We start from the raw sequence: 56,673 nt of genomic DNA on the forward strand, positions 1-56,673 counted from the left end.
AATGTCTCGACGACGGACAGTTTAACGTTGTGAACAGTCAAAACAATGAACGTATCTTTTTTACCGATAAGGTTGTGCTTGTTGAAGGGCTATCAGACCTTATTTTTTTCGAAAGGGTCCTCGATATCGTTGCCGCAAAGGCGGGTGTCTTGCGCGACTCCTCTCTTGAGGTGGTGAGCGTCGGCGGAAAGGGACTTTTCCCTGCATACAAGCAACTTCTGGGCGCATGCCATGTTGAAAGTGCAATTATTGCGGACCTCGATTACGTCGAGCAACTCGCAACAGGCGATGTCAAGGCGCTATTTGTCCTTAATGAGCAGGAAATCAAAGATGACGTGATCAACAATGTAAAAAGCATGGATGGGAATGCTCTGGTTGCTCGCATCGACGAAGCGATGAGTTCTGGGTCGTGGGACGACGCGCAAGATGTTTGGGAATACATCAAGTCGAGGAGACGGCGGCTCCCGGCCGAGCTATCGAAAGAGGATGAGCAAAAATTGGAAGCTTTTCTTGTTGGACAGAGCGCGGCGCAAACCTTTGTTCTCCGCAAAGGGGCGCTCGAAGCTTATCTGCCTGACGGACTAAAGGACAAAGACCTGAACAAACTAATTGCGTTCGTCCAGTCTGACGATTTTTGGGATCGGCTTCCAGGAGACGGGCGGCAGGAGATCGAGCAGATAGCCAAGAATCTGCTCTGCATTGATGCGTAGGTTCCGTTAATGGAGGCGCTGGAGGCAAAGTAATAGTCAGGGCTTCGTCCAACGCCGCGCACTCGACTCGAGTAAACAATCATGTTTCCAACAAGGAGCCGACGCTTACGAGCCCCTCTCTCGAACGGCCGCTTTCGGGTAAGCACTAACTCGCGTCGAAGGACTGGGATGGGCGCCAGTTGCTCGCATCGGAGACACCACAGGCGGCGCCCTTGCCGGCTCTGCGCGCCCATGTGATCATACCGCTCATGAAACCAGCTAAGGATGTCGCTGCCGCGATCATTATACACAAGGGTCGCGTGCTCGTCACACGCCGGGCGCCTGGACAAGAAATGGCGGGCCTTTGGGAGTTCCCAGGCGGTAAGATGGAGCCCGGCGAAACCCCGCAGGCCTGTATCATACGAGAACTCTCAGAGGAGTTGGCCATTGCATGCGAGGCCGGTGATGTGCTCACATCCAATCTGCACACCTACCCTGGCGGAGCGATCAACCTCATAGCTGTTCGCGTGCGCATGATCACGCAAACTTGTCAGCTCAGTGTGCATGATGAGGCGCGCTGGGTGGACGGTAGCGAGCTATTGAGCTTAGACCTTGCTCCAGCAGACATCCCTGTCGCCGAGGCCGTGCGTGCCCTGCTGGCAACTAACACGATAAACGCGGAGTGAGCATGCGGTACTGGTGGGTCAATCAGAACCAAACTTACAAGCACGAAGTGCAGGGCGGCTTCCTATGGTCGCCCAAGCGCCGCAAGGATGGTGGGCGCAACCACTTTTACGATACCATGGAGCAGGTGCGCGCGGGGGACTTGGTGCTGTCGTTTTGCGACACCTTGATCAAGGCTGTGGGCGTTGCGCAAGGTCCTGCGGAGTCCGCAAGTAAGCCCGAGTTTGGCACTATAGGCGACCAGTGGGGTGATGAAGGCTGGCTGGTGCCCGTGGAGTTCGAGGTCGTCGAAAACCCGATCCGCCCGAAAGACTACATTGGTGAGTTGGCGCCGCATTTGGCGGCCAAATATGCTCCGTTGCAGCCCAACGGCAATGGGAACCAGGGGGTGTACCTGGCCGAAGTCTCGGAGGCCTTTGCCCAAATCGTTATGGACAAGATGGGGCTGTCGGTCTCACAAGTCGCTGCTACTGACCCCGTCGACGACGCGAACGAGATTGCTGACGAACAGGAACAGAGGGCTCTTCAAGGTCGCACCGACATCACGGCGACCCAGAAACAGCAGTTGGTTCTGGCTCGGCGCGGGCAAGGCCGGTTCAAGGCCAATGTGCGCCTCAACGAAAAGCGATGCCGCCTAACCGGTGTGAGCGATCCACATTTCCTAATCGCCAGCCACATAAAGCCCTGGCGCCACTGCAGCGATCAGGAAAAGCTGGATGGCTGCAATGGTTTGCTGCTGTCGCCACATGTGGACCGGCTATTTGATCGCGGCCTGATCAGTTTTGAAGATAATGGGACGGTACTGAAGTCATCCCACTTGCCAGCTGAGGTCTGGTCCTCCTGGGGGCTTGATGACGCCAAAAATGTTGGCCCATTTAAGGCAGCTCAAAGTGCTTACCTCGCGATCCACCGAAGCGCATACTTCAAGACCGAAAATTCGAGCTGAATAGCCTCGGCTTTGCCGGAGGCTCATGATGTTGATCGGGATGGCAAGCAGACCGTCCACTTGTAGGGATTGAAAAATTTGCGGCTCAGCCGGCGCAATGGGCGCGGTGTAGCCAGTCATCGCGCCTGTTCAGCCGTAGATGCGCGCGTAGGTGTCGCGGGCGAATTCGATGATCGCAGCGTTCTGTTCGCTTAGATCTGCCTGAATATCTTCCGGCTCGATGATCAGCAGCTTGTCGAGCAAGCTGCTCACTTCCGGGTGTTTCCAGTTTAACGATGGTGAAACGATAAGCGAGGTAAAGGCCTCAATTCGGCCGGAATGCCAGACGAGCTTGGTCACGGCATTGAAGCACTTCGCATAATCGTAAAACTTGAAAACCTGACCCTTTGCGCAGAGCGAGCGCAGCTTGACCACTGATGGCTGGGTCGCCACAAGCGCCTCGCGCAACCGCTCTCCGTCCGGCTCGCCCCTTTTTTGGATATAGTGAAGCGCACCGGCCGTCTTCTGGTCCGCGGCACCGCGCGTCTCGTAGGTGTTTGCGTGGCTGTCGATGCCAATTTTAGCCAGTTTCAGGAGTTCGATTGGCCGCTGAATGGCAACGATGTGTTCGTGCGTCGCATCGATGAGCTCGTCCAGAAACTCAGCCTGGCGTTTCGCCCGGTCCTGGCGCTGCCAGTTCCTGAGAGCACGAAAGGCGATGAAAGCGGTCACTACAGGAGCCGCCGTTCTCACGATTTCGAGGAAGTGCGCGATCATATCCATGAACTGCTTGGTCGCTTCCTGCACTTAATCGTTTCCCTTAAACTCACCCTATTGTGGTGAAGATATTACGGAAGCGCCTGGCATGATCGCAAGGGTCCCGACTTGTCGCTGCACAGTGCGGATTTCGAACGCGTTTTGCTTACAAGAGCTGCCGCTAAATCTGTCTCATGAGACAACGGCTTTGTCTCGGACCACGCCATAACTTGAATGACCGATTTTTGGGTAGCAAGATCGTCATTGAACGAGCGACAAGGGCGCATTTCAGCCGGGAGCCAGACATTCCGAAATCGCCAGCCTTGCGGAGCTTCAAATCCATTTGCTCAGCTGACCTTTAAGGTTGGCGTTTGCCGTGTCGCCCGCGCCATGAGGCATGTTTGGCTTCAAGTATCTCGCGTTCCCGGCTCGCGGGATTGACAGCCTCCACTTTCTCGAGCGTTCCCATGTTCTGCCATTCTTCTGCCCCGATACTCGCCGGTCGCGTAAGGCGGGGCGATAATTGCCGCAAGCTTCCGATTTCTGGAGGCTTGCGAGGAACTGGACGCCCGCCACTTCGATGGAGCCATTGTCTCGGGGCGGTCCTCAGGACAGCTACGGCTAGCTCTTCGTCGCTCTTGTGCCGGACACTGCTCAGATCGATCTCCAGTACGGAAATGTCCGCAGACTGATAAATGGCCAGCTTGCGAGGGCTGCAGGCGTGCGTGACCTTGATCTCGATGGAGAGTTCAGCGCCGCGATAGCGGCATAGGAGATCGGGGCGGACATCACCGAAGCGCTGCTCCAATATGATTTCGTCCAGAGGTTGAAATTCAGGGTCAATCGCGCCCCATTTCTCGCGGCTCGCCAGATGCAGTCCGCCGGCCGCATCGATAATCTGCTTGCCGAAGAGATGCGCCTGGCTTTCCCTGCCGCCACAATCCTCACCTGATACATGGGCGAATGACCAGGCGTTGGTCTCGCCTTGTCGTGCGATGAGAGGCCCCTTGCAACTGACACACGTGCAGCGGCAAGTGAGACCGCGATCGACCTGTTCGATCCGAACCAGAGCGCCACAGATATTGTGAGCGACGACCATCATTGGGTCGTCGCATTCTCCGCCAATCTCGAATCCCAGAGAGTTGAGCATGGTATCTTGTAGCCTGCGCTGAGCTATTTGCAGAACCGTTGTTTGGGATGGCCCGCACACCTTACGCGCTAAATATCCGTCGACCGGGAAACGGAAGCCGTTTTTCGACCTCGTCGTCAAGATACAGAGGCTTGCAACACGATGCTGGCTTGCTGGACAAGGGTGCCGCTTGCGCGCTTAACCTGCGCCCGGAAGCTCTCTCAGCGTTCATCCAGACCCCGTGCGCCGCGCTTGCCCCCACGCCTCGCCTGCTCGCTTTTGGGGTTCGAATGACGCAGTCGGGCCGCGAGTGATGCAGGCTTGAGGTCCCCCATCTTCGCCACCTCCGGCCGTTGCGGCGACCCTTGGAGCTATAACGCACAATTCTGCACGTAATCTCCTCCAGCGTGACGGATCGAAACGGCACGACCTTTGCTCTTGGCCCCCTGGAACACCCCGGGCGGCGCAGCCGCCCTCGCGCGCCAGTTCCGCTGGCGCTCCGCTCATGGCGGGAAAGGCCCTTCGGGCTGGGGGCAACAACAAATTTGAAGCCTGAGGGCGCTTCAGCGCTCTCAGTCCTTATCCTTTATGTTCTGGGGGAGGGGGTACAATGCCAGTCTGGCACTCGCACTAAGCCCGAAAGGAGCGGCGAGCATTTCAGCGTGTTGGCGCATTGCCTCTGTGTCGTCCCCATACATGTGCGCGAGTCGATCCTGTGCAGTGCCGGCGGCGAGTGATTGGCGCCGGGCATGGTCACGTCCCAGGGAAGTGGCGAGGGCGCCTGTCAGGCCCGACACGAGTCGCGCGGCTTTGGTCGCAATTCGTGATGGCACTGGTCCTGAGCCTTTGAGGATCCGGCAGGTTTCTCTCAGCTTGTCGCCCAGCTTCTGACGCAATGTTCTCACGATCTCGATCGGGAGCTTGGTGATGTCGATGAAGTAGGCGTTGCTCGTCTGTTTTCTTTGCGGACCTTCGCCTGGAGCATTCCCGGTTTTTACGGTGCGGCGGACCCAGTCGATGATTCGCTGGTTGCGGAGAGCTTCCAGTTGTCGAACCACCGTTCGCCTGGAGAGCTTCGATCGACTCGCGATCGTGTCGAGGCAAGGATCGCAGCGGCCGGTCTTGCCATCCATGAAGCGGAGCAGCGCGCGAAGCACGATCACTGCGTTCGCGGAAATGGGGAGCGGCTTGCCGGGCTTGCGGACGTGATCGGAATAGTCCCAGACCGTGTCCTTGAATGCGTCGAAGAACTTCAACGCATTCTCGTTCCGGTCGGTCGGTTCCCAGTAGATGGTTGAAACCTGCGCACGCGGGTCCTCGACGTCATAGCTCCGCCGCCATGTGGGGCTTGTGGAAGGCTGATTTTCAGTTGGCTTTTCGCTCGTAACCCATTGATTTTTCAATGTGGGATTTCCCCGTGTTCGGGGGAAAAATTCAATTAAATCAGGTCAGTAGAGGGGTATCATAATCCGCGTGTCGGGGGGTCGAGTCCCTCCTCCGCTACCATCCATTCACAAGACAGCACTGTCATTATGGGCTAGGCCTCGTACGCGGCTCTTGCGCGCTATTGGGTCCTTCGGCGTCACACGTTTCGCGGGTGGCGGGTCAGTGCATCTGGTTGAGTTGGATTTGCGGGACGGGATCGGCGCACAAGGCTTGTCCGATGGCCTGATTGCTTTCCGGACACTTGCGCCAGCGCACAGCCGTTTCGATGTCCAGCGATGAACGATGGCTGCGATGGCTGCGAAAAAGCCCCTTGAAGCTTCTCAAAATCCTCATGCTGTTTCCCTTTTCGATATGGCAGGCCTGTCGACCGCATGGTTAATACGGCATTATCCATAGCATATCAAAGGTCATATATCGTTGTTTCGTCCCGCTATCGGACGGCGTTCCCGATGAAGAAGTAAATATTGTTGCGCAAATCCATGGAGTTCCTCGGCACCGGCTTGGCAGAGCCCTAATTCGATGGACGTAAACAAGGACGACAGAACTGACCAGGAAAGGGACAGTTGGGTACTGTCACGAGTAAATGGGGGGTTGCAGTGCCGGGATGTCGTAATTTTACAATTTGGCATCGGATTTCTTGAAGTACATGACCTGTGCGACCCGAAGGGCTAGCCAGAAATGGTTTAACCCTGTCAGACTGATGGCAGCCGATTTCGATTGGCTGCCATTTTTTCTACGCCTTGAACTGGCTGAGCGCGTTCGCTGATATCCGCTGGATATATGTCGACCGGCACGGGGCCGTCTGTCGTGTTTTGCAGGGCCGTGAACATCGTGCGCGCAAGCAATCGGTCGGCCGATCGTTGTTCACTCGCAGATCGCCAAAGCATTTGCTGCGTGCACTTTGCGTGCTGTTGGTCCCAATTGTTCGTGAAGCACCTGCCGGCCTGAAGAAAAGCGATTGAAGATAGATGCTTAATTGAAAGCAAATTGTCCGGGATGGCCCCTGGTTGTCAGACTTCGGTTATCCGGCGCTGCGAAAAAAGTCCCACGATATCAGTCCCGAATCGTTAGGCGAGCCGCGACTTCAGGCGATGACTCTCCGTTTCCGTCATGATAAATTAACCATGGTGTGAACGCGGGTTCCTTTAGTGCCGTCTGGCTCGACTCGTCGCACATTGCGGTCGAATTACCTGCACAACCGGCGGTCTTGCCATACACGTTCATCTGCCAGAAAGGACGACCTGAACACGCACGAATACCGTTCATGTGCTGCATTCCCGCGGCACACCTTACTAAACCGGGGTGAACAGATTTCCGACAGCCGGAGATGCAATCACGGGGCCCGGCATGATTGAATGCCGCGAACAGGCAGGGCCGGCTGATGCCAATTGAAGGAGTAACGTAATGAGTGTCGTTTCAAAAAGTCCGAAGGCCTTGTTGATGCTGGCCATGCTGAGCCTGCCGGCAACCGGCAGCTTTGCGCAGTCGCAGGATCCCTCGCAGGGTGATGTCCTGACGACCACCTATGACACCGGTGCCGCAGACGCTTCGCAGATGACTGCAGGTCCCGAGGTCGAAGGCTTTATCTCGGCGCGCAGCGGCGACAAGATGCAGGTGACCTCTGCCGATGGCACCAAGACGGTCATCGTCATCAATGACGCCACCGTGATCAAGGCCACCGGCGGTTTCCTGGGCCTGAACAAGGACAAGCTGGCAGCGACCTCGCTCGTCAACGGTCTGCCGGTCAGCGTCGCAACCTTGCAGTCGGGCTCCGGACTCGTGGCCAGCAAGATCGACCTGAAGAGCAAGGACCTCAAGACCGCGGCGATGATCCACAACGGCACCGATCAGCGCTTTGCCGAGCAGACCGCCGCTACCGACGCTCTGCGCAGCCGCATGGGCGATATCGACAAGTACAACATCAAGGGCACGACCAACGTGAACTTCGATACCGGCAAGTGGGCGCTTTCGCCGGAGGCCAAGGACGCACTGTGCGCCACGGCCGCCCAGGCCGAGGGCATGGACAATGCGCTGCTGCTGGTCGTCGGTTACACGGACTCGACCGGTAACGAAGATTACAACCAGGTTCTCAGCGAAAAGCGCGCCGGCCGCGTCGTGAACTACCTGCAGCAGGCTTGCCACTGGAAGCCCTATCGCATGCTCACGCCCACCGGCATGTCGGAAGCCGACCCGCTGGCGACCAACGATACCGTAGAGGGTAAGGCCCAGAACCGCCGCGTTGAGGTGAACATTCTGGTCAGCAAGGGTCTCGACGGCCTTTAAGGTACGCGGGGCGGACATGGACCGCCCCGATATCTGCGAGTGGGGAAGCACTGCTTCCCCCTCATGGGCATCCCTGCGTAAGCGGGGATGTCCTTTTTTTGTGCCTCAGGCACGCTGGCGAACATCGCCCCGGATCAGGTCCGGGACGATGGTGCAGGCGCGATGTTCAATGGAGCCGGTCCCGGTGGATCCGGCGTCGGCATGTCAGCCGAGCGCCTGTTCCTTTTCGGCGTAGAGGCGTTCCAGTTCGGCGCGGCTCTTCTTTTCGGCTGCGGTCTTCAACTGGCCACAGGCGGCATCGATGTCCCGGCCGCGTGGAGTGCGTACGGGCGCGGAAATGCCTGCCTCGAAGACGATGTTCGAGAACGAGCGGATCCGTTCGGGCGTCGAGCACTCATAGGGAGCGCCTGGCCAGGGGTTGAACGGGATCAGGTTGACCTTGGCCGGCAGCTTGTAGTGCTTGAGCAGGCGGACCAGCTCGCGCGCGTCGTCGTCGCTGTCGTTCTTGTCCTTGAGCATGACATACTCGAAGGTGATGCGCCGCGCATTGGACGCGCCGGGATAGTCGGCGCAGGCCTGGAGCAGTTCCTCGATGCCGAACTTCTTGTTGATCGGCACAATCTCGTCGCGCACTTCCTTGGTCACGGCATGGAGCGAGACCGCGAGATTCACGCCAATTTCCTCACCGCACAGTGCCATCTTCGGCACCACGCCCGAGGTCGACAGTGTGATGCGGCGCTTGGAGAGTGCGAGGCCGTCGCCGTCCATGACCAGTTTGAGCGCGTCGCGCACGTTGTCGAAATTGTAGAGCGGTTCGCCCATGCCCATCATCACGATGTTGGTGAGCAGGCGCCCGTCGGCGGAGTAGGAGCCTTCGTCCTCTTCCTCGTCGAGGCCGGCCATCGTGGCGAGGCGGGTGTCGTTCGCGTTCTTGGGCCATTCACCCAGTGAATCGCGCGCCAGCATCACCTGGCCGACGATCTCGCCGACCGTGAGGTTGCGCACGAGCCGCATCGTGCCGGTGTGGCAGAAGCGGCAGTTCAGCGTGCAGCCGACCTGTGAGGAAACGCACAGCGTGCCGCGGTCCGCATCGGGGATGAAGACCATTTCGAAGTCGTGCCCGTCCGCGGTACGCAGCAGCCACTTGCGCGTTCCGTCGCTGGAATGCTGGGCCTCGACGATGTCCGGGCGGCCGATGACGAAACGCTCGGCCAGCCAGGGGCGCATGGTCTTGGCGATGTCGGTCATCGCCTCGAATTCGGTCACGCCGCGATGGTAGAGCCAGTGGAACACCTGCTTGGCGCGCAGCTTTGCGGCCTTGGCGTCCAGACCTGCCTGCTCGAACAGTTCGGCGATGCGCTTCTTGGGCAGGCCGATGAGATCGACGCGGCCATCTTCGCGCGGGGTGACGTCACGCGGGACGGGCACGGGGTCGATGTGCCCCGGGATCGGCATGAGTTTCGTGTCTGACATGATTGGCGGCCATATAGTGCAAGCCGCGCCATTTCGGAAGAGTGCAGGGATTCCGAGACATTCATGAAGCGCGAGCGGGCGCATGCGAACGCCGAAAGTTCGCGTTCGGTTCCCGCCGTCCGACGCTGCGAAAAGGCGTCTCGTCGATGCAGTGTTGCCAAAAAACATCAATGATTTCGTTGTCTTACGTTCATGAAACTCTCTTCCGCCCTTGAGCATTTCATCGGTCCAGGCGGGCACGACCTGCCGATGGAAAAGAATTGGAGTTACACATGAAGAAGATCCTTGTTTGTCTCGCTGCCGGCAGTGCCATCGCATCGGTTCCGGCCATGGCGCAGGATGTCGGTCCAGCCGAGCCCTTCGAGGGTTTCCACGTCGAAGGGCTCGCTGGCTATGACGTGACCAAGGCCGGCAGCAGCGTCGATGACGATTCCTCCATAGATAACGACCAGTCGATCGACGGAGCCCTTTTTGGTGTCGGTGCCGGGTACGACTTCAGGATGGGCAACGTGGTCGTCGGTCCCGAAGCCGAAGTGACCTGGTCGACCGCCAAGACCGAGTTCGACAACGGCGATTTCGAAGGCTTCGGCATCGGCAATGTGAAGACCAACCGCGACCTCTACCTCGGTGCGCGCCTTGGTTACGTGGTTTCGCCCTCGACCATGGTCTACGCCAAGGGCGGCTACACCAACGCCAAGTTCGACGTGCGCAACGGCGACGGCTCGGTCGTGACCAACCGCGACATCGACGCGGACGGCTGGCGCATCGGTGCGGGTATCGAGCAGGCGGTGAGCAACAACGTCTTCGCCAAGCTCGAGTACCGCTACTCGAACTACGAGAAGGGTGAACTCGACTACACCGGCGACATTGCCGACGGTCAGCGTTTCGATCTCGACCTTGACCGTCACCAGGTCGTTGCAGGCGTCGGCGTCCGCTTCTGATCCCGACAACAGTTTGGAGAGAGGAGGGCGGGGGCGTCATGCTCCCGCCCTTTTTCATGCCCGGGTCAGCGTAGCTGGGCGCATCCGATCAGCGCCGCGTCCATGGCGGACGCGGCTCCGGCGAGCGGCCAGGTATTGCCGAAGCGCCCGCCTTGTGCGCCTTGGGCACTGACGGACATCTTCGTGGCGGATCGCATGGCGGCGATGATCGCGGCGTTGTCCTTTTCGTCGATCGGCCAGGCGTCGCCGCCGCCGCCGGTCAGGGCGTAGCGCTTGCCGCCGATGCTCAGCGAAATGCGCGGATTTGCCGCCATCTTGCGCGACAACCGAAAGTGCAGCTGATTGCGGGCACCGCGACGCGGCCAGGTGCCGACGGCGACATAAGGCTGATAGTCGCGGCGCAAGGTGCTGGGCTCTGCCATGGCGATGGCATAGCAGCGCGGCACCACCGGATCGCGAAAGGCGCCCCAGGTGCCGTAAAGTCCGAGACTTTCGCGCGCCAGGGCTGTCCCGCCGCAGACGATGAACGTGGCGGCAAGCAAGAGCGACAGGACCGGGCGAAGCGAACGATGCATTGGCGGCGCTATAGGCTGACGGATGGGGCGAGGGAAAGTCTTCGCACGTTCAGGCGCGCGATCGCGGCCCTGAACCTGTCGGTGCGTTTCCAGGCCGCAAAAACTACCAGGGCTCGAGTGCGAATTCGCCGCGCCGGTAATCCCCGAGACGTCGGTTGGTCGCTGGCGAAATGTCCGGTGGCAGGGCATCGGGCGAAAACCATCCTATTTCCCGCACTTCGTTGGGATCGGCGATGCGAACGGCCTGCCGGGTGCGCACGGCGAAGATGACGATGTGGTCATCCTTGTACTCGCCGGTGCTGTGATAGATGCCGACCACGCGTTCGACCGTGAGTTCGCAAAGGTCGATTTCCTCTTCGAGTTCCCGGCGCAGTGCGACTTCGAAACTCTCGCCTTTTTTCGCGCTGCCACCCGGTAAGTGCCAGAGATTGCCGTACGTGTGGCGGACGAGGAGGACCTGGCCGGACCCGTTCCACACGATCGCCCGCACGGTCAGGGTTCGCGGCCTGAAAAGGCGCCAGTACACCCGCGCCGCCTTGCCGATAATCCTGTGACGCAATGCCATGCCGACCTCCGGCCTGTCGCAGAATGCGATACTACGGATACGCGATGGAGATCACTTCCCATTCCTTTTCCCCGGACGGGAGACGCACGGTCTTGAGGTCGCCGACCGCCGCGCCGCGCAGGGCGCGCGAGAGCGGGGCGCTCCAGCCGATATGGCCGGAACTGGCATCCTGCTCGTCATCACCGACGATGGTGATGGTCCTGTGGTTGTCGTCCTCGTCCGCGATCGTCACGGTGGCGCCGAAGAAGACCCGGTCACGCTCCGTCTGGCGCGAAGGGTCGACGACGCGCAGCTTCTTCATGCGGCGGGCAAGGTGGCCCAGTTCGCGGTCGATCTCGCGCATGCGCTTGCGACCGTAGAGGTAGTCGCCGTTTTCCGAGCGATCCCCGTTGCCTGCCGCCCACGAGACGATCTCGACGATCTCGGGTCGCTCGGTGCCGAGCAGGTGGTCGTAGCGCGCGCGCAGCGCGGCCATTCCGGCAGGGGTGATCGGTGGTCCGGCAGGTTGCATAGCCCGATATCCTTAGGCGAGGTACCGGGCCGAGGCCAAGCCTGCTGCCACACTTGTGAACCGTCGGGCGCCTGCCGGAGCCTTGGCGTCAGCCCGGTTTGCGCTTGCCCATCAGGTGGCTGAGCGGGGTCTGGCCCTTGTAGGGCGATTTCTCCGGATAGATCGTCTCGTAGACTACCGCATTCTCCAGCACGCGCTGGATGTAGTTCTTGGTCTCGTAGATCGGGATCTGCTCGATCCAGTCGATCCAGTCGATCGAGCCGGTGCGCGGATCGCCATTGGCGCGCAGCCACTTGTTCACGTTGCCCGGCCCGGCGTTGTAGGCCCCCACGGCCAGCGGGGTCGAGCCGCCATAGTAGTCCATCATCCGCGCGAAATAGCCGTCGCCCAAGCGGATGTTGTAGCCGGGATCGCTGGTGAGCGAAGTTGGATCGTAGCTCAGGCCCATCTTGCCCGCCTGTTCGCGCGCAGTACCGGGCATGAGCTGCATGAGCCCGCGCGCGCCGGCATGGCTTACCGCATTCTGCGCGAACTGGCTTTCCTGCCGGGAAAGCGCATGGACCATGGTCCAGTCGGTGCCCGGCGGATTGGGGATGAGCGGGAAGGCGATCTCGCCGAATTCGCCGAAGCCGTCGGCATGGGCGCTCTGGCCCAGAATGACGGCAAGGTCGCGCCGCCCGATTTCCTTGGCGAGATCGGCCACGAGAATGTGGTCTGAGGCAGTCCTGGCGGCATCCGATATCTCGCGGAAGAACTGGACCGTGGTGCGCCAGTCTCCGTCGCGCGCGACATCGCGCACGGCATCGGTGATCGGCTTGGCCATGAAGGCTTCGCGCTCCGCCTTGGTCGGGACGATATGCGGCATCGTGTCGAGGTCGGGCAGGGGGCGGCCCAGCCGCTCGAGCGAGAGCTGGCCATAGAAATACTGCGGATAGGCGGCGGCCATCTCGAAGTAGCGGTTGGCTCCGGCGCTATCGCCTGCCTTGGCCATCGCGCGCCCGGCCCAGTAAAAGCCCTTGGAGCGGGTTCCCGGGGTCTGCGCCGCAGCGCCGTAGCGATAGAACAGCGGCGCCGCGCGGCGCGGAGCGCCCAGATCCCACAGCGCCTTGGTGCCGCCCAACCACACGAGCGAGGTGTAATCGTCGCGCAGGCGGTAGGACAGCTGGCTGATGTCGGTGCCCGGGGCAAAGGCGTCGTCGATCGATTCGGCGATTTTCACCGCGCTTTCGGTACCGGCCCCGCGCGCAGCGACCAGAAGTTCCTTTACCCACTTTTCCGGTTCGGGAACGGGTTCGGCCAACGGCGGGCGGTTGGCCAGCAGGTTGATTTCCGAGGACATGCTGCCCGATTTTCGCGCCTGGACTGCGCGGTTGTAGACATAGCCGGGGTCGCGGCCGATGTTTGCGGGCAGGGTCAGGCCCATGCTGCCCGGGGCCGAACCCTGGAGCAGGGCCAGCCGTTCCATGAAGGCGTTGCGGTTGCCCGAGGAAACAAACGAGATCTGGCGCTCCGCCTGAGACGTTTCCCCCTGCCAGAGCAGTTCGTTCATCCGTGCGTCGTGGTCGGCGGGGGGCAGGACGTTGCGGTAGAGCGTGAGCAGGCTGGTCTCGTCCATCGGATCGAGGGAGCCAGCGCGCCACGCGGCGACGGCTTTCTCCTTGGCGTCCGCGCGGCGCAGCCCGGCAAGGGCGGTGGCATAGCGTCCCGCACCCTTGCTGGTGAGCGGGGGGAAGCGATCGAAATAGGCTGCCACCGAGCGTGGCTCGGGCGAATCGCGCAGCACTGCCTGCTCGGCGAAGCGACGAATCTTCTCTTCCTGAGGGTAGCCGGGGTACGTCAGGAGAAAGCTCGAATAAGCCGAGAAGCTCATGTTGCCGTTGGCGACAAGGACCTTCCAGTTGTCGATCGACTGATGCACGCGCATGTCGTGATTCTGCATCGATCGCGCCCGCGCCAGGTCCCATTCGCGGCCATCGACACCCTTTTCCTGAGCCATCGCGGGAGCGCTCAAAAGAGCGGTCGAGGCGAGCAAGATGAGGGGAGATATTCGCTGCATGCTGGACATTTTGGGAAAAGGCTCCTTATCAGGCGCTGAACACGAAGTCCGTGCATCAGGTTCCCGGTATTCCGGGGTCCGATTGCCGGACGATCAATGAACGTCAGTTGGGGTAAAGTCCATGTTCTCGGGGTCCATTCCTGCTCTTGTCACACCGTTTCGCGACGGGGCGTTCGACGAGCAGGCTTTCCGTCGCCTGGTCGACTGGCAGATCGAATGCGGCTCATCCGCGCTCGTGCCCTGCGGCACGACGGGCGAGAATTCGACGCTTTCCAACGCCGAGCACCACCGCGTCATCGAGGTCTGCATCGAGCAGGCGGCCGGGCGCGTGCCGATCATTGCCGGCTGCGGCAGCAACGATACGATGAATGCGCTTCTCCACATGAATTTTTCGAAGAAGTGCGGAGCCGCCGCCGCACTGGTGGTCGCGCCCTACTACAACAAGCCGAGCCAGGAGGGCCTGCTCGCCCATTTCAGCTATCTGGCTGAAAACGCTGAGCTGCCCATCGTGCTCTATAACGTGCCGGGCCGTACCGTGACCGACCTTCGCCCCGAGACGGTATGCGAACTGGCGCGCCGTTTCCCGGATACCTTCATCGGTATCAAGGACGCGAGCGGCGACCTCAGCCGCGTGACCGACCACCGTCGCGGTATCGGCAAGGAGTTCGTGCAGCTTTGCGGCGATGACGAACTGGCACTGCCGTTCAACGCAGCGGGCGGCGTCGGCTGCATTTCGGTGACGGCGAACGTCGCACCCAAGCTCTGCGCCGAGTTCCAGGCCGCCTGCGCGGCCAACGACCTCGAGGAATCGCGCCGCCTCAACGACCTGCTCTACCCGCTGCACTACGCCATGTTCGAGGACAGCTCGCCGGGCCCGTGCAAGTATGCGCTGGCACAGGTCCACGACTGGATCGAAAACGAGTTGCGCCTGCCGCTCGTCCCGTGCAATGACAGGGCTCGCCTCGCGGTCGACGAGGCCCTCGTTCACGCCGGCCTGCTCTGAGGCCGGGGGTCCGGCGATCCGATCGGATCGCCGGAAAGTCTTCACTCCGCCGGGTTGTGCTTCTGCACGAACTGCATGGCGGCGCTCAGCATTTCCTTGCGGGTTGCGCTGCGCGAGAGCCAGTGATCCTCGCCCTTGAGGACGACCATTTCGTAAGGCTTGCCGGCGTCCTTGAGCGCGTCGGCCATGACCGCGCTCTGCTTGAACGGAACGACGGTGTCGTCCTTGCCGTGGATGAGCAGGACCGGCGCATCTGCGTTGTCCGCAAACCGGCGTGGCGAGATTTCGTCGTAGGTGCCGGTTTCACCAAGCTGCGCGCGCAGCGCTCGCCCGGTCATGCGGGAGTGGCCGCTTTCGGTCAGGTCGGTCTGGTACATGAGGTCGACATCGGAAACGCCGGCAACCGAAACGGCGCAGCGATAGAAGCCATGCTGCAGCGTTACGCCTGCCAGTGCAGCGTATCCGCCATAACTGGCCCCAACGATGCAGGCGCGGCGCGGATCGACGATCCCCCGGCGGACGAGTTCGGCCAGCCCGTCGGTGATGTCGGTCTGCATCTTGCGGCCCCATTGCCCGTCACCGGCGTGGCGGAAGGCGTCGTCGCGGTTGGTGGAACCGCGGAAGTTGGGCTGGAACACGGCATAGCCGCGCGAGGCGAACGCCTGTGCCCACCAGTCGAAGCCAAGATCGTCTTGAGCCGAGGGGCCTCCGTGCGGAAGCATGATGACGGGAAGGTTCTTCGCTTCGCGACCCGGCGGCAGCGTGAGGATGCCGTCCATCTCCAGTCCGTCGGCCGCTGTGTAGCTAACGCGCGAAATCGGGCCGACGTCATCCGGGCCGATGAGCGGGCGCTCGTCACCGATTGGCGAGGCCTTGCGGGTGGCAAGGTCTACCCGGAACCACGTGCCACTGTCCCGGTTGCCTTCAGTGCGTACGAGGATCTTCGAAAAGTCGGGCGTCCAGTCCATGAGGCCGACGTTGCGGTCGGGGAAGGCGGCGAAGATCTTGGCGATCGTGCTGTTGAGCTTGGGGTCGAACATGACCGCCTTGGGCCGGTCGCCACGCTCACGGTAGCCGATCATCCGGCTGCTCGCCCGATCGACGTAAGTGCGTGAAGTGGACACGTTGGCGAGGATTTCCTTCGTCTGACCACCCGTCAGGGGAACTTCGTACCAGTGGGACGTTCCCTCTTCGTCCTCCGACTGGTAAATCACCGTCGAGCCTTCGTATCCGAACCACAGGAGGCTGACGTCGCCGGTGGGGCTGACCCCGCGGGCGATCACGTCATCTTTGGCATTGGCGATCTGCCAGGAACCGCTCGACTCGGCGATGTCCAGGGTCGCGGCGACCTCGCCCTGCGCGTCGACCAGCCAGTCCCTGTAATGGTTTTCGGCCGGCGCGCGCGCCACCTGCCGCGCCCGGTTGGTGGACAGGTCCACGGCATAGAGGAGGGCGCGCCCATGCTTGAAATAGGCGTTCCCCATGGAGCGCCCCAACTCGATGCCTCCGAAATAGCCGACACTCTTGCCGTCGACCTTGCGGATCCCGTAACTGCCCCGGGTCGTGTTGGCGATGGCACTCGTGTTGGCGAAGACGAGTTCGGCTTTGGAATTGCTGACCGAAAGGACGAGCGTTCCGGTCAGCTCGTACTTGCTTGCAGTGAAGTAGGGGCCGAGTCCGACTGTGGCGCTGTTGGTGATCAGCAGGATGTCGTCGTCCGCCCAGTTGATTCCACGGATCTTGGCATCGCCGGTGGGTGCGTTGGTCGTTGGGCGCCCGGCGGTATCCAATGTCACGATCCGGCGAACGCCCGAAATCCAGGCGATCGTGGCGAGGTTGCCGGAGGGCGAGATCGCGATATCCTCGACGCTGGGCAACTCTCCATAAGCCTCGAGCGGTGGCGGTGCGGCATCGGCAAGCGATGGAAGGGCCGCAGCAATCAGGCTCGCCGTGGCAAGAAGTATCTTTCGCACTGGTCTGAATTCCCCCGATATTCGCGATTCGGTATTTCGGGAAGGATGCCGCAAGGCAAGTCGGGCAGCCCGGTTTGTCCGTTTAAATCTTTGTAATGTGCATCCCGGCAGGACTTGCTGCGCGCGCCTCTCGGGACTTGTACTGAAGGCGCCGGGGAATTCGGCACAAACGTGCTGCGATTCATCCCGAAGGGGCGTTTCCTTTTCGCTTTTGAATCCCTACATGGCCCACCGACATGGCACGCCCGCAGCACAAGACATTCGACAAGAAGAAGAGCGTCGCGGAAAACCGCAAGGCCCGCTTCGACTATCACATTGAAGACACTTTCGAGGCCGGCATCGCGTTGACCGGCACGGAGGTGAAATCGCTGCGTTTCGGCGAAGGGTCGATCGGCGAATCCTATGCCGAGATCAAGAACGGCGAATGCTGGCTGGTGAACTCCAACGTGCCCGAGTTCAGCCACGGCAACCGTTACAACCATGTGCCCAAGCGTCCGCGCAAGCTGCTGCTGCACGAGCGCGAGATCGCGCGGCTGCAAGGCGCGGTCGAGCGCAAGGGCATGACGCTGGTGCCGTTGTCGATCTACTTCAACAGCCGGGGGCGGGCGAAAGTCGAACTCGCGCTTGCCAAGGGCAAGAATGCGGCTGACAAGCGGCACACGATCAAGGAACGCGACTGGAAGCGCGAGCAGGGCAGGATCTTGCGGGACCACGGATGAGCGCGCTGCTGGCCCGACTGTCAGCCTGGCTCCATCGCCAGATGCCGACGCACGAGCAACTCGAGGCGAATCGGCTTACCGCTCCTATTTCGCGGCGACGCGAACTGTTCCGCTTTACGCGTCGCTCGGTCCCGCGCGGGGTTGCCGTCGGGATGTTCGTCGGCATTTTCGCGCTGATCCCCGGCGTGCAGATTGTTGGCGCTGCGCTGATGTGCGTTCCGGTTCGCGGCAACATTCCGCTGGCCGCGGCGATGACCTTCATCAGCAACCCGGTCACGACGATCCTGATCATTCTGCCGCTGTCGGTGGCGATCGGAAACAGTTTCGGCTTCCACGCCGATGTCGAGACGGTCAATGCCATGGTTCGTTCAGGTGCGCCCGTTCATCAATGGTGGACGTGGCTGCTTTCGGATACTGCGCCGGCCATCGTTATCGGATTGTTTGTGCAATCGGTGGTAGCGTCCGTCGTTAGCTATTTTGTGACTGTATGGTTCTGGCGATTCTGGATAGGGCGCAAGCACCGTGCAAGGCTCAGGCGTTCTGGTCGGGATTTCGATTCGTGAGTGGCATTTTCCGTCGCATATCCGCTTCGCTGCTCCGGCGTATGCCGTCGCGTGAGGACTTCGAGCGCAATCGCTGGATTGCGCCGATCGCCCACCGCGTCCTGAGCCCGGAACTTTGGCGCTTCACCCGTCGCTCGGTGCCGCGCGGCGTGGCGCTGGGCCTCTTTGCCGGCTTTATCGTCCCGGTCGGGCAGATCTTCCTTGCCGCCTTCCTCGCGCTTCCCGCGCGCGCCAACGTGTCGATCGCCGCGCTCGTGACCTTCGTCACGAATCCCTTTACCCTGCCTTTCTGGGTGGTGGTCGCCAACCGGCTTGGCCGCTTCTTCCTGCATGTCGATCCGACCGGAGTCGCTTCGGCAGTCGGCAGCGGCATGGACGACAGTGCCTGGGACACGCTCATCTGGTTCGCGCAGTCCGCGGGCTTCGCAGCCGTCGGGTTCGTCGTGCTGGCCATCGTCGCTTCGGCGCTCGGCTATGTTCTTTCAGGCCTGATCTGGCGCAGCTGGATCGGCCGCAAGCACCGTGCGCGCCGGGTCCGGCATGCCCAGGCCCGGGCCGAACGAGAAGCCCGCGCTCACGAGGCAGTCGCCGCCAGCGCCGCCTCGTTTGAGGCGGCTGCGTGAAGTTGATCGACGAGGCCGTGCGCCAAAGTCGCCAGACCGACCTGCTGGTGGTCGGCATGGCGATGGCCTTCAGTGTTCTGCTGGTCGGTCTCGTTACCCAGGATTCGCTGGCCACTTCCGTCTATCTCGGTGCCCTGATCGCGCTGGCGGGACTTGCCTGGATGATCGTGCGCAACCGGCCGCAGGAGGCCGAGGCCGAGTTCGCCCAGCCTGACTGGTCGGTAACCGTCGCCGCGATTGACCGGCCGGACATGGCCATCGCGGTGACCGATCGCGCCGGAAGGCTGACGTGCGCCAATGCCAGCTTCGAAGCGTGGTTCGGCACCGGCTACGCGCCGCCGCGCCTTCCCCTCGACGAACCTTCGCTTGAGCGTCTGGCCGACGCCAGTCGCGCGGCATGGCGCGATGGGTCGGCTGCTGCCGATGTGACGGCCGGAGCCGAGCATCCGGGCGGCGCGCGGCAATGGCGGATCGAAGTGCGCCGCTCCGGCCGCGGTGACGACTTTCTCGTCTGGCGTATCGCACCCGTCAGTTCGGTGGATCTCATCGGTGATATCGTGACCCAGCTTGGCGGCAAGCTTGGCAAGGGCCTCGCCCGGGCCGGGATCGCTGCGGCGCTGGTCGAACCCGACGGCATGATCCGCGCCGCCAACAAGGGCTTTGCCCTGCGCGCTGCCGGCGATGAGGCAATCGATCTTACCGGCGAGGATTTCGTCTCGCTCCTGAGCCAGGAAGAAGGCGAGCGCATCGGCTGGGCCCGCGACAATGGCCGCGGCAGCCCTCTGGTCCTCTACCACGTGCCCGTCGCCGATCCGGATTCGCCCGTCGAGCCCGACCCCAACACGACGCCCTCGCTGATGTTGGTGATGGAAGCCGGGCAGGGCATCGGTGCTGCGGGCGGCGGCGGGAATTCCGCGCCGCATCTCGAAGCTCTTCTCAGCCAGTTGCCGCTCGGCCTCGCGATGGCCGACCGCGATGGACACCTCCTGTTCGCCAACCCGGCGTTCATGCGGGCGGCCGGGCGCGAAGGGCAGTTGCCGCCGACTTATCCCACCGATCTCGTGGTCCGTGAGGACAAGCGCGCGCTGTCCGAATCGATCCGCCGTTTCGCGCAAGGGCCTGCTGCCGCCGGCGATATCGCAATCCGCCTGACCGCGCAGCCCGACGATCCGGTTTCGCTCAGCCTTGCCGGCGTGCGCGGGCTGGGTGAGCCTGCGGTCCTGCTTGGCCTGACCGACACATCCGAGGAAACCCGCCTCAAGCGGCAGGTCGCCCAGGCCACCAAGATGCAGGCGGTCGGTCAGTTGGCCGGCGGCGTCGCGCATGACTTCAACAATGTGCTGACCGCGATCCTGGGCACCTGCGACCTCATGCTGATGCGCCACACGCCCGGCGACTCGGACTATGACGACATCCAGCAGATCCGCGCCAATTCGAACCGCGCGGCATCGCTGACCCGCCAGCTCCTCGCATTCTCGCGCCAGCAGACACTGCGCCCCGAAGTGCTGCAGCTTCCCGACGTCGTTGCCGATGTGTCGCAGATGCTGCGCCGCCTGATCGGCGAGAAGATCGAGCTGGTCGTTTCGCATGACCGTGATCTCGGGCCGGTGCGCGCCGACCCGACGCAGCTCGAGCAGGTCATCGTCAACCTCGCGGTCAACGCGCGCGATGCGATGCAGTCGTCCAGTGCCAAGAAGGGCGGCGACGGATCGGGCGTCCTCACTCTCGCGACCCGCAAGGTGACGACGACCGACGTGCGCGCGATGCGCAGCGAGATTATCCCGGCGGGCGAGTACACCGCGCTCATCGTCGAGGATACCGGCGGCGGTATCGCGCCCGAGCACCTGGGCAAGATCTTCGAGCCGTTCTTCACCACCAAGGAGCAGGGCAAGGGCACCGGGCTCGGCCTCTCGACCGTTTACGGCATCGTCAAGCAGTCGGGCGGTTTCATCTTCGCCGAAAGCGAGGTGGGCAAGGGTACGCGCTTCATCGTCTACCTGCCGGTCTATCACGTGGCTCCGGGCACGACGCCGACTCCGGCGGTGAAGGAGGAAGCACCTCCGCCGAGCCAGTGGGCAGGCGGTGGACGCATCCTGCTGGTCGAGGACGAAGACCCGGTGCGCATGGTCGCGGAGCGCTCGCTCACGCGGCAGGGCTATGAAGTGACCAGCGCCCGCGACGGCGAAGAAGGACTCGCGCTCGTTGAAGAGGGCGGCCAGTTCGATATCGTCGTTTCCGACGTCGTCATGCCTTCGCTCGATGGTCCGGCCATGGCGCGCGAGATCCGCAGGCTGCAGCCGAACCTGCCGGTGCTGTTCATGTCGGGCTATGCCGAGGAACAGCTGCGCAAGGAAATCGGCCTGTCGAATGCCTGGTTCATGCCCAAGCCGTTCTCGGTCCAGCAGCTTTCCGAAAAGGTGGGCGAAGTCCTCGCGCGCACGGCCAAGTAAGGCTCCGGTTTCCTAAGGCGTTGATTTCCGGCCCGCTCGCCGTGCTGCGGTCCGGCGTCTTTTCGCCATGCCTGCGCCTGCCTCAATTAAATTTGGGAAAACTCCCGTTGTTCCCCTCTTGTTCACGGGGAACAAACAAGATACATCGGGGTCCGCGACGTTGACCTTTCCGGTCAGGCCGGTAGCAAAGGGGAAGTGAAATGGCTGCTCAGCTCAAGCTGATCCAGGAAGGCAAGGATAAGGACTCCATGGACCGTCAGAAGGCGCTCGACGCAGCGCTCGCCCAGATCGATCGCGCGTTCGGCAAGGGCAGCGCGATGAAGCTCGGCTCGAAGGAGACGATGCAGGTCGAAGCGATCTCGACCGGCTCGCTCGGGCTGGATATCGCGCTTGGAGTCGGCGGACTTCCCAAGGGGCGCGTGATCGAAGTCTACGGGCCGGAAAGCTCGGGCAAGACCACGCTGGCGCTGCATGTCATCGCCGAAGCGCAGAAGGCTGGCGGCACCGCTGCCTTCATCGACGCAGAGCATGCACTCGATCCCGTCTATGCCAAGAAGCTGGGCGTCGACATCGACGAACTGATCGTCTCGCAGCCCGACACCGGTGAGCAGGCGCTGGAGATCACCGATACGCTGGTGCGCTCGAACGCGATCGACGTGCTGGTGGTCGACTCGGTCGCCGCGCTCGTCCCCCGGGCCGAAATCGAAGGTGAGATGGGCGACAGCCACGTCGGCCTCCAGGCCCGCCTGATGAGCCAGTCGCTGCGCAAGCTGACCGGCTCGATCAACCGTTCCAAGTGCATGGTGATCTTCATCAACCAGCTGCGCATGAAGATCGGCGTCATGTACGGCAACCCGGAGACGACGACGGGCGGCAACGCGCTCAAGTTCTACGCCTCGGTTCGCCTCGACATCCGCCGCACCGGGCAGATCAAGGACCGCGACGAGATCATCGGCAACGCAACCCGCGTCAAGGTGGTCAAGAACAAGGTCGCGCCGCCGTTCAAGCAGGTTGAGTTCGACATCATGTACGGCGAGGGCATCTCCAAGATCGGCGAAATTCTCGACCTCGGCGTCAAGGCCGGCATCGTCGAGAAGTCGGGCGCATGGTTCTCCTACGATTCGATCCGCATCGGCCAGGGTCGCGAGAACTCGAAGAACTACCTGCGCGAGAATCCCGAGGTCTGCGACCGTCTCGAGAAGGCGATCCGGACCAAGACCGAAGGTCTGGCCGAAGAAATGATGGCAGGCCCCTCGGACGAGGATGACGCCGAATAAGGCTTCTGCCCCTTTGCAGAAACAGGAACCCCGGTGCGTTGCGCCGGGGTTTTTGCTTGGGGTGAACTTGGAACGCGGAGCCCTTCGCGGCCCGTCCGGACGCTTTCAGCGTAGCCGATTTGCCGCATATCTGCGGATTATCGTAAAAACCGAACAGTCTGACCGCGCCTTATAGCTTGTCGGTTTCGCGCCTGTGCCTTATCGGCCCGAGTTATGCAGACGACCAACGAAATCCGCCGGTCCTTCCTCGACTATTTCGCCAGTAATGGTCACGAGGCCGTCCAGTCCGCGCCGCTCGTTCCTTACAACGACCCGACGCTGATGTTCGTGAACGCCGGCATGGTGCCGTTCAAGAACGTGTTCACCGGCCTCGAGACCCGCGCCACCCCGCGCGCGACGTCCTCGCAAAAGTGTGTGCGCGCAGGCGGCAAGCACAACGACCTCGACAATGTCGGCTACACCGCGCGCCATCACACCTTCTTCGAAATGCTGGGGAATTTCTCTTTCGGCGACTACTTCAAGGAACAGGCGATCACCCATGCCTGGACCTTGCTGACGAAGGAATGGGCGCTTCCGGTCGAGAAGCTGCTGGTCACGGTCTATCACACCGACGACGAAGCCTTCGACCTGTGGAAGAAGATCGCCGGTCTGCCGGAATCGAAGATCATCCGTATTCCCACCAAGGACAACTTCTGGGCGATGGGCGACGATGGCCCGTGCGGTCCGTGCTCCGAGATCTTCTATGATCACGGCGACCACATCTGGGGCGGCCCTCCGGGAAGCCCCGAGGAAGACGGCGACCGCTTCATCGAGATCTGGAACCTGGTGTTCATGCAGTTCGAGCAGGCAGCTGGCGAGATCGTCGGCAATCTGCCCAAGCCCTCGATCGACACCGGCATGGGGCTTGAGCGCATCTCGGCGGTCATGCAGGGCGTCCATGACAACTACGACATCGACACCTTCAAGGCGCTGATCGCCGCTTCCGAGCACCTGACCGGCGTAGCCGCCGAGGGCGACAGCCGGGCGAGCCACCGCGTTATTGCCGATCACCTGCGCTCGACAAGCTTCCTGCTTGCCGACGGCGTACTGCCTTCGAACGAAGGCCGCGGCTACGTCCTGCGCCGCATCATGCGTCGCGCCATGCGTCATGCGCACCTGCTGGGCGCCAAGGATCCGCTGATGCACCGTCTGGTGCCCGCGCTCGTCGCGGAGATGGGCCAGGCCTATCCCGAACTCGGCCGCGCGCAGCCGCTGATCGAGGAAACCCTGGAACGCGAGGAAGTGCAGTTCCGCCGCACCCTGTCGAACGGCCTCAAGCTGCTCGACGAAGCCACCGCCGAAATGGGCGAGGGCGCCCGGCTGCCCGGCGAGACCGCGTTCAAGCTCTACGACACCTACGGCTTCCCCTATGACCTGACCGAGGATGCCCTGCGTTCGCGCGGCATCAGCGTCGACAAGGACGGCTTCGACGCTGCCATGGCGCAGCAGAAGGCCGCCGCCCGCGCCGCCTGGAAGGGGTCCGGGCAGGCCGCCGACAACGAAGTCTGGTTCGACATCGCGGAGCGTGAAGGTGCGACCGAATTCACCGGCTACACTTCGACCTCGGGCGAGGGCCGCGTCGTGGCGCTCGTCAGGGACGGCAAGGAAGTCCAATCGGCTTCGGTCGGCGACGAAGTCATTGTCCTGACCAACCAGACCCCGTTCTATGGCGAATCGGGCGGCCAGGTCGGCGATGCCGGCACGATCACCGGGCCCGGTGGCCTCGTCATCGCGATTGCCGAAACCGCCAAGCCGCTTGGCCGCCTGCACACCATGACCGGCAAGGTCGAGGCCGGGCAGATCAAGGTCGGCGAGACGGTCAACCTCGTCGTTGACGAAGCGCGCCGCGATGCGATCCGCGCCAACCACTCCGCCACCCACCTGCTGCACGCCGCCCTGCGCAATCGCCTCGGCGATCACGTCACGCAGAAGGGTTCGATGGTGGCGAGCGATCGCCTGCGCTTCGACTTCTCGCATCCCAAGGCACTCGAGGTCGAGGACATCGCCGCGATCGAGGCTGAAGTGAACGCCGAGATTCGCGGCAACGAGCCGGTCATGACCCGCCTGATGACGCCCGACGATGCCATTGCCGCCGGCGCCATGGCCCTGTTCGGAGAGAAGTACGGCGACGAAGTGCGCGTGCTGTCGATGGGCCGCAGCAATGGCGGCAAGACCTACTCGGTCGAGCTGTGCGGCGGTACCCACGTCAATGCCACCGGCGATATCGGTGTGTTCCGCATCGTTTCGGAAAGCGCCGTTTCCTCCGGCGTGCGCCGTATCGAGGCGCTGACCGGCGAAGGTGCGCGCCAGTGGCTGGTTGCGCGCGAGGAAGCGCTGAAGAATGCCGCCGGTATCCTGCGCACCACGCCCGAAGATGTCGAAGCGCGCGTCGCGGCGCTGCTGGACGAGCGCAAGAAGCTCGAGCGAGAACTGGCCGAAGCCAAGAAGGCGTTGGCGCTCGGTGGCGGCGGTGCAGCCGCCGCGGGTCCGGCCGACGAGGAAGTCAGTGGCGTGAAGTTCTCGGGGCAAGTCCTCGAAGGTCTCGACCCCAAGGAACTGCGCGGATTGCTCGACCAGGCCAAGCAGCGCCTCGGTTCGGGCGTTGCGGCGATCGTTGCGGTCAATGAAGGCAAGGCTTCCATCGCGGTGGCCGTGACCGACGACCTCAAGGACAAGGCCAGTGCAGTCGACCTGGTGCGCAAGGGCGTCCAAGCGCTTGGTGGCAAGGGCGGCGGCGGGCGTCCGGACATGGCGCAAGGCGGCGGTCCCGACGGTTCGAAGGGCGCCGATGCCATTGCCGCGGTAAAGGCAGCGCTCGCCGGCTGATCGGTCGGGTTGGAAGGAGATGTCGGCAATGGATCCGGGGCACTGTGACGTTGGCCGGATCGTTGCCGAGATCGCCTGGGAAATGCGCGGACACGAGCACCGCGGCAAAGTGGCCGACTACATTCCGCCGCTCGCCTGCGTGCCGGTCGAGAAATTTGGCCTTGCCGTGGTCATGGCCGATGGCACTGTCCACTGTGCGGGCGATGCCGAAGAGCCGTTTTCGATCCAGTCGATTTCCAAGGTCTTCGCGCTGACTCTCGTGCTGGGCGCAGTGGGCGATCAGGTCTGGAAGCGGGTGGGGCGCGAGCCTTCGGGCTCGGCCTTCAACTCGATCGTCCAGCTCGAAACCGAGCAGGGCATTCCGCGCAATCCCTTCATCAATGCCGGGGCGATCGTTCTGTGCGACGTGCTCCTTGGCGGGCTGCAGCCGCGCGAGGCTATCGGCCAGATGCTGCGCTTCGTGCGCGAACTGGCGGGCGACGACAGCATAGCCATAGACGAGGTGGTTGCGCGAGCGGAGCAGGAAACCGGCTTTCGCAACATGGCGCTGGCCAACTACATGCGCGCCTTCGGCAATATCCATGCGCCCGTCGACCTGGTGCTGGGGACCTACTTCCACTTTTGCGCGCTGACCATGACTTGCCGCCAGCTTGCCCTGGCCGGACGTTTCCTGATGGCCGACGGTCGCAATCCGGTGAGTGGCCATAGCGTCGTCAATCCACGGCGGGCGCGGCGCATCAATGCGCTGATGATGTCTTGCGGTCATTACGACAATTCGGGCGATTTCGCCTATCGCATCGGCCTGCCGGGAAAGTCGGGCGTGGGCGGTGGCATCCTGGCGATCGCGCCGGGCATCGCCAGCATTGCCGTGTGGTCGCCGGGGCTGAACCGCAGCGGCAATTCGCATCTGGGGCAACTTGCGCTCGAACGGCTCGTCCAGCGGACCGGGTGGTCGGTTTTCGAGCCGCGCGGGGGCGGTCAGGCGTGAAGGCTGTCCTCCAGCGATGAGGACTTGAGCGCGGGTTTCTCCGAGAGCCCGCCCTGTTCCATGATGCTTTCGCGGAACTCGTCGCGCTTTTCGTGGATCGAGGCGATGACGGGCCCCATCGCGACGCCGGTTTCGATCAGCACGGCTTCCGACAGTTGCAGCGAGCTTTCCAGCGTTTCCGGCACCGCGTGGGTCGCCCCGGCGCGATAGAGCTGGGCTGCGTGCTCGGGATCGCGGGCGCGCACGAGAACCGGCAGGTCGGGGAACTGCTGGCGCAGCTTGCGCACCATGCGCTGGGCCGTGACGGGCTCATCCATGGTCAGGATCACGGCATTGGCCTGGTCGGCGCCCAGCCGCATCAGCGCATCGCCGCGCCCGGCATCGCCGAAGGAAACGGTGTAGCCCAGACGTTTGCCCTGGCTGACGAGATCGGTATCCGAATCGATGGCGATGTAGGGCTTGTTGTGCGTGGCAAGCATGTCGGCCACGAGGCGGCCGACGCGGCCGAAGCCGACGATCACCGTGTGCGGCTCGCCGGTATGCTCGGGCGGCTGGTGCAGCGGCTCACCGGCATCGACACGGCGCGCCATCATGCGGCCGAACAGCGAGAGCAGCGGCGTGACGGTCAGGCCGATGGCGGTGACGATCTGCCAGAACATCGCGGTGCCCGGCTGGATCAGTTGCGCCGAGCCGGCAGCGGTGAGCACGATCAGCGTGGTCTCCGAAGGGCTCGACATGAGGATGCCGGTCTCGGTCGAGGTGCCGCGACGCGCGCCCATCATCCGCAGCAGCAGGCCGGTCACGACGGCCTTGAGCAGGATGACGCCCACTGTGGCGACGAGGATCGATCCGAGGTTCTCCCAGATCACCTGCAGGTCGATGCTCATGCCGATGGTGATGAGGAAGACGCCAAGCGCGAGCCCCTTGAACGGCTCGGTGATTTCTTCGACTTCGGAATGGTATTCGGTCTCGGCGATCAGCAGGCCGGCGACTAGGGCGCCAACGATCGGCGAAAGGCCCGCGGCGGCGGTCGCCAGCGAGGCCAGGATGACGACCAGCAGGCTGGCGGCCAGGAACAGCTCCGGGCTCTTGGTGCGTGCCGCCTGCGCGAAAAGCGGCGGCAGCAGGTAGCGCCCGAACACCAGCAGGGCGACAATGACGACGGTGCCCCAGATCAGCGTGTTGATGAGGTTGCCCATCCCGTCGGCTTGGGCATGGGGTGCCAGTGCGCCGAGCAGGAAGATGATCGGGACCAGCGCGATGTCCTCGAACAGCAACATCGAGAGCGCCGCACGTCCGACCGGCGTTGTCGTGTTGGTGATCTTGAGGACCAGCGCGGTCGAAGACAGGGCAAGGGCAAGGCCCAGCGCCAGAGCGCCCGTGAAGTTCTGCCCGATGGCCGAGAGGATGAAGGTCAGCGACCCGCCGATGACGATGAGTTCGAGCGAGCCGAGCCCGAAGACCAGTCTGCGCATCTCCCACAGGCGGCCGAATGACAGCTCGAGCCCGATGGAAAACAGCAGGAGGATGATGCCGAATTCGGCGAAGACTTCCAGCCCGCCGGGGTCGGTTATGGTTATGTGAGCGAGCCAGGGATAGTCGAAGACATGACGTCCCAGTCCGAACGGCCCGACCAGGACGCCGACGAGGATGAACCCGATCACCGGCGTGATGCGGAAGCGCGAGAATACCGGGATGACGATGCCTGCCGCACCGAGGATGACGAGAGCGTCGGAAAGAACGGGGGAGTATAGTTCGCTGGAGCCGGCCATGTGCCGCTCACTATGGCAGGCGAGGCGAATTTGTCACCTTCGAAGCTGCATTTTCGGGGCATTTGCACTGGCAGGGCAGGGGCTTGCATCCACGACGGACCACAGGGGCTATGACGTGGACGACTGGGCATACCCGCGTAACTTCACTTGGCGTTCAGCAAAGCGCTGGTTATAGACCCCGCCATGTTCGAACGCTCGCGTCTGAAGACCGCTCTCCTTGCCGCCGCCACTGGCGCGATTGTCCTCACTGCCGGTTGCGCCGGTCGCGGGGGTGGAAACAAGGACACTGCCTACGTCGCACGGGACGTCGACACGCTCTATGCCGCGGCCAAGCAGCGTCTCGACACGGGGCGCACCAAGCAGGCCGCCGCGCTGTTCGACGAAGTGGAGCGCCAGCATCCCTATTCGCCCTGGGCCCGTCGTGCCCAGCTGATGAGCGCCTTCAGCTACTATGCCGCGCGCGATTACAACAAGGCGATCCAGTCGGCGCAGCGCTTCCTGTCGATCCACCCGGGCAACAAGGACGCGCCTTACGCCTATTACCTCATCGCCATCTGCTACTACGAACAGATCAGCGACGTGACGCGCGACCAGCGCACCACCGAGCAGGCGAAGCAGGCGCTGACCGATATCACCCGCCGCTATCCGACCACGCCCTACGCGGCCGACGCCAAGCTCAAGCTGGACCTTGTCAACGATCACCTTGCCGGCAAGGAAATGACCATCGGCCGCGCCTATGAGCGCCGTGGCAAGTGGCTGGCGGCAACGCTGCGCTTCCGTAACGTGGTCGACAATTTCCAGACCACCAGCCACACGCCCGAGGCGCTGTTCCGTCTCGTCGAAGGCTACCTCTCGATGGGCATCCCCGAAGAGGCGCAGAAGGCCGCGGCCGTGCTCGAGGCGAACTATCCGAACAGCAAGTGGTACGATCGCGCCTACAAGCTGATGACGCGCTACGCTCCGGAGAACGCCGCAGCCTGATCGCGGCTGCCCCATCCTGCCGGAGGCGGGCTTTTTCTCTACTTGGCCGGTTGACATGACGCCGTGCGCCCGCGCAGTGTCGTCGCATGCTGTCGCAGAAAACCCGTTACACGATCCGCGCCCTGCAACATCTGGCCGACAATTACCGCAAGGGCTCCGTGCGTCTCGACGAGATTGCGGTGGCCCAGAACATTCCGCGCAAGTTCCTAACGGTGATTCTCTCCGAACTGGCGCGCGACGGCATCGTCATCTCCCACAGGGGGCGCTCGGGCGGGTATGAACTGGCGCTGCCGCCTGTCGACATCCGCTATGGCGACATCATCCGCATCACCCGCGGCAGCCTCGCACTCGTGCCCTGCGCCAGCCGCAATGCGCATGAGACCTGTGCCAATTGCCTGCCCGAGGCCGAATGCCGGCTGCGCGGTCTGATGCTGACCTTGCGGGACGAGACCGCCAACATGCTCGACCGCCTGACCCTGGCCGACCCGATCGATCCCGAACCGCCAGTCCTGGCCGAGCCCGAATACTGATTGCCCCTGGGATCGTTGCGTTGCGCGTCGCGCACAGCTGGGGGAAACTGGCAGGCAAGGCGCGCAATCCCGGGTGACGCGGGAAAAAGACTTCGCTAGAACGCTTCGCGAACATGCTGACCCGGCTTTCCATCCGCAATATCGTATTGATCGAGGCGCTGGATCTCGATTTCGCCGGAGGGCTTGGCGTCCTCACCGGTGAGACGGGTGCGGGCAAGTCGATCCTGCTTGATGCGTTGGGCCTCGTGATCGGCAACCGTGCCGACAGCGGGCTGGTGCGGGCGGGTGAGGCGAAGGCCAGCGTGACCGCCAGCTTTGAATTTTCAGCATTTCCGCCTGGCGTCCGTGCAGTGCTCGCGGATGCCGAGATCGATGTCGAGCCGGGCGAACCGCTGATCCTCAAGCGCCAGCTCAAGGCGGATGGCGGCTCCAAGGCTTTCCTCAACGACCAGCCGGTGAGCGTCGCACTATTGCGTGAGATCGCGCCGGTGCTGGTCGAGATCCATGGCCAGCATGACGATCGAGGCCTCGTCAATCCGCGCGGCCACCGCGAACTGCTGGACCGCTTCGCGGGTGGCGACGTCGCAGGGGTCGAGGCGGCGTGGAAGGACTGGCGCAAGGCGCAGGACGCGCTCGACGAGGCGCGCGCCCGGGTCGCGAAGGCCGCTGAAGACCAGGACCTGCTGGTCGCGCACCTTGCCGAACTCGATGCGCTCGCGCCGGAAGAGGGCGAGGAGGAACAACTCGCCCACGCCCGCGCCGACATGCAGAAGGGCGAGAAGCTGTCCGAGGATCTCTCGGCCCTTCAGCACTTGTGGGAAGGTTCCGATTCGGCGCTGGCCAGCATGCGCGGTGCGGCGCGGCGGCTCGACCGCATTGCCGGCGAGCACGAATTGCTGGCCGAGGCGCTCGCCGCGCTGGACCGGGCGGTGATCGAGGCGAGCGAGGCGGAAGAAAAGCTCGAACGCGCCGCTGAAGCGCTGGCCTTCGATCCGGCCGAGCTGGACAGGATCGAGACGCGTCTGTTCGATCTGCGCGCCGCGGCCCGCAAGCACGGTTGCCAGGTTGACGATCTGCCCGGGCGCATGGCGCAGATGCGTGAGGAACTGGCAGACATCGAGGGCGGCGAGGAGCATGTGGCGGCCCTTGAAAGGGCAGCGGGCAAGGCCGCGCTGGCTTATCACCAGGCGGCGAGCACACTGCACGACTTGCGCCGGGCGGCGGCCAAGCGGCTCGACGCAGCCGTGGCTTCGGAACTGGCCCCGCTCAAGCTCGATGCGGCGCGCTTCCAGACTTCGGTCGCAAAACTGCCCGAGGAGCGCTGGGGGCCGCAGGGGATGGACGCGGTCGAGTTCCTGATCAGCACCAACCCCGGCGCCGATTTTGCGCCGCTGGCCAAGATCGCCTCGGGCGGCGAGCTTTCGCGCTTCATCCTCGCGCTGAAGGTGGCCCTGGCCGAAGAGGGCGGGGCATCGACGGTGATCTTCGACGAGATCGACAGGGGCGTGGGGGGCGCGGTTGCCTCGGCGATCGGCGATCGCCTCGCGCGGCTCGCCAGCGACGGGCAGTTGCTGGCCGTCACGCACAGCCCGCAGGTCGCGGCGCGTGGGCGGCGGCACTACATGATCGCCAAGTCGAGCGAAGGCACTGTCACGCGTACTTCCGTCACCCTGTTGGGCGATGGCGACCGCAAGGAAGAGATCGCCCGCATGCTTTCCGGCGCGGAAGTGACGGACGAGGCACGGGCCCAGGCAGACAGGCTGCTCGAAGGCGTCTGAACGGCCTCCTGCAACGCGTTCGGAGCCAATTGCCCTGCGAACCGTTGCAAAGGGCATGGAGACGCCGCAATTTCCCTACTGGCTCCATGCGCTGTCCCTTGTCTCGCTGATCCTTGGCCTTGCCTGTGCCATCGTCATCGCGATCCATCAGCGAAGCCATCCGCCGAGAATGGCGGTCATGCAGTGGGTCTGGCCGCTGGCCGCGCTTTTCGGCAGCGCGATCTGGCTGGCGCTCTATTTCCGGGCACAGCGGGCAGACGAAGACGTGCCGATGTGGTTGACGGTTGCCAAGGGGGCAAGCCACTGCGGCGCGGGTTGCACACTGGGCGACATCATCGCTGAATGGTTGGCCTTCGCTTTCCCGGCGATTGCCGTCTGGCTGGGCTGGCACACGGTCTTTGCCGAGAAGACGTTCGCGGTCTGGATCCTCGATTACGTTCTGGCTTTCGGCATCGGCATAGCCTTCCAGTACTGGGCCATCGTGCCCATGCGGGACCTGTCTTTTGGCAAGGGCGTGACGGAGGCGGTCAAGGCGGACTTCCTTTCGATCGGCTCGTGGCAGGTGGGCATGTACGGCCTGATGGCCGCCGGACAGTTCCTCTGGTTCCGGCCCGCCTATGGCGACACCGCCGAAGTCGCCTCGCCCGAATTCTGGTTCCTCATGCAGATCGCCATGCTTGGCGGTTTCGTCACGGCCTACCCGGTGAACTGGTGGCTGGTGCGCGCCGGAATCAAGGAGCGGATGTAGCCTCTTCGCCGCACTGGTTGAGTACGATGAGCAGCAGGACGCCTGCGCCGATCTCCAGTGCGAATACGACGATCATGGCGACCACGACCAGCGCGGGCGACGCCACCGGTAGCAGCGTCACCGGATAGGCCTCCTGGTCGGCATGGCTGGTCACATAAGTGAAGAAGGCCTGTGCAGCTTCGATATTGGCAATGTTGTGCATGACATAGAGCAGTGCCATGGCACCGAGAATGAGCGCGAAAAGCGCTTTGAGGAGCCTGTCTATCATGGCTATCTCCCTGTTCCCGCCCGCAGGTTAACATGGGCCGGGACGAATAAGGAAACGGACCGCCAAGTGGCATCTGACAGCGAATCGATCACCGAAGCCGAAGCCGCCAACGAACTGATGCGCCTTGCGCGCCAGATCAACCGCGCCAATCGGCTCTACCATGCCGAGGACGCGCCGGAGATTCCCGACGCCGAGTACGACGCCCTCGTGCGCCGTAACGCGGAACTGGAAGCGGCCTTCCCGCATCTCGTGCGGCCGGATAGCCCTTCGAACCAGGTCGGTCACGAAGTCGCGGCCTCGCCGCTGTCCAAGGTTCGCCATGAAGTTCGCATGATGAGCCTGGACAATGCCTTCACCGATGAGGAAGTGGGCGAATTCGTTACCCGCGTGCGGCGTTTCCTTTCGCTCTCGGCCGACGAACCGGTGGTCATGACGGCCGAGGACAAGATCGACGGCCTGTCCTGCTCGCTGCGATACGAGGACGGCAAGCTGGTTCGCGCGGCGACGCGCGGCGACGGGCAGGTGGGCGAGGACGTTACCGCCAATGTCGCGCACATCCCGGACATCGTGCAGGAACTGAAGGGCGAGGGTGTGCCCGAAGTCTTCGAGGTGCGCGGCGAAGTCTATATGGAAAAGTCCGCCTTCCTCGCGCTCAACGAAGCGCTGATGGACGATGCGCGCAAGGCTGCCGAAGCCAAGGGCGAACCGCTCGACGAGAGCAAGGTCCGCCAGTTCGCCAACCCCCGCAATGCCGCTGCCGGTTCACTGCGGCAGAAGGACGCCAGCGTCACCGCCCGGCGTCACTTGCGCTTCTGGGCGCATGGCTGGGGCGCGGCGAGCGAAGTGCCGGGCGAAAGCCAGCACGAGGTGGTGCGCAAGATCGAGGGCTGGGGCCTGCCGGTCTCGCCCCAGTTCCGCCAGTGCCACTCGCTCGAAGAAATGCTTGCCGCCTATCGCGAGATCCGCGACGGTCGTCCTGACCTGCCGTTCGAGATCGACGGCGTGGTCTACAAGGTCGACCGGCTGGACTGGCAGCAGCGGCTTGGCTTCGTTGCGAAGGCGCCGCGCTGGGCGATGGCGCACAAGTTTCCTGCCGAGCGGGCCGAAACGACGCTGGAATCGATCGACATCCAGGTCGGCCGCACCGGCAAGCTGACGCCGGTCGGGCGGCTCAAGCCCGTGCTGGTCGGTGGCGTCACCGTCACCAACGTCACGCTGCACAACCGCGACGAGATCGCGCGGCTTGGTGTGCGACCGGGCGATACCGTAGTGCTGCAGCGGGCAGGGGACGTGATCCCGCAGGTCGTCGAGAACCTGACCCGCGAAGCCGAGCGCGAACCCTTCGATTTTCCCGATCATTGCCCCGAATGCGGTTCGGAAGCCGTCGCGGAGGAAGGCGAGGTAGACGTGCGGTGCACCGGCGGCCTGATCTGCCCGGCCCAGCGGACCGAGCGCCTCAAGCATTTCGTGAGCCGCGCCGCGCTCGACATCGAGGGGCTGGGCGAAAAGACCATCGACGAATTCTTCGCCAAGGGCTGGCTGGAAAGCCCCGCGGATATCTTCCGTCTCAAGGATCGCAGGGACGATATCCTCGCGCTTGAGGGCTGGAAGGACAAGTCTGTGGAAAACCTGTTGAGCGCTGTGGAAAGCAAGCGCGAGCCCGATGCCGCGCGCCTGCTGTTCGGCCTCGGTATCCGCCATGTCGGCGCGGTCACCGCGCGCGACCTGATGAAGCGGTTCGAAACGCTGCCGGCCCTGCGCACCGTCGCCGAGAAGGCACATGTCAAGGAAGGCGAGGAACAGGCGGCAGAAGCTTCGGAAGCCTATGCCGAACTCACGTCCATCGACGGGATCGGTCCGGCCGTGGTCGAAGCGCTGGGCGACTTCTTTCACGAGGAGCACAACCGCGAGGTCTGGGACGACCTGCTCTCGCTGGTGTCACCGCCGCCTTTCGTCGTGGAGACCCGGGACAGCGCGGTTGCGGGCAAGACGGTGGTCTTTACCGGCAAGCTGGAAACGATGAGCCGCGATGAAGCCAAGGCTCAGGCCGAGCGCCTGGGGGCCAAGGCATCCGGATCGGTTTCGCCGAAAACGGATCTGGTCGTTGCCGGGCCGGGCGCGGGATCCAAGCTGAAGAAGGCGGCAGATCTCGGGGTCGAGGTGATCGACGAGGCGCAATGGGCGGAAATCGTGAAGGCTGCCGGCTGAACACGCATCAGCCGCCTGTGCTCCGGTGATTTCCGCCCATCGACCGCTCCATGACCGGGGCCGGTCAGGCGCGGCGGCTCTGCCTTTCGTGGACCTGGCGATAGTGCTGAACACGGGTCGCGCGGAGCCCGGGCATGCCTTCGCGTTCGATCGCGCGCTGCCACGAGGCCAATTCCTCGAGGGTCAGGCCGTAGCGTTCGCAGGCTTCGGTCGCCGTCAGCAGCCCGCCGTTGACGGCTGCGACGACTTCCGCCTTGCGCCTTACGACCCAGCGCGACGTATTCGCTGGAGGCAGATTCTCTCGCTTGAGAGCTTCACCCAGGGGCCCGACGACCGTCTCAGGACGGGTCCGTTCAGTTTGCAGCATTTCATGCCTTTCGAGCTAGTTAGTACCAGCCCCCCTTGGCCTCGGATTCTTGGCTCAAAGTGTTAATGGCAGCTCACTTGAAATGGTTAATTCGGCCTTAGGCAATGAACTCCAAGAGTTTGAGTAACTTGAGTAATTTCCCCGAGGGCAGGTGGGCGACCGTTTACGTTCGCTTTACTTGTCTTAACCTCTCGATCCCGGTCCGGGATGCTTGCTCAAGTCACTGAATTTACGCGGGAATGCGGTTTGCGTTGTGGGCGATGCGGGTGCGAGCGAGGTCTTGGCCGGCGCTGCGGCCCGGCCCTTGCCGGCGACGAAAAGGCCGGCGAAAGGGCCTGAAATGGCTTTTGGTCGGGGTAATCGGGACGACCTGCGCGAGAGGTGCGATGGGCTGTTGTCGAGAGCTTCCGTTTGGCTCCCGGATGTCGCTCGCGTGGTGATCTCAGGGCGCGTTGCGGCGACCGGAGCGACGCTCCGGACGGAATCGAATTGACAGGGAGAGGCGTCCCGATGGACGGCTAAATGTTAAGCCGCCCATCGGGATCTATGCGCAGGGTCCTAGCGGCGCTTGCGCAACCACAAAATCGACCAGTCGCCGTTCACGAGCCGCGCTGCGAGTCGCATACCCGTCCTGCGGCACGCGGAGCGCACGGCGGCTTCCTGGGTCTCGAGCAGGCCGGCCAGGACAAGGTGGCCGCCCGGGACCAGCGAGGTCGCGAAGTCCGGGGCGAGGCTGACCAGCGGCCCTGCCAGGATGTTCGCCATGATCAGGTCGTAGGGCCCGCGCGCTGCAAGCAGGGGGTGGTTCATGCCGTCGGCCACCGTCATCACCAACTGACCGCCACGCGGCCCCATTGCGATGCCATTCGCCGCGGCATTGTCGCGCACGACGTCGACGCAGACCTGGTCGATGTCGCTGGCGGTGGCGAGCGCCGAGGGCCACAGCGTCAGCGCGGCGAAGGCGAGCAGGCCGGTGCCGGTGCCGATGTCGGCGCAGTTGCGCACGACCACGCCCTGCTTGCGCATGTGCGTAAGCATCGAAAGGCAGCCTGCTGTCGTGGCGTGCTGGCCCGTGCCGAAAGCCTGGCTGGCAGGAATGGTGAAGTCGGTCACGCCGGGTTCGTTCACGGCCGGGTGTTCGGGCGTATGGACGTGAAAGCGGCCAGCGCGGATCGGCTCAAGACCCTGCTGGCTGGTGACGAGCCAGTCGGTGTCGGGCAATTGCTCGACGATCAGTTCCGGGACATTGCCAGAAAAGAGTGCGGCGATCGCGCCCTTCTCCGCGTCGCCCGGTTCGTCGGCGAGCCAGGCTTCCAGTTGCCAGTCGTCAGGCTTGTCCTCGGCGATTTCGCTTCCGGACAGGACGATCTGCGGGTCCCAGTCGAAGGCGTCTTCATGGGCGACGAGAGCACCTTCGATGACGCTGCGCGGGGCAAAGGCGGTAATCTTCCAGCTCATTTCCCGGCCTCCCCGGTTTCGCCGGCAAGGCGCTTGGCGAAATAGGCTCCCGCTGCCTGCGAATAGGCGGCACAGGCCTGCGCGTTCACCAGCGGGGCCTTGCCCGAGAGGCGGTCGAACAGGTTGCTGGCCGATGGGTGGGGCGTGACGAGAATGTCGCAGGGCAGCTGCGCGATTCGCGACAGGCCGGTTTGGATCCGCGCAATGCGATCGGGATGATCGGAAAAGCGATAGCCGTCTGCCGAGATCGTCGTGGCGCTGTCCGCATAGGCGATCATCTTGCAGGTGAAGGCATCGTCGCAGGCCTGCCAGGTCCAGCTTGCCGAACCGGGTGAGTGGGCCGGAGTGGCATGAACCGTCAGGGCAAGCCGGCCAAGCGTAACCGAGTCCCCGTCAACGAGTCTGCGCGCGACTGGGGCGGGCGCAAAGCCCTCGATCTGGCCGGACTGCGGGTCGTCGGCAGAAGGCTTGCCGCTTTCCAGCACCTGTCGTGCCGAAGCCAGCGCGGCGACCTGTGCACCGGTGGCCTTCTGCAGTTCGGCGATGCTGCCGACATGGTCGTGATGTTCGTGACTGGTGAGAATCCAGCGCACGTCGGCGGGATCGAACCCCAGCTTGCGGATGTTGGCGAGCACCAGCGGGGCGGCATCGGCCGGGCCGCTGTCGATCAGCACGTGCCCTTCATCCGAAGTGACGAGGACCGAGGCGATGCCGCAGGTGCCTACGTACCAGGTGTTGCCATATATATGCGCAGGTGGTGCAGGGTGAGACCAGCCTTCGGGCCCGTCCATGCCTGCACAGGCGCTCGACAGTTTGGGGGAGGGCGCAACGGCCGCCTTGTCGCGGGCTTGCGCAATCGAGGGGGTGGCGGCGGCGACCAGCGCTGCCAGCACCAGGTTATTGACGATGCGACTCATGGTCGCCGCTTTAGGCCCCACCCGTTACATAGGCCAGTAGGCGAGCGATAAGTTGCCTTGCGGAACTTGCACGCTGCCGTGATTTGGCTAAGGGGACTTCGACGAAGGCAGTGTCACTGGCTGCCGCAGGCAAGGGGATTCGCAAGAGCATGGCAAACGCCGGTACCAAGAACCGTCCGCTGTCGCCGCACCTCCAGATCTGGCGCTGGGGTCCGCACATGTTCGTTTCGATCATGCATCGCGTGACCGGAAACGGCTTGGCTTTCGCAGGACTGGGCGTGCTGTTGTGGTGGCTTGGCGCACTCGCAAGCGGGCCCGCCGCTTACGCGACTTTCGCGTGGGCGATGACCACTCCGATCGGCTACATCGTGCTGGTCGGCATCTCCTGGGCTTTCTTTACCCACATGATGAGCGGCCTGCGCCACTTCGTGCTCGACATCGGCGCCGGCTTCGAACTCAAGACGAACCGCACCTGGTCGATCCTTTCGCCGGTCCTGGGCGTGGTTCTCACCGTCGCCTTCTGGGCGATCCTGCTGCTTCGCTGAGGAACGAAAACAATGGGTAACGGAACATCCATCGGCCGCGTCCGCGGCCTCGGCTCGGCCAAGACCGGTCCGCACCACTGGCTGGTGCAGCGTTTCACCGCCATCGGCAACCTGCTGCTGGTTCTCTGGCTTGCGGTCTCGATCCTGCTCCTGCCGGACCTGACCTATGCTTCGGTTTCCGAGTGGCTTGCCACGCCGGTTCCGGCAACCGCGATGGCGCTGCTGGTCGTGTCGACCTTCTGGCACGCGCGCCTCGGCCTCCAGGTTGTGGTCGAGGACTACGTCCATGAGCACGCCAACAAGTTCGCCTGCATCGCCGCCCTGAACCTTGCCGCATTCGCTGGCGCCGCCTTCGGCGTCTTCTGCGTCGTCCGCCTCGCGCTGGGAGCCCACGCCTGATGTCCGCCCCTGCTTACAAGATCATCGACCACATCTATGACACCGTCGTCGTCGGCGCCGGTGGTTCGGGTCTGCGCGCCACGATGGGCTCGGCCGAAGCCGGCCTGAAGACCGCGTGCATCACCAAGGTCTTCCCGACCCGTTCGCACACCGTTGCGGCACAGGGAGGCATCGCCGCCTCGCTGTGCAACAACACGCCGGACCACTGGACCTGGCACATGTACGACACCGTCAAGGGGTCTGACTGGCTGGGCGACCAGGACGCCATCGAATACATGGTGCGCGAAGCCCCGGCCGCGGTCTACGAGCTGGAGCATGCCGGTGTGCCCTTCAGCCGCAATGCCGACGGCACGATCTACCAGCGCCCGTTCGGCGGCCACATGCAGAACATGGGCGAAGGCCCGCCGGTGCAGCGCACCTGCGCCGCCGCCGACCGTACCGGCCACGCCATGCTGCATGCGCTGTACCAGCAGTCGCTGAAGTACGACGCGGACTTCTTCATCGAATACTTCGCGATCGACCTGATCATGGACGGCGGCAAGTGTGTCGGCGTGATCGCGCTGTGCCTCGATGACGGCTCGATTCACCGTTTCCGCTCGCAGGCCGTCGTGCTCGCGACCGGCGGTTACGGCCGCAGCTACTACACCGCCACTTCGGCCCATACCTGCACCGGCGACGGAGGCGGCATGGTCCTGCGCGCGGGCCTGCCCCTGCAGGACATGGAATTCGTGCAGTTCCACCCGACCGGCATCTACGGCGCGGGCGTGCTCATCACCGAAGGCGCGCGCGGCGAGGGCGGCTACCTCACCAACTCCGAGGGCGAGCGCTTCATGGAGCGTTACGCGCCTTCCGCGAAGGACCTCGCCTCGCGCGACGTCGTCTCGCGCTCAATGGCGCTGGAAATCCGCGAAGGCCGCGGCGTCGGCCCGCACAAGGACCACATCTACCTGCATCTCGATCACATCGATCCCAAGGTGCTGGCAGAGCGTCTCCCGGGCATCACCGAGAGCGGCAAGATCTTCGCAGGCGTCGACCTGACCCGCCAGCCGCTGCCGGTCGTCCCGACCGTCCACTACAACATGGGCGGCATTCCCTGTAACTACCACGGCGAAGTCGTGACCATCGGTCCGGACGGCAATCCGGACACCGTGGTTCCGGGCCTCTTCGCGGTGGGCGAGGCTGCCTGCGTCTCGGTTCACGGCGCCAACCGCCTGGGCTCGAACTCGCTGATCGACCTCGTGGTTTTCGGCCGTGCGACCGGTCACCGCCTCAAGGAAATCGTCAAGGCCGGCGCTGCGCAGCCCGAACTGCCGAAGGACTCGGCAGACATGTCGCTCACCCGCCTCGACCACTTCCGCAACGCCAACGGCGGTTCGCCGACGGCGGAAGTGCGCACCGAGATGCAGCGTACGATGTCGGCTCACGCCGCAGTGTTCCGCACCGATGAACTCATGGTCGAAGGCAAGCAGAAGCTGGCCGCAACTTATGAGCGCATGCAGGACATCAAGGTCACGGACCGCGGCCTGATCTGGAACTCGGACCTGGTGGAAACGCTGGAACTCGACAACCTGATCTCGCAGGCTTCGGTCACGCTGCATGGCGCCCAGGCGCGCAAGGAAAGCCGCGGTGCCCACGCGCACGAGGACTTCCCGAACCGCGACGACGCGAACTGGATGAAGCACACCGTTGGCTGGTTCAACGGCTGGGGCGGCAAGGGTGGCGAAGTCCGTCTCGACTATCGCCCGGTCCACGAATACACGCTGACCGACGATGTCGAGTACATCAAGCCCAAGGCGCGCGTTTACTAAGACCATGGCGGGGCGCGCGGCGATCCTGAAATCCTGGGTCGCCGCCGCGCCCCTGCTTGCCCTGCTTCACCCGGCCCCCGTCGCCGCGAAGCAGGAGCCTGCCGCCCAGGAGGTGGCTGAGCCTGCATCGATTGCCGGCACTTACGACGGTTCGCGGACGGAAATGGCTGCCTGGCTGGAACTGGGCGAGGATGGCCGTTACCGCTATGCGCTGAGCTACGGCGCTGTCGACGAATATTCGATGGGAACCTGGGCCCGACAGGACGGCGGCATCGTCCTGAACAGCGATCCTTCCACGCCGCCGCAATTCGAATTGCTGGGCACCGAGCAGGGATCGGGCGCACCCGATGCCGTGACGCTCCACCTCGAAGGGAACGGCAACCTGCCGGTCTCGCTGTTCAGCGCCATCGTCGAACGCGCTGACGGGACCGGCACGATCGCCGACTTTTCCGATGGCGCTATCCAGATTCCGGTTTCCGACAGTGACCAGCTTCTTTCGATAAGCCTCGCCCTGCCGATCTTCGAAGTGCGCGGGGAACCGATCCCGGTGCCGCAGCCATCGGGCAAGTCTCTGTATTTTGCGTTCCATGCCAATGACCTCGGTTTCAAGGCGTTCGACCATACGGGCCTGTTCGAGAGCGACGGCATGTTCCTGCTCGAACGCTACGGACGGGAAATAACCTTCCGAAAGGTCTCGGAGTAGGCGAACCCGGCGCAGCTGCTGCGGGGCTTTACCTGAATCGATCCAGACGCTTGCGCCAAGCGTTGGGTTGCAGCCCCTTGTCGTCAATAGTCCGCAAGTCGCTATACCCTTGCCGAATTGCCGAATTGTCTCCGATGACTTATCCTGATCGCGTCAAAAAGAAGGCGTGAGGTGGGTTCAGGGATATTCGGGAGGGGCGATATGATAGGTCGAGCAAGGTTTTTCGTTGCCGCTGCAGTTTCGGCATTCATCGCCACGCAGCCGGCAGGGGCACAGCAGATCGGCGATCCTGTTCCGAACACTTTCCTGTGTACCTTCAAGCCCGGACCGATCACCGCGACGTATGCAGCGAACATGGCCGTTCAGGCCACTGGCGGGCGCCTCCTTCACGTCTATTCCGCCTTGCTGAACGGCTTTGCCATCCGCGCATCGGCGCAGGCCATTGCACAATTGCTGGACAAGGACCTCGACCTCTCCTCCTGCACGCAGGCGCACTATGTCGGTTTGCCAGATGGAGAAGCCGGTGCGACGGCCATGCCTTCGCGCGGGGGACCTCCGGGAAGCGGTGGCGGAGGAGGGGGCGGCAATGGCGGCAGTGGCAGTGGGGAAACGATCCCCTGGGATATCCAGCGCGTGGGCGGCCCGGGGACGCCCAATGGCAGGCTGGCCTGGGTCGTCGATACCGGTGTCGGCCCGAACACCGATCTTGTGATCAATGGGGGCCTGAGCAGGTCCTTTCTGACCGGTGACACTCTTGGCGGTAACACGGTCTCCTACGCCGACTTCAACGGCCACGGCACGCACGTTGCCGGGACAATCGCGGCGATCAGGGGCAATGGCATCGGGATTGCCGGGGTGGCGGCCGGGGCCACGGTGGTATCGGTAAGGGTCCTCGACTCGCTGGGCGTTGCGCCGGATACCGATGTGCTGGCGGGTCTCAATTACGTTGCCACGGCTGGCACGGCTGGCGATGTTGTGAACCTTAGTCTCAACGCGGATCCCAATTCGACCGTTCTCGACCAGGCCGTTGTGAATTTGGCCGCTGTCGGCTTTCACGTGGTGATGGCGGCAGGCAACGATAATGTGGACGTCGACATCAGGAAGGTGTCTCCGGCCGACCAGAATGGGACCGGGCTCTACACCGTTTCTGCATCCGACAAGCGCGACCGGAAGGCTTCGTTCTCCAACTATGGCGGTTCCGTCGACTGGGCCGAACCGGGCGTCGGAATTGTTTCGCTCGTCCCGAACAGCACCGGTACGACTTCCAAGGACGGAACCTCGATGGCTGCGCCCCATCTCTCGGGCATCCTGTTGACCGGCAATGCCACTGTTGTGTCGGGCGGAACGGTTTCCGGCGACCGGGACGGCAGTCCCGATCCGATCGGAGTGCTGCCCTGATCCGTCGATGCCGTTCATCCGGCGTTCATGTTTACAGACGTAATCGATTACATCTGTAAACGATGGAGGTGAGGGTGTCCGACGAGTCCGTGCAGCCCGAGCGCATCTCGGAAGCCGAGCATGCGGTGATGGAGGCGCTGTGGGAACGCAGCCCGCTCACCGCCCAGGAAGTCTGCGAAGAAGTCTGCGGTCCGCGCGGCTGGAGCCTTGCGACGGTCAAGACGCTTCTCTCGCGTCTTGTCGCCAAGCAGGCCGTCGCTACCGAGCCGGACGGCAAGCGCTTCCTGTATTCACCGAAAATGGCGCGCGAAGCTTATGTCGGGACTGAAAGCCGCCGCCTCGTTGACCGCCTGTTCGGCGGACGCGCGGCTCCGCTCTTCGCCCATCTTGCGCAGAACGAAGCACTGACGGAAGATGACATTGCCGAGATCGAGGCCCTGCTGAAGGAGCTCAAGTCATGATCGCGTGGCTCACCGATACGCTTGTGATGACCGGTGTGCTGATGGCGCTGGTGCTCGTGGTTCGCCGCCCGGTCGGGCGCTGGTTCGGTCCGGCGGCGGCCTACGCGCTCTGGGCGCTGCCGATGGTGCGCTTTCTATTGCCACCGCTGGCTCTGCCGCAGGGCCTGCTGCCGCGGCCCGAAGTGACGATTGAGCCGATCGTGGCGAGTGCGATGATCGTGGCTCCGGCCTCGGTGGAGCTTGCGGAGATTTCGGCGGGGCAGGGTCCTTCCACCACGGCAGTTCCCGTTGTGGCAGCGGCCGATCCCGGCCTTCTGGCGCAAGTGCCCTGGGCCGGTATGCTGATTGCGCTCTGGCTTGGCGGTGCTGCCGTATTCCTGTGCTGGCGTGCCTGGAGCTATGCGTCCATGCGGCGCGAATTGCTGGCGGGGGCACGACAGGTGGCGCAGGCCGAAGGCGTGCGCATCTTAGAGAGCCCGGCCGCCGGCGCGCCGCTCGCCTTCGGCATCTTCGACAAGGTCGTCGCTTTGCCGACCGGGTTTCTGGCCGAGACGGACTCCGAAAGTTCCGACTTCGCGATTGCCCATGAACTGGAGCATCACGCGGGCAACGACCTGATCGCGATTATCGCTGTCCAGCCGCTTTTCGCGCTCCATTGGTTCAACCCGCTGGCATGGGCGGCATGGCGGGCGCTGCGCGGCGATCAGGAGGCGGCGTGCGATGCGCGGGTCATGGCCGGTTGCGATCGCAAGACTCGGGCGCGTTATGGCAGGCTCATTGCTTCCTATGCCGCTGGCTCGCGCCTCACGCTGGCGGCTCCGATCGCCGGGCCGCTGGGTGGCGACAAGCCGATCATTCACCGCCTCAAGGCTCTGGCCTGCGACGATATTTCGCCGGCCCGCCGCGTGCTGGCGCGAAGCCTCTTCGCCGTATCGCTCGTGGCCGTGCCGATGACGGCGACGGTCAGCTATGCAGCGATGGAAGAGCCCGAGATTCCCGAATCGCCGGAACCGCCGGCGCCTCCCGTCCCGCCGGAACCGCAACAGGCGCCCGAGCCGCCTTCGGTTTCCGATGTGCACGGAACGGGCAACGTGACGGTACCGCCTGAACCCCCGGCTCCTCCGGCCCCGCCGTCAGCCGTGGCCGAGGCTCGGCAGGAAGCCGAACTGCATCGTGCCGAAGCCGAAGTGGAACGCCACGCCGCCGATGCCGAGCGTTGGGCTGCCGAGGCCGAACGGCGCGCAGCCGAAGTCGAGCGCAGTGCCGCACGGGCGTTGACCCGCGCCCCGCAAGTGAGCGAGACTGTCTCGCCCGATGGCAAGGTCCGCCACATCCGCATCGTGACGAAGGACGAAAATGGCCGGAACGTCCTGACCAGGGAAATGGTCATCGATGAAACCTGCCCTGCCGACAGTCCGCGGGATGAAGAGGCGAACGGCCAGAGCAGGTCCCTCCGGATCTGTGCGGGTGAGCCGAAGGGCATTCACAAGGCCGTGATCAAGTCGCTCCAGTCCGCCCGCGCGGCAGTCGTCACCGACCGCACCATCAAGGAAGATGTGCGCAGCGAGATCCTGCTCGACCTCGACCGGGAAATCGAGCGGGCGCGCAGGGGTATGGGTGTGAGCAAGAGCTGATCCGGGCCGGGCAGGGCAAGCTCTCGCGTTTGATCAGGGAATCTTCTGGACGACCGGTTCGGAAACGATGGGAACGCCGGCGCTTGTCGTCTCCTGCGCCTTGTCGTCCTGCTTTTCCTCATCCTTGCGCTCTTCCTGCGCCTTCCTGTCGTCGTCCTTCTTGTCATCATCCTTCTCGTTCTGGGCGAGATAGGCGTTGATCACCTTGGGCGTTGCGGGTGAGGCGGGGTAGGCGCAGCCGCGCTGCGCGCCGACTCCCTTGAGGAAGCCGCGACGGGCGAGGCCCGCCTGGATGGCGGTGCGCACGGCGCGCTCCTGGGCATTGGCGCCTGACAGTTCGCGGATCAGCCCGCGGAAAGGAATGAATGAGCTGACCACCCACTTGGCGACGCGACCGGCGCTGACCCGGTCGCGGGCCTCCTGCGGCAGGTCCATGTCGGGTCCGAGGATCGCGTCGAGCCGCTCCACCGCGGCAATCAGCTGCTTGCACCTGCCAAGGTCTGTCAGGTCGTAGGGCTTGTCGATCGCCTCGATCAGGATGGGCGGAATTTCTTCCTTGGTGATGTTGAGGTCGGTGGTGGGCGTCTTGGCCACGTCCATGACGTCGGGGTCGCTGTCCGTGATCGGCTTGTCCTGGCTGCGAGCCTCTGCATGGCCGAGCGAGAGCGCGGCGGCCACGGTTACCAGGAAACACGATCTGAGCACTTCAATCCTCCAGGCCAGTTCCGCGCGGGAGACCGGGCCCAGCCGTCTCCCCTACTGCTGATTGAACGTATCGCAGGCGTCCTCGTTCCCGGTCTCGATCCCGCGCCGCAACCACTTCATGCGCTGGACGCTGCTGCCGTGGGTGAAACTCTCCGGGCTGACCGAGCGGCCCGCCCCTTGCATCAGGGCATCGTCACCGATGGCGCTGGCGGCGGTCATGCCTTCCTCCATGTCGCCCGGTTCGATCAGGTCGGCATGCTTGCCGGCCCAGACGCCCGCGTAGCAGTCCGCCTGCAGTTCCATGCGCACCGACAGGGCATTCGCCTGTGAGGGGTTCTGCTGCTGCGCGCTGCGAACCTTCCGGTCGAGGCCGAGCAGGCTCTGCACATGGTGACCGTATTCATGGGCGATCACGTAGTAGCGGGCGAAGTCGCCGCGCGCGCCGAGCTGGCGGTCGAGCTGGTCGTAGAAGGAGATGTCGATGTAGATGCCCCGGTCGGCCGGGCAATAGAATGGTCCCATTGCGCTTTGCGCCGCGCCGCAGCCGGTTCGGGTGCCGCCGGTGAAGAAGTTGAGCGTCGGCTGGTCGAACGGGATGTTCGCCTGCGCGAACAGCGGCTGCCATGTCCGGTTTAGCGAATCGAGCGCGTTGCACGCTTCCAGCGAATAGGCATTGGCTTCGCAGATCGCGGTGGCATCGCCCGGGGCCGCGCGGCTGTCTGTCGAAGGCTGCTGCTGTTGCTGCACTTCGCTAATGGTGCCGAGCATCTGCGCCGGATCGAGCCCGAAGACGAAAGCGCCGATCAGGACGAGGACAATCGAGCCGCAACCCAGCTTGGCTCCACCGCCACCGGGAAAGCCGCCGCCACCGCCCCGGCGGACCTTGATATTTGCAGGATCGAACCGGTTCAGCCGCATGATTTGTTATCCTTTCCCGCCCGTTACGCCATCCAGCCGGGCACCGGACCGGCAGGATCGAACCTGCCTATCCGGACTGCTATCGAAAGTGAAATTGAATTGCCTGCCGTCGGTTCCCTCCCGTGCGTGCGGCACTGCTGCAACGCTGTGGCCCCTGGACGGGCAAAAACGACTGGGATCGCGAAGTTTTCTGAGACTTGCGGAATTTACGTCGTATAGAAGAGCAGCAATGAATTGGGGTCCAGTGACAGGTTCGATGCGAACGATCAGGGCTATCGCTCTTGGCCTGCTTTTCGTTGCTTTTGCGTCCGCGCCTGTCCCCGCACTCGCTGCAAGCTCGCGGGTCGACCGCGAGATCCAGGCCCAACTTCTCGCCCAGATCAAGGTGCTCGCCAGCGACGATTTCGACGGACGCGAGCCGGGTACCGAGGGCGAGGCGAAGACCTTGCGCTACATCGCGAGGCAGTGGTTCGACATCGGCCTCGTTTCCGGAACAAACGATCCGGGCAACGAATGGTTCATGCCGGTCACGCTCGTTGCGCGCGAACCGGCAGCCTCCAACGCGACTTTCCAGCGCAAGGGCTATCGCACCGCCATTTCGCCGCACAACGTGCTGGTGCTGACCTCGGGTCATCGCAGCCTCGTGCGCAATGCGCCGCTGCTTTTCGTCGGCCGGGTGCGTGGCGACGCGTTTACCCGCAACGAACTGGCGGGCCGGATCGCGGTGATCCTCGACGGCAGCCGCCCCGACAGCGAGCGGCAGAACGAACTGCTGGCACTTGGCGCCTCGGCAGTGCTGACCGTGCTCGACGGCGATCGCAGCCTCGAGCAGGTCGCCGCGCGTCGCAAGCGCTCCGGTTACGCACTGTCCGACGATGCGATCGGCGGTGACCTTGAGGCATTCATCACCCGCGAAGACATGACGACCCTGCTCAAGGGTACTTCGCAAAGCCTCGAAGGGCTGGAGAAACTGGCCGATGCGGAAGACTTCGCGTCGATCACCCTCGACCTGACAGCCTCGCTCGAGGCGACGACGCGCGAAACCACGATCCATACGCACAACCTGATCGGCAAGCTGCCCGGACGCCATCCCGAGGCCGGCGCCGTGCTCTACGTGGCGCACTGGGATCACTTCGGCGAATGCGGCGAGCCGACCTCGGAGGACCGGATCTGCAATGGCGCGGTCGACAATGCCAGCGGGGTTGCGGCGATGACAGAAGTGGCACGCCGTCTTGCCCGGGGCCAGCCGCTCGACCGCGATGTCTATTTCCTGGCAACGACGGCAGAGGAACTGGGCCTGCTGGGCGCCCATGCCTTCGCCGAGAATCCGCCGCTCCCGCTCACCCGGATCGTTGCGGCCTTCAACATCGATTCGGTTGCCATTGCCCCCAAGGGCACGCCCTTCGCCATTGTCGGGCGCGGGATGACCGCGCTCGATGCGGATATCGCCAAGGTCGCGAAGGCAGAGAAATTTCGCCTGCGGGACAACGACGACGCCAACGAATTCGTCAAGCGTCAGGACGGTTGGGCCCTGCTGCAGCATGACATTCCCACTGTCATGGTGACCACCGCCTATGGCGACATCGACCGGATGCGCGCCTTTTTCGACGGGGATTATCATAGACCTAGCGACGATCTTTCGCATCCCATCGAACTGGGCGGGGCCGTCCAGGACGTGAAGATGCTGACTGCGCTCGGTCGCTGGTTCGGGGATCTGCGCAAGGTGCCGGTGGAGCCCGGTGCCGGTTGACCGGCAATCCGTGCCACCTTGGCGAAATCAGGCACTAGCCCAATTGGGCACCTTTGATTACATGGGCCGCCACGATTCTCCCCCGCACAAGGCATGGTGGCACACATGGAAATCCAGCTCGGACTTACTTTCGACGACGTCCTGCTGCGTCCGGCAAAGTCCGACATCGTCCCGACCCAGGCCGATACCCGCACGCGTCTCACCCGCGAAATCGGTCTCAACATCCCGGTCATTTCCTCGGCGATGGATACCGTTACCGAAGCCGACATGGCGATCGTCATGGCGCAGATGGGCGGCATCGGCGTTCTTCACCGCAACCTCACGATCGAGGAACAGTGTGCCGCGGTCCGCGCGGTCAAGCGCTTCGAAAGCGGCATGGTGGTCAACCCGATCACGATTTCGCCCGATGCGACGCTTGGCGAGGCACAGGCGATCATGCTTGCCAACCGCATCAGCGGCATCCCGGTCGTCGAAGGTCCGGGCAAGCTGGTCGGCATACTGACCAACCGCGACGTGCGCTTCGCCGACAACCCGAACCAGCCGGTCCGCGAGCTCATGACCCATGAGAACCTCGCGACGGTTCAGGTCGGCGTTTCGCAGGAAGAGGCGCGCCGCCTGCTTCACCACCGCCGCATCGAAAAGCTGCTGGTCGTCGACGATTCCTTCCATTGCGTCGGCCTGATCACGGTCAAGGACATCGAGAAGGCCGTCACGTATCCCGACGCCACCAAGGACGCCGCCGGCCGCCTGCGCGTTGCTGCGGCAACGACCGTGGGCGACAAGGGCTTCGAGCGCACCGAGGCGCTGCTAGCCGCTGAATGCGATGTCGTCGTGATCGACACCGCGCATGGCCACAACAGGGACGTCGCGCTGGCCGTCGAGCGCGTGAAGAAGCTGTCGAACTCGGCACAGGTCATTGCCGGCAACATCGCCACGGCCGAAGCGGCCCGTGCGCTGATCGATGCCGGTGCGGACTGCGTGAAGGTCGGTATCGGCCCCGGCTCGATCTGCACCACCCGCGTCGTCGCCGGTGTCGGCGTGCCGCAGCTGACCGCGATCATGGATGCCGCAGAGGAAGCCGACAAGTCGGGCGTCCCGGTCATCGCCGATGGCGGTCTGCGTACTTCTGGCGATGCGGCCAAGGCGCTTGCCGCCGGTGCCTCGACGATCATGGTCGGCTCGATGCTGGCCGGTACCGAGGAAGCCCCGGGCGAGACGTTCCTGTATCAGGGACGCGCCTACAAGTCGTACCGTGGCATGGGCTCGGTCGGCGCGATGGGTCGCGGATCGGCGGACCGCTATTTCCAGGGCGATATCAAGGACCAGATGAAGCTCGTGCCCGAAGGCATCGAGGGTCAGGTGGCCTTCAAGGGCCCGGCCAAGGATGTCATCCACCAGCTCGTGGGCGGTGTGAAGGCTGCCATGGGCTACACCGGTTCGGCCACCATCGAGGACATGCGCAAGAACGCGCAGTTCGTGCGCATCACCAATGCCGGCCTGCGCGAGAGCCACGTCCACGACGTCACCATCACCCGCGAGGCGCCGAACTACCCGTCGCGTTGAGGGGCGGGCGATGACGCCCGCCGCCCGCGTTCAGGCCGCGATCGAGATCCTCGATCTCGTGATTGCCGCCGCGCGCGCCAATGGCGCGCCTGCCGACCGGCTGATCGCCGACTGGTTCCGTGCGCGCCGCTTTGCCGGCAGCAAGGACCGCAGGGCCGTGCGCGAGCTGGCCTACCGGGCGATCAGGGCCTGCGGCGAAGTGCCCGAGACCGGCCGCGCGGCGATGTTGCGTGTCGCAGCCGAGGACCCCGTCATCGCCTCCCTGTTCGACGGATCGCGCCATGCCCCGGCGCCTGTCGAACCGGATGAGCCAAGGGCCGAAGGCGGGATCGCGCCCGGCTGGTTGCAGGATCGCCTTGCTGCCAGCGGGGTGATGCCAGACGACGCGGCTTCTTTGCTCGACCGCGCGCCGCTCGACGTTCGCGTCAATACGCTGCGGGCAGGGCGCGTGGCCCTGCCTCAGGGCGGCGAGCGGACCGTCGCCGCGCATGGCTGGCGCTATCCGCCCGAAACCCGCATCGAGCAGTCCGATGCCTATGTGGCGGGTGCCATCGAGGTGCAGGACACCGGATCGCAGCTGACCTGCGAGGCGGTAGCGGCAAAGCCGGGCGAGACGGTGATCGACTTGTGCGCCGGGGCCGGCGGCAAGACCCTTGCGCTGGCGGCAGCGATGGAAAATCGGGGCAAGCTCATCGCCTGCGACGCCGACCGCACGCGCCTGTCGCGATTGGCTCCGCGGGCGGAACGCGCGGGGGTGACGATGGTCGAGACCGTCCTGCTCTATCCCGGCCGCGAGGTCGAGGCGCTGGCGCCTTGGCACGGCAAGGCCGATGCGGTGCTTGTCGATGCGCCCTGTTCGGGAACCGGCACCTGGCGACGCAACCCGGAAGCGCGCTGGCGTCTCACGTCCAGGCAGCTCGAACGCTATGTCGCGATCCAGTCGCGCCTGCTCGATGTTGCGGCGGGGCTGGTCCGGCCCGGTGGACGCCTCGTCTTCGTGACCTGCTCGCTGCTGGACGAGGAAGGGGCCGATCAGGCGAGCGGCTTCCTGGCCCGCAAGCCCGGTTGGCGGGCCGACATCCCGGCGCTTGCCGCCGGAACCGAGCGCGGCTCCGGCCTGCGCCTCTCACCGTATCATGACGGGACCGACGGCTTTTTCGTCGCACGTATGACTTGCGTATGATAGCGTAATCCCCATGATGAGGACGAAACCCTCGGCCAAGGACATGCTGATGCGTTACACGCCCGCTGCCATTGCTCTTTCGCTTCTCGTTGCCGTTTCTTCCAGCGCCATCCTCTCCGAACCCTCGGAGGCGCTCGATCCGCGTGCCGCGAAGCTCATGAGCGAAGGACGCGCCGCCGTCTCTTCCGGAAAGCTGCAGGCCGCGATCGATGCCTATGAAGCGGCGCTGACCGTCGAACCGGGCGATGTCTCGGTGCTGGTCGCGCTGGCCGAAGCCACCCGGCGCACCGGCATGCAGGGCAAGGCCGTGCACTACTATCGCATGGTGCTGGCCTCCGACCCGCGCAATCTCGATGCGCTTGCCGGTGAAGGCATGGCGCTGGCCGAAAAGGGCGCGACCGAAAAGGCGACCCGCAACCTCGCCCGGCTCGAAACGCTTTGCGGCAATTCCTGCGCGGCCACGGAAAAGCTCGCTGCGGCCATCGCCAAGGGGCCAAGCCCGCGCATGGTCACTGCCGAGGCCGTGACGCCCAAGCCCATCGTCAGCGAAAACTGATCGCATGCTGGCCGTTACGCTGAAACGTCTTCAGCATGACGGCCGATGTGCGCCAATATGTCAGGTGAGAGCGTGCGTGTTGAGCGCGCTCAGATCAGCGCGCGAAACTCTTCAACGACAGAGCGATAGACGCGCTTCTTGAATGGCACGATGAGGTCCGGAAGCAGGGCGGCCTCGACCCATTTCCAGTCGCAGAATTCGGGCGGATTGTGCGCCTCGAGATCGACGTCTTCATCGCTGCCCTCGAAGCGGGCGAGGAACCAGTGCTGGCGCTGGCCGCGGTACTTGCCCTTCCAGAGCTTGCCCAACAGTTCGTCGGGCAGGTCGTAGAGCAGTTCTTCCTTGGTGCGGCTCAGGATCGTCACGTGCCGTTCCGTTACGCCGGTTTCCTCGTGAAGCTCGCGCAGGGCCGCTTCGCGCAGATCCTCGCCGTCGTCGACGCCGCCCTGGGGCATCTGCCACCAGTCGCCTTCCTTGGTGTCGATCCGCTTGCCGACGAACACTTTGCCGTCAGCGTTGACGAGCATGACGCCGACGCAGGGGCGATAGGGCAGGGACGAGAAATCGTTCATCGAGAATAAGGATTCCGTGGGTTATGAGGGGATGCGGCGGGAGAGAAGGGATGCTGCAATAGCCGGTCCGCGCAACGCATGAAACAGAGAATGACCGAAGGCGATGCTCTTGACTAGCGTCTTTTATGGTTCTCTTGCGGAAATGACAGGTTTGTCCGCCTGAGAGATTTTCTAAATTGCACCCGGGCCCCGGAAAGCCCACGTGCACAGAGGCAAGAGCAGTTCCGGCGTGCAGCCGAAGAGGAAAATGATGGCATCAATTACAGCCGAACAGGAAAAGCCGGCTTCCGTGCAGGAAGCATCGCCCGAAGCCGTCGTCGTGCGCTTCGCTGGCGACTCGGGCGATGGTATGCAGCTCACCGGCGGTCAGTTCACGCTGTCGACCGCACTGGCAGGTAACGATCTGGCGACTTTCCCGGACTTCCCGGCGGAAATTCGCGCACCGCAGGGGACGCTGTTCGGCGTCTCGGCTTTCCAGATCAACTTCGGTTCGAGCGAGATCACGACCGCGGGCGACGCGCCCGACGTGCTCGTGGCGATGAACCCGGCCGCTCTGAAGACCAATGTCCAGGCGCTCAAGCCCGGCGGTCTCGTCATTGCCGACACCGGCGAGTTCTCCAAGCGCAACCTCGACAAGGCGAAGTACGAGACCAGCCCGCTCGAGGATGGCAGCCTCGCCAAGTGGGACGTGCTCGCCTTCGACATCTCGGCGCTGACGCTCGAGGCGGTGAAGCCGTTCGGCCTTGGCAACAAGGAAGCGCTGCGCTGCAAGAACATGTGGACGCTGGGCCTGGCCCTGTGGATGTTCGACCGCGACCGTGAGCCGCTGGTGAACTGGCTGAAGACCAAGTTCGCCAAGAACCCGGTCCTCGCCGATGCCAACATCGCCGCGCTCAATGCCGGCCATGCCTATGGCGAAACCGCCGAACTGGCCGGTCCGCTCAAGAAGCTGCACATCGATCCGGTGCCGTCCGAACCGGGCCTCTATCGTACGATTACCGGCGCGGAAGCTGTCTCGCTCGGCCTCGTCGCCGGTGCGCAGCTGGCGGAACTGCCGATGTTCTTCGGCGGCTACCCGATCACCCCGGCTTCGGCGATCCTTCACAACCTCGTGAAGATGAAGGAATTCGGCGTCACCACCTTCCAGGCGGAAGACGAGATCGCTGCGATCTGCTCGGCCATCGGCGCATCCTATGCCGGTCAGCTCGGCGTCACCTCGTCCTCGGGCCCGGGCATCGCGCTCAAGGGTGAGGCCATGGGCCTTGCGATCATGACCGAGCTGCCGCTCGTCATCGTCAACTCGCAGCGCGGCGGTCCTTCGACGGGCCTGCCGACCAAGACCGAGCAGTCGGACCTCTATCAGGCGGTCTACGGCCGCAATGGCGACGCGCCGCTGCCGGTTATCGCTGCCCGCTCGCCGGCCGACGCCTTCGAGTGCGCCATCGAGGCCTGCCGCATCGCCACCCAGTTCATGACCCCGGTCATGCTGCTGACCGACGGCTATATCGGCAATGCTTCGGAGCCGTGGCTGGTGCCCGATCCGTCGACCTTCGAACCGTTCCCGGTCAAGTTCCTCGAGGACACCAACAACCCGGACGGCAAGGTTCTTCCCTACAAGCGGGACGAGCGTGGTGTGCGTCCGTGGATCAAGCCCGGCACTGCCGACCTGATGCACCGCGTCGGCGGCATCGAGAAGGCCATCGACACCGGTGACCTCGACTATTCGCCCGCGACGCACCAGGCCCAGACCGATGCGCGCAAGGCGAAGGTCGATGGCATTGCCGCGGCCGTGCCTGCACAGGATGTCTGCCTCGGCAACGAGAAGGGCAGGCTTGCGGTGGTCGGCTGGGGTTCGACTTACGGTCCGATCCACCAGGCGGTGCGTCGTGCGCGCCGCAAGGGCTACGACGTCAGCCACATCCACGTCCGCCACGTCTGGCCGCTGCCGGCCAACATGGGCGACTTGCTTGCCGGTTTCGAGAAGGTGCTCGTCCCCGAGATGAACACCGGCCAGTTCAAGACCGTGCTGCGCGACCAGTTCCTGGTCGATGCCGTGCCGCTCAACAAGACCAGCGGCCAGCCTTTCGCCATCGCCGAGATCGAGGAAGCCATTGCATCCTTCTTCGATGGCGTGCCCGGCCATGCCGAAGGCGAAGTGCCCGTCAACGATACCCAGCTCCCGAATCCGGAGGCCTGAGCCATGAACGACATGACCCCCATCCAGACCACGCTCAAGGACTGGGAATCCGATCAGGAAGTCCGCTGGTGCCCCGGCTGCGGCGACTACGCGATCCTCAAGGCCGTGCAGCGCACCCTTCCGATGATCGGCGCCGATCCGAAGAACACCGTGTTCGTCTCGGGCATCGGCTGCTCCAGCCGCTTCCCGTACTACGTCGAAAGCTACGGCTTCCACACGATCCACGGCCGCGCCCCGGCCTTCGCCACCGGCATCAAGCTCGCCAATCCCGAGCTCGACGTATGGCTGGTCACCGGCGACGGTGACGGCATGTCGATCGGCGGCAATCACACAATGCACGTGCTGCGCCGCAATCTCGACTGTCAGATCATGCTGTTCAACAACGAGATCTACGGTCTGACCAAGGGCCAGTACTCGCCCACCAGCCGCGTCGGCACCAGCTCGCCGACGTCGCCGGTCGGCTCGGTCGACCGGCCGGCACTGCCCTGCGCCTTCGCGCTGGGTTCGGGCGCTCGCTTCGTGGCGCGCGGTTACGACGTCTCGAAGGACCTGCCCGAAGTGCTCAAGGCGGCCCACGCCCACAAGGGGGCGGCCTTCATCGAGATCTTCCAGAACTGCATCGTCTACAACAAGGATCGCTTCGACGACTTCACCGCCAAGGGGGTGGCAGCCGAGAACCAGATCTGGTGCACCGACGGTGAGCCGCTGCTTTTCGCCAAGGGTACCAAGGGCCTTTCGCTCGATCATGACACGCTGACCCTCAAGGTCGTAGATGTCGTCGACGGTGACTGGCAGGCAGCCGACGTTGCGGTTCACAACGTGAAGAACCGTGGCCTTGCGCACATGCTGGTCGAAATGCCCTTCGGTCCGTTCCCGATGGCGCTGGGCGTGATCTACGACGATCCGCGTCCGACCTTCGAAGGCGAAGTCGTGGCCGAACGCGCGAAGCTGATCGAAGGCAAGACTGCCAACCTCGGCAAGCTGCTCTCGAAGGGCCAGACCTGGACCGTCGAGGAAAAGGACGCAGCGCACGGGCTGATGGACTGATGACGCCGGGGTGAGAGCGGCCCGAGGGCCGCTCTCACCCCGCGCTCATGGGCGGCCCCGAAGGGGTGCCGCGACTACTTCTCCAATTTCGAATCCTGGCGCGGCGCAATTTCAATCGCGCTCCGCGTGTTCCAGGCGATCGGCCGTCATCTGTGCGGGCCGATAGAGCAGGGCAGAGGCGGCGAAGGCCCAGCCTGCGCCGCCCAGCCATCCCGCGATGACGTCGCTCGGCCAATGGACTCCAAGCCAGACCCGGCTCCAGGCAATCGCCATGCTGGCCAGCACGGCGCCAGCGATCACCGTCATGCGTACCGATTGCCGCGGGCTCAGCGCCGCGAAGGCAAGGGCCATGGCGATATAGACGACGGCGGAGTTGAAGCTGTGGCCGCTGGGAAAGCTCATCCCGCCGGCCTCGGTGAGATGGGGCACGATTTCCGGCCTTGGCCTGCCGACCAGGATCTTGGCCGTACTGTTCGCGATCAGGCCGCCGATTACGGTCAGGGCCAGCAAAGCGGCTTCGCGCCGCAGCTTCAGGAAGAGCAGGGCGACGACGGCGCAAAGCGTGAACAGGTTGCGCAGCAGGGTGCCACCCAGGGCAGTGACGTCGCGCACCGCTTCGAGCAGGCGCGTCGGCCCGACCGGGCGCAAGTCGCTGTCACGCCAGAACAGCAGGCCGGCCTTGTCGATCGCGGTAATGTGTCCCGTCTCGACCGCCCAGACCATCATCGCGAGGCCGAGCCAGCACAGGCCTGCGGCGATCAGTGCCTTCCGCGGATCGATCCGGTAACTGGAACTCGGAAAGCTTGCGGATTTGTCTGCGCCTACCATAGGGTCAAGGAACGTCTCTGATGCAATCGCGTTCCGGTCCCATGTCAGCCCAATCGTCAGCCAATTCTCACCCTCCTGTCATCGTCTGGTTTCGCCGTGACCTGCGGCTGTCGGACCAGGCGGCACTGGCCGCAGCCGCTGCCCTGGGCCCGGTCGTGCCGGTCTATGTCCTCGACGACGAGACGCCCAGGCACCGGGCCATGGGCGGCGCTTCGCGCTGGTGGCTGCACTACAGCCTGGAAAGCCTCGATGCTACCTTGCGGGAAAAGGGTTCGCGGCTGATCCTGCGCAAGGGCAAGTGCGAGGACGTGCTGGCGGCGCTGGCGCAGGAGACCGGCGCCAGCCAAGTCCATGCCCTGCACCATTACGAGCCGTGGTGGCGCAATGCGGAGAAAGGCGTCGGCAAGCGCCTGACCCTGCATCTGCATCACGGGAACTATCTTGCCCCGCCCGGAACGGTCACGACGGGCTCTGGGAACCCCTACAAGATCTACACCCCGTTCTGGCGGGCGCTGAGCGAGCGTATGCCGCCGCCCGAACCGCAGCGCCGGCCGCAGAAGATTGCAGCGCCCGATAGCTGGCCTGCATCCGATACGCTCGACGACTGGGGTTTGCTGCCGACCCAGCCCGACTGGGCGGGCGGCATGCGCGACATGTGGGAGCCGGGCGAGGACAGCGCGAAGAAGCGCCTGCGCGCCTTTGTCGATCAAGCCTCGCGCTACGAAGGGCAGCGGAACCTGCCGGCGGTGGAGGGCACTTCGTTCCTGTCTGGGCATCTGCACTTCGGCGAAGTTTCTCCGGCGCAGGTCTGGCATGCAACCGCGTCGGCGGGCGGGTCGGTCGCCACCTTCCTGGGCGAGATCGGCTGGCGCGACTATGCGCAGA

At 63.9% G+C, this 56,673-nt stretch carries 51 protein-coding genes (1 of these 51 only partly in view); 32 read left to right on the forward strand and 19 right to left on the reverse strand.

Annotated features, from left to right (window positions below; all coding sequences use genetic code 11):
* From SPHV1_RS16685 to SPHV1_RS16695, 3 genes are all read left to right on the forward strand, one after another.
* Nucleotides 1-710, forward strand: a 710-nt coding sequence (locus tag SPHV1_RS16685) for an ATP-dependent endonuclease (RefSeq protein ID WP_197277740.1), incomplete at its 5' end; no start/stop codon positions are given.
* 212 nt (nt 711-922) lie between these two features.
* Nucleotides 923-1,375 (forward strand): (deoxy)nucleoside triphosphate pyrophosphohydrolase, encoded by a 453-nt coding sequence (locus tag SPHV1_RS16690; RefSeq protein WP_231634715.1) that lies wholly within the window; start codon nt 923-925, stop codon nt 1,373-1,375.
* 2 nt (nt 1,376-1,377) lie between these two features.
* Nucleotides 1,378-2,319 carry an HNH endonuclease gene (locus SPHV1_RS16695; RefSeq protein WP_054947167.1) on the forward strand — a complete coding sequence of 314 codons (942 nt, stop codon included), beginning with the start codon at nt 1,378-1,380 and terminating at the stop codon, nt 2,317-2,319.
* Nucleotides 2,320-2,448: 129 nt separating this feature from the next.
* Here SPHV1_RS16695 and SPHV1_RS16700 read toward each other — a convergent pair whose 3' ends face one another.
* The 4 genes from SPHV1_RS16700 to SPHV1_RS25065 form a co-directional block, all read right to left on the reverse strand.
* A complete protein-coding gene (locus tag SPHV1_RS16700; RefSeq protein WP_054947168.1) occupies nt 2,449-3,105 on the reverse strand; it encodes a hypothetical protein in 657 nt (218 codons plus the stop codon).
* 307 nt (nt 3,106-3,412) lie between these two features.
* The gene (locus SPHV1_RS16705; protein WP_197277741.1) at nt 3,413-4,204 is read right to left on the reverse strand and encodes a competence protein CoiA family protein; all 792 of its coding nucleotides are present in this window, start codon (nt 4,202-4,204) and stop codon (nt 3,413-3,415) included.
* A gap of 551 nt (nt 4,205-4,755) precedes the next feature.
* Nucleotides 4,756-5,586, reverse strand: coding sequence for a helix-turn-helix domain-containing protein (locus SPHV1_RS16710; protein ID WP_054947170.1), 831 nt, complete (start codon nt 5,584-5,586; stop codon nt 4,756-4,758).
* Between the two features lie 202 nt (nt 5,587-5,788).
* Nucleotides 5,789-5,962 (reverse strand): hypothetical protein, encoded by a 174-nt coding sequence (locus SPHV1_RS25065; RefSeq protein WP_156367372.1) that lies wholly within the window; start codon nt 5,960-5,962, stop codon nt 5,789-5,791.
* Between the two features lie 1,071 nt (nt 5,963-7,033).
* Between SPHV1_RS25065 and SPHV1_RS16715 the strand changes: the two genes are divergently transcribed.
* Nucleotides 7,034-7,912 (forward strand): OmpA family protein, encoded by an 879-nt coding sequence (locus SPHV1_RS16715; protein ID WP_054947171.1) that lies wholly within the window; start codon nt 7,034-7,036, stop codon nt 7,910-7,912.
* Nucleotides 7,913-8,116: 204 nt separating this feature from the next.
* Here SPHV1_RS16715 and rlmN read toward each other — a convergent pair whose 3' ends face one another.
* Nucleotides 8,117-9,385 carry a 23S rRNA (adenine(2503)-C(2))-methyltransferase RlmN gene (gene rlmN / locus SPHV1_RS16720; RefSeq protein ID WP_054947172.1) on the reverse strand — a complete coding sequence of 423 codons (1,269 nt, stop codon included), beginning with the start codon at nt 9,383-9,385 and terminating at the stop codon, nt 8,117-8,119.
* 272 nt (nt 9,386-9,657) lie between these two features.
* On the opposite strand from rlmN, the gene SPHV1_RS16725 reads away from it, so the two are divergent.
* Nucleotides 9,658-10,326, forward strand: a complete 669-nt coding sequence (locus SPHV1_RS16725) for an outer membrane protein (protein ID WP_054947173.1) — start codon at nt 9,658-9,660, stop codon at nt 10,324-10,326.
* Nucleotides 10,327-10,391: 65 nt separating this feature from the next.
* On the opposite strand, the gene SPHV1_RS16730 is transcribed toward SPHV1_RS16725, so the two are convergent.
* From SPHV1_RS16730 to SPHV1_RS16745, 4 genes are all read right to left on the reverse strand, one after another.
* On the reverse strand, nt 10,392-10,901 hold the full coding sequence (locus SPHV1_RS16730) for a hypothetical protein (protein WP_054947174.1): 510 nt from the start codon (nt 10,899-10,901) through the stop codon (nt 10,392-10,394).
* Nucleotides 10,902-11,004: 103 nt separating this feature from the next.
* Nucleotides 11,005-11,466, reverse strand: a complete 462-nt coding sequence (locus tag SPHV1_RS16735; protein WP_054947175.1) for an NUDIX domain-containing protein — start codon at nt 11,464-11,466, stop codon at nt 11,005-11,007.
* 31 nt (nt 11,467-11,497) lie between these two features.
* Entirely contained in the window at nt 11,498-11,977 is a 480-nt protein-coding gene (gene greB / locus SPHV1_RS16740) for a transcription elongation factor GreB (RefSeq protein WP_054947176.1), read from the reverse strand.
* A gap of 88 nt (nt 11,978-12,065) precedes the next feature.
* The gene (locus tag SPHV1_RS16745; RefSeq protein ID WP_054947177.1) at nt 12,066-14,042 is read right to left on the reverse strand and encodes a lytic transglycosylase domain-containing protein; all 1,977 of its coding nucleotides are present in this window, start codon (nt 14,040-14,042) and stop codon (nt 12,066-12,068) included.
* A 112-nt stretch (nt 14,043-14,154) separates the two neighbouring features.
* Between SPHV1_RS16745 and dapA the strand changes: the two genes are divergently transcribed.
* Nucleotides 14,155-15,036: a 4-hydroxy-tetrahydrodipicolinate synthase gene (gene dapA, locus SPHV1_RS16750; protein WP_054947178.1), complete on the forward strand. Its 882-nt coding sequence runs from the start codon at nt 14,155-14,157 to the stop codon at nt 15,034-15,036.
* 41 nt (nt 15,037-15,077) lie between these two features.
* On the opposite strand, the gene SPHV1_RS16755 is transcribed toward dapA, so the two are convergent.
* A complete protein-coding gene (locus tag SPHV1_RS16755) occupies nt 15,078-17,009 on the reverse strand; it encodes a S9 family peptidase (protein WP_054947179.1) in 1,932 nt (643 codons plus the stop codon).
* A gap of 236 nt (nt 17,010-17,245) precedes the next feature.
* On the opposite strand from SPHV1_RS16755, the gene smpB reads away from it, so the two are divergent.
* From smpB to SPHV1_RS16790, 7 genes are all read left to right on the forward strand, one after another.
* Complete coding sequence (gene smpB, locus SPHV1_RS16760; protein ID WP_007014746.1) at nt 17,246-17,728, forward strand: SsrA-binding protein SmpB; 483 nt, start codon at nt 17,246-17,248, stop codon at nt 17,726-17,728.
* Nucleotides 17,725-18,291 carry a DUF2062 domain-containing protein gene (locus SPHV1_RS16765; RefSeq protein WP_054947180.1) on the forward strand — a complete coding sequence of 189 codons (567 nt, stop codon included), beginning with the start codon at nt 17,725-17,727 and terminating at the stop codon, nt 18,289-18,291. The genes smpB and SPHV1_RS16765 overlap by 4 nt, the downstream gene beginning before the upstream one ends.
* Before the next feature lie 41 nt (nt 18,292-18,332).
* Nucleotides 18,333-18,914 carry a DUF2062 domain-containing protein gene (locus tag SPHV1_RS16770; protein WP_054947181.1) on the forward strand — a complete coding sequence of 194 codons (582 nt, stop codon included), beginning with the start codon at nt 18,333-18,335 and terminating at the stop codon, nt 18,912-18,914.
* A 56-nt stretch (nt 18,915-18,970) separates the two neighbouring features.
* On the forward strand, nt 18,971-21,364 hold the full coding sequence (locus SPHV1_RS16775; protein ID WP_231634718.1) for an ATP-binding protein: 2,394 nt from the start codon (nt 18,971-18,973) through the stop codon (nt 21,362-21,364).
* 200 nt (nt 21,365-21,564) lie between these two features.
* Nucleotides 21,565-22,641: a recombinase RecA gene (gene recA, locus SPHV1_RS16780; RefSeq protein ID WP_054947183.1), complete on the forward strand. Its 1,077-nt coding sequence runs from the start codon at nt 21,565-21,567 to the stop codon at nt 22,639-22,641.
* A gap of 213 nt (nt 22,642-22,854) precedes the next feature.
* Complete coding sequence (alaS, locus tag SPHV1_RS16785; protein WP_054947184.1) at nt 22,855-25,506, forward strand: alanine--tRNA ligase; 2,652 nt, start codon at nt 22,855-22,857, stop codon at nt 25,504-25,506.
* A 28-nt stretch (nt 25,507-25,534) separates the two neighbouring features.
* Entirely contained in the window at nt 25,535-26,494 is a 960-nt protein-coding gene (locus SPHV1_RS16790) for a glutaminase (protein WP_054947185.1), read from the forward strand.
* On the opposite strand, the gene SPHV1_RS16795 is transcribed toward SPHV1_RS16790, so the two are convergent.
* Entirely contained in the window at nt 26,485-28,266 is a 1,782-nt protein-coding gene (locus tag SPHV1_RS16795; RefSeq protein ID WP_054947186.1) for a cation:proton antiporter, read from the reverse strand. The two genes, SPHV1_RS16790 and SPHV1_RS16795, sit on opposite strands and share 10 nt — an antisense overlap.
* 183 nt (nt 28,267-28,449) lie before the next feature.
* Here SPHV1_RS16795 and SPHV1_RS16800 point away from each other — a divergent pair, with 183 nt between their 5' ends.
* From SPHV1_RS16800 to SPHV1_RS16815, 4 genes are all read left to right on the forward strand, one after another.
* On the forward strand, nt 28,450-29,247 hold the full coding sequence (locus tag SPHV1_RS16800; protein ID WP_054947187.1) for an outer membrane protein assembly factor BamD: 798 nt from the start codon (nt 28,450-28,452) through the stop codon (nt 29,245-29,247).
* A gap of 86 nt (nt 29,248-29,333) precedes the next feature.
* Nucleotides 29,334-29,777, forward strand: coding sequence for an Rrf2 family transcriptional regulator (locus SPHV1_RS16805; protein WP_054947188.1), 444 nt, complete (start codon nt 29,334-29,336; stop codon nt 29,775-29,777).
* Between the two features lie 113 nt (nt 29,778-29,890).
* Nucleotides 29,891-31,555, forward strand: coding sequence for a DNA repair protein RecN (recN, locus tag SPHV1_RS16810; protein ID WP_054947189.1), 1,665 nt, complete (start codon nt 29,891-29,893; stop codon nt 31,553-31,555).
* 55 nt (nt 31,556-31,610) lie between these two features.
* The gene (locus SPHV1_RS16815; RefSeq protein ID WP_054947190.1) at nt 31,611-32,303 is read left to right on the forward strand and encodes a DUF4396 domain-containing protein; all 693 of its coding nucleotides are present in this window, start codon (nt 31,611-31,613) and stop codon (nt 32,301-32,303) included.
* Here SPHV1_RS16815 and SPHV1_RS16820 read toward each other — a convergent pair.
* Nucleotides 32,287-32,571: a DUF2165 family protein gene (locus tag SPHV1_RS16820; RefSeq protein WP_231634716.1), complete on the reverse strand. Its 285-nt coding sequence runs from the start codon at nt 32,569-32,571 to the stop codon at nt 32,287-32,289. The genes SPHV1_RS16815 and SPHV1_RS16820 overlap by 17 nt on opposite strands.
* A gap of 117 nt (nt 32,572-32,688) precedes the next feature.
* Here SPHV1_RS16820 and ligA point away from each other — a divergent pair, with 117 nt between their 5' ends.
* Nucleotides 32,689-34,779 (forward strand): NAD-dependent DNA ligase LigA, encoded by a 2,091-nt coding sequence (gene ligA, locus SPHV1_RS16825; protein ID WP_054947220.1) that lies wholly within the window; start codon nt 32,689-32,691, stop codon nt 34,777-34,779.
* Between the two features lie 64 nt (nt 34,780-34,843).
* Here ligA and SPHV1_RS16830 read toward each other — a convergent pair whose 3' ends face one another.
* The 3 genes from SPHV1_RS16830 to bla form a co-directional block, all read right to left on the reverse strand.
* Complete coding sequence (locus SPHV1_RS16830; RefSeq protein WP_054947191.1) at nt 34,844-35,146, reverse strand: DUF1153 domain-containing protein; 303 nt, start codon at nt 35,144-35,146, stop codon at nt 34,844-34,846.
* Between the two features lie 558 nt (nt 35,147-35,704).
* Nucleotides 35,705-36,604 carry a 50S ribosomal protein L11 methyltransferase gene (locus SPHV1_RS16835; RefSeq protein WP_054947192.1) on the reverse strand — a complete coding sequence of 300 codons (900 nt, stop codon included), beginning with the start codon at nt 36,602-36,604 and terminating at the stop codon, nt 35,705-35,707.
* Nucleotides 36,601-37,521 (reverse strand): subclass B3 metallo-beta-lactamase, encoded by a 921-nt coding sequence (gene bla / locus SPHV1_RS16840; protein ID WP_054947193.1) that lies wholly within the window; start codon nt 37,519-37,521, stop codon nt 36,601-36,603. Before bla ends, SPHV1_RS16835 begins: the two co-directional genes overlap by 4 nt.
* Before the next feature lie 149 nt (nt 37,522-37,670).
* Here bla and sdhC point away from each other — a divergent pair, with 149 nt between their 5' ends.
* The 7 genes from sdhC to SPHV1_RS16875 all read left to right on the forward strand — a co-directional run bounded on the left by sdhC (nt 37,671) and on the right by SPHV1_RS16875 (nt 44,469).
* Nucleotides 37,671-38,066: a succinate dehydrogenase, cytochrome b556 subunit gene (gene sdhC, locus SPHV1_RS16845; protein ID WP_054947221.1), complete on the forward strand. Its 396-nt coding sequence runs from the start codon at nt 37,671-37,673 to the stop codon at nt 38,064-38,066.
* Nucleotides 38,067-38,078: 12 nt separating this feature from the next.
* Nucleotides 38,079-38,465, forward strand: a complete 387-nt coding sequence (sdhD, locus tag SPHV1_RS16850) for a succinate dehydrogenase, hydrophobic membrane anchor protein (RefSeq protein WP_054947194.1) — start codon at nt 38,079-38,081, stop codon at nt 38,463-38,465.
* Entirely contained in the window at nt 38,465-40,273 is a 1,809-nt protein-coding gene (gene sdhA, locus SPHV1_RS16855) for a succinate dehydrogenase flavoprotein subunit (RefSeq protein ID WP_054947195.1), read from the forward strand. The genes sdhD and sdhA overlap by 1 nt, the downstream gene beginning before the upstream one ends.
* Nucleotides 40,274-40,277: 4 nt before the next feature.
* Nucleotides 40,278-40,976, forward strand: coding sequence for a hypothetical protein (locus tag SPHV1_RS16860; protein WP_054947196.1), 699 nt, complete (start codon nt 40,278-40,280; stop codon nt 40,974-40,976).
* Between the two features lie 201 nt (nt 40,977-41,177).
* Complete coding sequence (locus SPHV1_RS16865) at nt 41,178-42,374, forward strand: S8 family serine peptidase (RefSeq protein WP_054947197.1); 1,197 nt, start codon at nt 41,178-41,180, stop codon at nt 42,372-42,374.
* Between the two features lie 62 nt (nt 42,375-42,436).
* Nucleotides 42,437-42,835 carry a BlaI/MecI/CopY family transcriptional regulator gene (locus SPHV1_RS16870; RefSeq protein WP_054947198.1) on the forward strand — a complete coding sequence of 133 codons (399 nt, stop codon included), beginning with the start codon at nt 42,437-42,439 and terminating at the stop codon, nt 42,833-42,835.
* Entirely contained in the window at nt 42,832-44,469 is a 1,638-nt protein-coding gene (locus tag SPHV1_RS16875) for a M56 family metallopeptidase (protein ID WP_054947199.1), read from the forward strand. The genes SPHV1_RS16870 and SPHV1_RS16875 overlap by 4 nt, the downstream gene beginning before the upstream one ends.
* Nucleotides 44,470-44,502: 33 nt before the next feature.
* On the opposite strand, the gene SPHV1_RS16880 is transcribed toward SPHV1_RS16875, so the two are convergent.
* Together SPHV1_RS16880 and SPHV1_RS16885 are read right to left on the reverse strand one after the other, a co-directional pair.
* Nucleotides 44,503-45,174 carry a hypothetical protein gene (locus SPHV1_RS16880; RefSeq protein ID WP_054947200.1) on the reverse strand — a complete coding sequence of 224 codons (672 nt, stop codon included), beginning with the start codon at nt 45,172-45,174 and terminating at the stop codon, nt 44,503-44,505.
* A 51-nt stretch (nt 45,175-45,225) separates the two neighbouring features.
* Complete coding sequence (locus SPHV1_RS16885; RefSeq protein WP_054947201.1) at nt 45,226-46,092, reverse strand: neutral zinc metallopeptidase; 867 nt, start codon at nt 46,090-46,092, stop codon at nt 45,226-45,228.
* A 229-nt stretch (nt 46,093-46,321) separates the two neighbouring features.
* Between SPHV1_RS16885 and SPHV1_RS16890 the strand changes: the two genes are divergently transcribed.
* The 4 genes from SPHV1_RS16890 to SPHV1_RS16905 all read left to right on the forward strand — a co-directional run bounded on the left by SPHV1_RS16890 (nt 46,322) and on the right by SPHV1_RS16905 (nt 51,144).
* Entirely contained in the window at nt 46,322-47,842 is a 1,521-nt protein-coding gene (locus tag SPHV1_RS16890; protein ID WP_082431043.1) for a M20/M25/M40 family metallo-hydrolase, read from the forward strand.
* Nucleotides 47,843-47,947: 105 nt separating this feature from the next.
* On the forward strand, nt 47,948-49,405 hold the full coding sequence (gene guaB, locus SPHV1_RS16895; RefSeq protein WP_054947203.1) for an IMP dehydrogenase: 1,458 nt from the start codon (nt 47,948-47,950) through the stop codon (nt 49,403-49,405).
* 10 nt (nt 49,406-49,415) lie between these two features.
* Entirely contained in the window at nt 49,416-50,588 is a 1,173-nt protein-coding gene (locus SPHV1_RS16900) for an RsmB/NOP family class I SAM-dependent RNA methyltransferase (RefSeq protein WP_054947204.1), read from the forward strand.
* A gap of 13 nt (nt 50,589-50,601) precedes the next feature.
* A complete protein-coding gene (locus SPHV1_RS16905) occupies nt 50,602-51,144 on the forward strand; it encodes a tetratricopeptide repeat protein (RefSeq protein WP_054947205.1) in 543 nt (180 codons plus the stop codon).
* Nucleotides 51,145-51,233: 89 nt separating this feature from the next.
* On the opposite strand, the gene SPHV1_RS16910 is transcribed toward SPHV1_RS16905, so the two are convergent.
* Entirely contained in the window at nt 51,234-51,716 is a 483-nt protein-coding gene (locus SPHV1_RS16910; protein ID WP_054947206.1) for an RNA pyrophosphohydrolase, read from the reverse strand.
* A 250-nt stretch (nt 51,717-51,966) separates the two neighbouring features.
* Between SPHV1_RS16910 and SPHV1_RS16915 the strand changes: the two genes are divergently transcribed.
* Nucleotides 51,967-53,913 carry a 2-oxoacid:acceptor oxidoreductase subunit alpha gene (locus tag SPHV1_RS16915; protein ID WP_054947222.1) on the forward strand — a complete coding sequence of 649 codons (1,947 nt, stop codon included), beginning with the start codon at nt 51,967-51,969 and terminating at the stop codon, nt 53,911-53,913.
* A 3-nt stretch (nt 53,914-53,916) separates the two neighbouring features.
* Nucleotides 53,917-54,960: a 2-oxoacid:ferredoxin oxidoreductase subunit beta gene (locus tag SPHV1_RS16920; protein WP_054947207.1), complete on the forward strand. Its 1,044-nt coding sequence runs from the start codon at nt 53,917-53,919 to the stop codon at nt 54,958-54,960.
* A gap of 111 nt (nt 54,961-55,071) precedes the next feature.
* On the opposite strand, the gene SPHV1_RS16925 is transcribed toward SPHV1_RS16920, so the two are convergent.
* Nucleotides 55,072-55,788 (reverse strand): phosphatase PAP2 family protein, encoded by a 717-nt coding sequence (locus tag SPHV1_RS16925; RefSeq protein ID WP_054947208.1) that lies wholly within the window; start codon nt 55,786-55,788, stop codon nt 55,072-55,074.
* 20 nt (nt 55,789-55,808) lie between these two features.
* Here SPHV1_RS16925 and SPHV1_RS16930 point away from each other — a divergent pair, with 20 nt between their 5' ends.
* Nucleotides 55,809-56,673 carry the 5' portion of a deoxyribodipyrimidine photo-lyase gene (locus tag SPHV1_RS16930; RefSeq protein ID WP_231634717.1) on the forward strand. It continues 554 nt past the right edge of the window, so the window shows 865 of its 1,419 coding nt (coding positions 1-865); it begins with the start codon at nt 55,809-55,811; its stop codon lies off the right edge, out of view.

The organism is Novosphingobium sp. KN65.2, from assembly GCF_001368935.1.
Taxonomy (GTDB): Bacteria; Pseudomonadota; Alphaproteobacteria; order Sphingomonadales; family Sphingomonadaceae; genus Novosphingobium; species Novosphingobium mathurense.

Excerpts from the sequence above, each read along its gene's own strand:
- SPHV1_RS16695 (WP_054947167.1), top strand. The coding sequence starts at position 1,378 with ATGCGGTACTGGTGGGTCAATCAGAACCAAACTTACAAGCACGAAGTG.
- SPHV1_RS16705 (WP_197277741.1), bottom strand. The coding sequence starts at position 4,204 with ATGCTCAACTCTCTGGGATTCGAGATTGGCGGAGAATGCGACGACCCA.
- SPHV1_RS25065 (WP_156367372.1), bottom strand. The coding sequence starts at position 5,962 with ATGAGGATTTTGAGAAGCTTCAAGGGGCTTTTTCGCAGCCATCGCAGC.
- SPHV1_RS16715 (WP_054947171.1), top strand. The coding sequence starts at position 7,034 with ATGAGTGTCGTTTCAAAAAGTCCGAAGGCCTTGTTGATGCTGGCCATG.
- rlmN (WP_054947172.1), bottom strand. The coding sequence starts at position 9,385 with ATGTCAGACACGAAACTCATGCCGATCCCGGGGCACATCGACCCCGTG.
- SPHV1_RS16725 (WP_054947173.1), top strand. The coding sequence starts at position 9,658 with ATGAAGAAGATCCTTGTTTGTCTCGCTGCCGGCAGTGCCATCGCATCG.
- SPHV1_RS16730 (WP_054947174.1), bottom strand. The coding sequence starts at position 10,901 with ATGCATCGTTCGCTTCGCCCGGTCCTGTCGCTCTTGCTTGCCGCCACG.
- SPHV1_RS16735 (WP_054947175.1), bottom strand. The coding sequence starts at position 11,466 with ATGGCATTGCGTCACAGGATTATCGGCAAGGCGGCGCGGGTGTACTGG.
- greB (WP_054947176.1), bottom strand. The coding sequence starts at position 11,977 with ATGCAACCTGCCGGACCACCGATCACCCCTGCCGGAATGGCCGCGCTG.
- SPHV1_RS16745 (WP_054947177.1), bottom strand. The coding sequence starts at position 14,042 with ATGTCCAGCATGCAGCGAATATCTCCCCTCATCTTGCTCGCCTCGACC.
- dapA (WP_054947178.1), top strand. The coding sequence starts at position 14,155 with ATGTTCTCGGGGTCCATTCCTGCTCTTGTCACACCGTTTCGCGACGGG.
- smpB (WP_007014746.1), top strand. The coding sequence starts at position 17,246 with ATGGCACGCCCGCAGCACAAGACATTCGACAAGAAGAAGAGCGTCGCG.
- SPHV1_RS16765 (WP_054947180.1), top strand. The coding sequence starts at position 17,725 with ATGAGCGCGCTGCTGGCCCGACTGTCAGCCTGGCTCCATCGCCAGATG.
- SPHV1_RS16770 (WP_054947181.1), top strand. The coding sequence starts at position 18,333 with ATGCCGTCGCGTGAGGACTTCGAGCGCAATCGCTGGATTGCGCCGATC.
- SPHV1_RS16775 (WP_231634718.1), top strand. The coding sequence starts at position 18,971 with ATGGCGATGGCCTTCAGTGTTCTGCTGGTCGGTCTCGTTACCCAGGAT.
- recA (WP_054947183.1), top strand. The coding sequence starts at position 21,565 with ATGGCTGCTCAGCTCAAGCTGATCCAGGAAGGCAAGGATAAGGACTCC.
- alaS (WP_054947184.1), top strand. The coding sequence starts at position 22,855 with ATGCAGACGACCAACGAAATCCGCCGGTCCTTCCTCGACTATTTCGCC.
- SPHV1_RS16790 (WP_054947185.1), top strand. The coding sequence starts at position 25,535 with ATGGATCCGGGGCACTGTGACGTTGGCCGGATCGTTGCCGAGATCGCC.
- SPHV1_RS16795 (WP_054947186.1), bottom strand. The coding sequence starts at position 28,266 with ATGGCCGGCTCCAGCGAACTATACTCCCCCGTTCTTTCCGACGCTCTC.
- SPHV1_RS16800 (WP_054947187.1), top strand. The coding sequence starts at position 28,450 with ATGTTCGAACGCTCGCGTCTGAAGACCGCTCTCCTTGCCGCCGCCACT.
- SPHV1_RS16805 (WP_054947188.1), top strand. The coding sequence starts at position 29,334 with ATGCTGTCGCAGAAAACCCGTTACACGATCCGCGCCCTGCAACATCTG.
- recN (WP_054947189.1), top strand. The coding sequence starts at position 29,891 with ATGCTGACCCGGCTTTCCATCCGCAATATCGTATTGATCGAGGCGCTG.
- SPHV1_RS16815 (WP_054947190.1), top strand. The coding sequence starts at position 31,611 with ATGGAGACGCCGCAATTTCCCTACTGGCTCCATGCGCTGTCCCTTGTC.
- SPHV1_RS16820 (WP_231634716.1), bottom strand. The coding sequence starts at position 32,571 with ATGATAGACAGGCTCCTCAAAGCGCTTTTCGCGCTCATTCTCGGTGCC.
- ligA (WP_054947220.1), top strand. The coding sequence starts at position 32,689 with ATGCGCCTTGCGCGCCAGATCAACCGCGCCAATCGGCTCTACCATGCC.
- SPHV1_RS16830 (WP_054947191.1), bottom strand. The coding sequence starts at position 35,146 with ATGCTGCAAACTGAACGGACCCGTCCTGAGACGGTCGTCGGGCCCCTG.
- SPHV1_RS16835 (WP_054947192.1), bottom strand. The coding sequence starts at position 36,604 with ATGAGCTGGAAGATTACCGCCTTTGCCCCGCGCAGCGTCATCGAAGGT.
- bla (WP_054947193.1), bottom strand. The coding sequence starts at position 37,521 with ATGAGTCGCATCGTCAATAACCTGGTGCTGGCAGCGCTGGTCGCCGCC.
- sdhC (WP_054947221.1), top strand. The coding sequence starts at position 37,671 with ATGGCAAACGCCGGTACCAAGAACCGTCCGCTGTCGCCGCACCTCCAG.
- sdhD (WP_054947194.1), top strand. The coding sequence starts at position 38,079 with ATGGGTAACGGAACATCCATCGGCCGCGTCCGCGGCCTCGGCTCGGCC.
- sdhA (WP_054947195.1), top strand. The coding sequence starts at position 38,465 with ATGTCCGCCCCTGCTTACAAGATCATCGACCACATCTATGACACCGTC.
- SPHV1_RS16860 (WP_054947196.1), top strand. The coding sequence starts at position 40,278 with ATGGCGGGGCGCGCGGCGATCCTGAAATCCTGGGTCGCCGCCGCGCCC.
- SPHV1_RS16865 (WP_054947197.1), top strand. The coding sequence starts at position 41,178 with ATGATAGGTCGAGCAAGGTTTTTCGTTGCCGCTGCAGTTTCGGCATTC.
- SPHV1_RS16870 (WP_054947198.1), top strand. The coding sequence starts at position 42,437 with ATGGAGGTGAGGGTGTCCGACGAGTCCGTGCAGCCCGAGCGCATCTCG.
- SPHV1_RS16875 (WP_054947199.1), top strand. The coding sequence starts at position 42,832 with ATGATCGCGTGGCTCACCGATACGCTTGTGATGACCGGTGTGCTGATG.
- SPHV1_RS16885 (WP_054947201.1), bottom strand. The coding sequence starts at position 46,092 with ATGCGGCTGAACCGGTTCGATCCTGCAAATATCAAGGTCCGCCGGGGC.
- SPHV1_RS16890 (WP_082431043.1), top strand. The coding sequence starts at position 46,322 with ATGAATTGGGGTCCAGTGACAGGTTCGATGCGAACGATCAGGGCTATC.
- guaB (WP_054947203.1), top strand. The coding sequence starts at position 47,948 with ATGGAAATCCAGCTCGGACTTACTTTCGACGACGTCCTGCTGCGTCCG.
- SPHV1_RS16900 (WP_054947204.1), top strand. The coding sequence starts at position 49,416 with ATGACGCCCGCCGCCCGCGTTCAGGCCGCGATCGAGATCCTCGATCTC.
- SPHV1_RS16905 (WP_054947205.1), top strand. The coding sequence starts at position 50,602 with ATGATGAGGACGAAACCCTCGGCCAAGGACATGCTGATGCGTTACACG.
- SPHV1_RS16910 (WP_054947206.1), bottom strand. The coding sequence starts at position 51,716 with ATGAACGATTTCTCGTCCCTGCCCTATCGCCCCTGCGTCGGCGTCATG.
- SPHV1_RS16915 (WP_054947222.1), top strand. The coding sequence starts at position 51,967 with ATGGCATCAATTACAGCCGAACAGGAAAAGCCGGCTTCCGTGCAGGAA.
- SPHV1_RS16920 (WP_054947207.1), top strand. The coding sequence starts at position 53,917 with ATGAACGACATGACCCCCATCCAGACCACGCTCAAGGACTGGGAATCC.
- SPHV1_RS16925 (WP_054947208.1), bottom strand. The coding sequence starts at position 55,788 with ATGGTAGGCGCAGACAAATCCGCAAGCTTTCCGAGTTCCAGTTACCGG.